54 protein-coding genes and 1 riboswitch (1 of these 55 cut by a window edge) are annotated in these 55,957 nt (G+C 62.3%); of the genes, 16 read left to right on the top strand and 38 right to left on the bottom strand.

The features are described 5' to 3' along the window. Positions 1-462 carry the 3' portion of a LysR family transcriptional regulator gene (locus ACVDHI_RS03655; protein WP_039038856.1) on the top strand. Its footprint begins 441 nt before the window's first position, so only the last 462 of its 903 coding nucleotides appear in the window; the start codon falls outside the window, past its left edge; the stop codon is at positions 460-462. A gap of 8 nt (positions 463-470) precedes the next feature. Here ACVDHI_RS03655 and ACVDHI_RS03650 read toward each other — a convergent pair whose 3' ends face one another. Further along, complete coding sequence (locus ACVDHI_RS03650) at positions 471-872, bottom strand: hypothetical protein (protein WP_010674174.1); 402 nt, start codon at positions 870-872, stop codon at positions 471-473. 66 nt (positions 873-938) lie between these two features. Here ACVDHI_RS03650 and ACVDHI_RS03645 point away from each other — a divergent pair, with 66 nt between their 5' ends. Further along, positions 939-2,672: a formate--tetrahydrofolate ligase gene (locus tag ACVDHI_RS03645; RefSeq protein WP_447211704.1), complete on the top strand. Its 1,734-nt coding sequence runs from the start codon at positions 939-941 to the stop codon at positions 2,670-2,672. 152 nt (positions 2,673-2,824) lie between these two features. Here the strand turns inward: ACVDHI_RS03645 and ACVDHI_RS03640 are convergent, their stop codons facing one another. From ACVDHI_RS03640 to folE, 3 genes are all read right to left on the bottom strand, one after another. Further along, on the bottom strand, positions 2,825-4,912 hold the full coding sequence (locus tag ACVDHI_RS03640) for a methyl-accepting chemotaxis protein (protein WP_447211703.1): 2,088 nt from the start codon (positions 4,910-4,912) through the stop codon (positions 2,825-2,827). Positions 4,913-5,161: 249 nt separating this feature from the next. After that, positions 5,162-6,811: a methyl-accepting chemotaxis protein gene (locus ACVDHI_RS03635; protein WP_042882553.1), complete on the bottom strand. Its 1,650-nt coding sequence runs from the start codon at positions 6,809-6,811 to the stop codon at positions 5,162-5,164. 249 nt (positions 6,812-7,060) lie between these two features. Continuing rightward, on the bottom strand, positions 7,061-7,717 hold the full coding sequence (folE, locus tag ACVDHI_RS03630; protein ID WP_010674171.1) for a GTP cyclohydrolase I FolE: 657 nt from the start codon (positions 7,715-7,717) through the stop codon (positions 7,061-7,063). Between the two features lie 370 nt (positions 7,718-8,087). Here folE and moeA point away from each other — a divergent pair, with 370 nt between their 5' ends. Together moeA and moeB are read left to right on the top strand one after the other, a co-directional pair. After that, entirely contained in the window at positions 8,088-9,314 is a 1,227-nt protein-coding gene (moeA, locus tag ACVDHI_RS03625; RefSeq protein ID WP_447211868.1) for a molybdopterin molybdotransferase MoeA, read from the top strand. Further along, complete coding sequence (gene moeB, locus ACVDHI_RS03620; protein ID WP_109112507.1) at positions 9,311-10,066, top strand: molybdopterin-synthase adenylyltransferase MoeB; 756 nt, start codon at positions 9,311-9,313, stop codon at positions 10,064-10,066. The genes moeA and moeB overlap by 4 nt, the downstream gene beginning before the upstream one ends. A gap of 71 nt (positions 10,067-10,137) precedes the next feature. On the opposite strand, the gene ACVDHI_RS03615 is transcribed toward moeB, so the two are convergent. The 18 genes from ACVDHI_RS03615 to moaA form a co-directional block, all read right to left on the bottom strand. Then, positions 10,138-10,950, bottom strand: coding sequence for a hypothetical protein (locus tag ACVDHI_RS03615; protein ID WP_232090071.1), 813 nt, complete (start codon positions 10,948-10,950; stop codon positions 10,138-10,140). Beyond that, positions 10,943-11,986: a plasmid segregation protein ParM domain-containing protein gene (gene parM, locus ACVDHI_RS03610; protein WP_447211702.1), complete on the bottom strand. Its 1,044-nt coding sequence runs from the start codon at positions 11,984-11,986 to the stop codon at positions 10,943-10,945. The genes ACVDHI_RS03615 and parM overlap by 8 nt, the downstream gene beginning before the upstream one ends. 113 nt (positions 11,987-12,099) lie before the next feature. Then, on the bottom strand, positions 12,100-12,876 hold the full coding sequence (locus ACVDHI_RS03605) for an alpha/beta fold hydrolase (protein WP_324058621.1): 777 nt from the start codon (positions 12,874-12,876) through the stop codon (positions 12,100-12,102). 67 nt (positions 12,877-12,943) lie between these two features. Further along, the gene (gene modC / locus ACVDHI_RS03600) at positions 12,944-13,999 is read right to left on the bottom strand and encodes a molybdenum ABC transporter ATP-binding protein (protein WP_447211701.1); all 1,056 of its coding nucleotides are present in this window, start codon (positions 13,997-13,999) and stop codon (positions 12,944-12,946) included. Further along, positions 13,996-14,676, bottom strand: a complete 681-nt coding sequence (modB, locus tag ACVDHI_RS03595; protein ID WP_183148714.1) for a molybdate ABC transporter permease subunit — start codon at positions 14,674-14,676, stop codon at positions 13,996-13,998. The genes modC and modB overlap by 4 nt, the downstream gene beginning before the upstream one ends. A 123-nt stretch (positions 14,677-14,799) precedes the next feature. Beyond that, positions 14,800-15,528: a molybdate ABC transporter substrate-binding protein gene (modA, locus tag ACVDHI_RS03590; RefSeq protein ID WP_447211700.1), complete on the bottom strand. Its 729-nt coding sequence runs from the start codon at positions 15,526-15,528 to the stop codon at positions 14,800-14,802. Between the two features lie 54 nt (positions 15,529-15,582). After that, complete coding sequence (gene moaE, locus ACVDHI_RS03585; protein ID WP_102948214.1) at positions 15,583-16,062, bottom strand: molybdopterin synthase catalytic subunit MoaE; 480 nt, start codon at positions 16,060-16,062, stop codon at positions 15,583-15,585. A gap of 3 nt (positions 16,063-16,065) precedes the next feature. Beyond that, positions 16,066-16,311 (bottom strand): molybdopterin synthase sulfur carrier subunit, encoded by a 246-nt coding sequence (moaD, locus tag ACVDHI_RS03580; RefSeq protein ID WP_048207331.1) that lies wholly within the window; start codon positions 16,309-16,311, stop codon positions 16,066-16,068. Then, a complete protein-coding gene (gene moaC, locus ACVDHI_RS03575) occupies positions 16,308-16,802 on the bottom strand; it encodes a cyclic pyranopterin monophosphate synthase MoaC (protein ID WP_210600193.1) in 495 nt (164 codons plus the stop codon). The genes moaD and moaC overlap by 4 nt, the downstream gene beginning before the upstream one ends. A 50-nt stretch (positions 16,803-16,852) precedes the next feature. Next, positions 16,853-17,359 carry a molybdenum cofactor biosynthesis protein B gene (gene moaB, locus ACVDHI_RS03570; protein WP_039038846.1) on the bottom strand — a complete coding sequence of 169 codons (507 nt, stop codon included), beginning with the start codon at positions 17,357-17,359 and terminating at the stop codon, positions 16,853-16,855. Positions 17,360-17,553: 194 nt separating this feature from the next. Continuing rightward, complete coding sequence (locus tag ACVDHI_RS03565; RefSeq protein WP_010674159.1) at positions 17,554-18,144, bottom strand: cytochrome c3 family protein; 591 nt, start codon at positions 18,142-18,144, stop codon at positions 17,554-17,556. Positions 18,145-18,155: 11 nt separating this feature from the next. Continuing rightward, positions 18,156-18,611, bottom strand: coding sequence for a nitrate reductase cytochrome c-type subunit (locus tag ACVDHI_RS03560; RefSeq protein WP_029314277.1), 456 nt, complete (start codon positions 18,609-18,611; stop codon positions 18,156-18,158). Further along, positions 18,611-19,486, bottom strand: a complete 876-nt coding sequence (gene napH, locus ACVDHI_RS03555) for a quinol dehydrogenase ferredoxin subunit NapH (RefSeq protein WP_201889805.1) — start codon at positions 19,484-19,486, stop codon at positions 18,611-18,613. The genes ACVDHI_RS03560 and napH overlap by 1 nt, the downstream gene beginning before the upstream one ends. After that, entirely contained in the window at positions 19,483-20,217 is a 735-nt protein-coding gene (napG, locus tag ACVDHI_RS03550; protein WP_183148718.1) for a ferredoxin-type protein NapG, read from the bottom strand. The genes napH and napG overlap by 4 nt, the downstream gene beginning before the upstream one ends. A 16-nt stretch (positions 20,218-20,233) precedes the next feature. Next, entirely contained in the window at positions 20,234-22,723 is a 2,490-nt protein-coding gene (gene napA / locus ACVDHI_RS03545) for a nitrate reductase catalytic subunit NapA (protein ID WP_010674155.1), read from the bottom strand. Positions 22,724-22,912: 189 nt separating this feature from the next. Then, entirely contained in the window at positions 22,913-23,215 is a 303-nt protein-coding gene (locus ACVDHI_RS03540; RefSeq protein ID WP_048207324.1) for a chaperone NapD, read from the bottom strand. Beyond that, complete coding sequence (gene napF, locus ACVDHI_RS03535) at positions 23,212-23,721, bottom strand: ferredoxin-type protein NapF (RefSeq protein ID WP_447211699.1); 510 nt, start codon at positions 23,719-23,721, stop codon at positions 23,212-23,214. Before napF ends, ACVDHI_RS03540 begins: the two co-directional genes overlap by 4 nt. Positions 23,722-23,972: 251 nt before the next feature. Continuing rightward, the gene (moaA, locus tag ACVDHI_RS03530) at positions 23,973-24,968 is read right to left on the bottom strand and encodes a GTP 3',8-cyclase MoaA (RefSeq protein ID WP_447211698.1); all 996 of its coding nucleotides are present in this window, start codon (positions 24,966-24,968) and stop codon (positions 23,973-23,975) included. Next, positions 24,956-25,095: riboswitch (molybdenum cofactor riboswitch) on the bottom strand. Its footprint overlaps the gene before it by 13 nt. 78 nt (positions 25,096-25,173) lie before the next feature. Here moaA and narQ point away from each other — a divergent pair. The 4 genes from narQ to ACVDHI_RS03510 all read left to right on the top strand — a co-directional run bounded on the left by narQ (position 25,174) and on the right by ACVDHI_RS03510 (position 28,974). After that, a complete protein-coding gene (narQ, locus tag ACVDHI_RS03525; protein WP_041215515.1) occupies positions 25,174-26,886 on the top strand; it encodes a nitrate/nitrite two-component system sensor histidine kinase NarQ in 1,713 nt (570 codons plus the stop codon). Then, positions 26,886-27,524, top strand: coding sequence for a two-component system response regulator NarL (narL, locus tag ACVDHI_RS03520; protein WP_039038841.1), 639 nt, complete (start codon positions 26,886-26,888; stop codon positions 27,522-27,524). The genes narQ and narL overlap by 1 nt, the downstream gene beginning before the upstream one ends. Positions 27,525-27,670: 146 nt before the next feature. Continuing rightward, positions 27,671-28,096: a globin domain-containing protein gene (locus ACVDHI_RS03515; protein WP_324062399.1), complete on the top strand. Its 426-nt coding sequence runs from the start codon at positions 27,671-27,673 to the stop codon at positions 28,094-28,096. Between the two features lie 302 nt (positions 28,097-28,398). After that, a complete protein-coding gene (locus ACVDHI_RS03510; RefSeq protein WP_010674148.1) occupies positions 28,399-28,974 on the top strand; it encodes an LON peptidase substrate-binding domain-containing protein in 576 nt (191 codons plus the stop codon). A gap of 272 nt (positions 28,975-29,246) precedes the next feature. On the opposite strand, the gene ACVDHI_RS03505 is transcribed toward ACVDHI_RS03510, so the two are convergent. Both ACVDHI_RS03505 and ACVDHI_RS03500 read right to left on the bottom strand, forming a co-directional pair. Next, entirely contained in the window at positions 29,247-31,322 is a 2,076-nt protein-coding gene (locus ACVDHI_RS03505) for an ATP-binding protein (protein ID WP_324062397.1), read from the bottom strand. Positions 31,323-31,340: 18 nt separating this feature from the next. Continuing rightward, positions 31,341-32,522: an FIST signal transduction protein gene (locus ACVDHI_RS03500; protein WP_053288598.1), complete on the bottom strand. Its 1,182-nt coding sequence runs from the start codon at positions 32,520-32,522 to the stop codon at positions 31,341-31,343. A gap of 113 nt (positions 32,523-32,635) precedes the next feature. Between ACVDHI_RS03500 and ACVDHI_RS03495 the strand changes: the two genes are divergently transcribed. Further along, a complete protein-coding gene (locus tag ACVDHI_RS03495) occupies positions 32,636-33,559 on the top strand; it encodes a gluconeogenesis factor YvcK family protein (protein ID WP_029314269.1) in 924 nt (307 codons plus the stop codon). A 12-nt stretch (positions 33,560-33,571) separates the two neighbouring features. Here ACVDHI_RS03495 and ACVDHI_RS03490 read toward each other — a convergent pair whose 3' ends face one another. The 3 genes from ACVDHI_RS03490 to lpcA form a co-directional block, all read right to left on the bottom strand. Further along, positions 33,572-33,907 (bottom strand): Hpt domain-containing protein, encoded by a 336-nt coding sequence (locus tag ACVDHI_RS03490; RefSeq protein WP_039038838.1) that lies wholly within the window; start codon positions 33,905-33,907, stop codon positions 33,572-33,574. A 300-nt stretch (positions 33,908-34,207) separates the two neighbouring features. Continuing rightward, positions 34,208-35,005: a class II glutamine amidotransferase gene (locus ACVDHI_RS03485; protein ID WP_010674143.1), complete on the bottom strand. Its 798-nt coding sequence runs from the start codon at positions 35,003-35,005 to the stop codon at positions 34,208-34,210. Positions 35,006-35,116: 111 nt separating this feature from the next. Further along, on the bottom strand, positions 35,117-35,695 hold the full coding sequence (gene lpcA, locus ACVDHI_RS03480; protein WP_010674142.1) for a D-sedoheptulose 7-phosphate isomerase: 579 nt from the start codon (positions 35,693-35,695) through the stop codon (positions 35,117-35,119). Between the two features lie 252 nt (positions 35,696-35,947). Between lpcA and fadE the strand changes: the two genes are divergently transcribed. Beyond that, on the top strand, positions 35,948-38,404 hold the full coding sequence (gene fadE, locus ACVDHI_RS03475) for an acyl-CoA dehydrogenase FadE (RefSeq protein WP_324062392.1): 2,457 nt from the start codon (positions 35,948-35,950) through the stop codon (positions 38,402-38,404). 174 nt (positions 38,405-38,578) lie between these two features. Further along, on the top strand, positions 38,579-40,096 hold the full coding sequence (locus ACVDHI_RS03470) for an HD domain-containing phosphohydrolase (RefSeq protein WP_039038835.1): 1,518 nt from the start codon (positions 38,579-38,581) through the stop codon (positions 40,094-40,096). A gap of 75 nt (positions 40,097-40,171) precedes the next feature. On the opposite strand, the gene ACVDHI_RS03465 is transcribed toward ACVDHI_RS03470, so the two are convergent. After that, a complete protein-coding gene (locus ACVDHI_RS03465) occupies positions 40,172-41,422 on the bottom strand; it encodes a TIGR03503 family protein (RefSeq protein ID WP_042865207.1) in 1,251 nt (416 codons plus the stop codon). Further along, a complete protein-coding gene (dnaQ, locus tag ACVDHI_RS03460; RefSeq protein WP_041212726.1) occupies positions 41,419-42,153 on the bottom strand; it encodes a DNA polymerase III subunit epsilon in 735 nt (244 codons plus the stop codon). Before dnaQ ends, ACVDHI_RS03465 begins: the two co-directional genes overlap by 4 nt. 75 nt (positions 42,154-42,228) lie before the next feature. Between dnaQ and rnhA the strand changes: the two genes are divergently transcribed. Beyond that, a complete protein-coding gene (gene rnhA, locus ACVDHI_RS03455) occupies positions 42,229-42,693 on the top strand; it encodes a ribonuclease HI (RefSeq protein WP_010674138.1) in 465 nt (154 codons plus the stop codon). 6 nt (positions 42,694-42,699) lie between these two features. Here the strand turns inward: rnhA and ACVDHI_RS03450 are convergent, their stop codons facing one another. Continuing rightward, positions 42,700-43,422, bottom strand: coding sequence for a class I SAM-dependent methyltransferase (locus ACVDHI_RS03450; protein WP_324062390.1), 723 nt, complete (start codon positions 43,420-43,422; stop codon positions 42,700-42,702). Positions 43,423-43,501: 79 nt separating this feature from the next. On the opposite strand from ACVDHI_RS03450, the gene gloB reads away from it, so the two are divergent. Next, positions 43,502-44,266 carry a hydroxyacylglutathione hydrolase gene (gene gloB, locus ACVDHI_RS03445; protein WP_324062388.1) on the top strand — a complete coding sequence of 255 codons (765 nt, stop codon included), beginning with the start codon at positions 43,502-43,504 and terminating at the stop codon, positions 44,264-44,266. A gap of 87 nt (positions 44,267-44,353) precedes the next feature. Here the strand turns inward: gloB and ACVDHI_RS03440 are convergent, their stop codons facing one another. Next, positions 44,354-44,626 (bottom strand): hypothetical protein, encoded by a 273-nt coding sequence (locus ACVDHI_RS03440; protein WP_010674135.1) that lies wholly within the window; start codon positions 44,624-44,626, stop codon positions 44,354-44,356. Here ACVDHI_RS03440 and ACVDHI_RS03435 point away from each other — a divergent pair, their 5' ends adjacent. Beyond that, positions 44,627-45,877: a LysM peptidoglycan-binding domain-containing protein gene (locus ACVDHI_RS03435; RefSeq protein ID WP_010674134.1), complete on the top strand. Its 1,251-nt coding sequence runs from the start codon at positions 44,627-44,629 to the stop codon at positions 45,875-45,877. A 95-nt stretch (positions 45,878-45,972) separates the two neighbouring features. On the opposite strand, the gene ACVDHI_RS03430 is transcribed toward ACVDHI_RS03435, so the two are convergent. Then, on the bottom strand, positions 45,973-46,818 hold the full coding sequence (locus ACVDHI_RS03430) for an endonuclease/exonuclease/phosphatase family protein (RefSeq protein WP_029314263.1): 846 nt from the start codon (positions 46,816-46,818) through the stop codon (positions 45,973-45,975). A 111-nt stretch (positions 46,819-46,929) separates the two neighbouring features. Between ACVDHI_RS03430 and ACVDHI_RS03425 the strand changes: the two genes are divergently transcribed. Further along, the gene (locus ACVDHI_RS03425) at positions 46,930-47,154 is read left to right on the top strand and encodes a hypothetical protein (RefSeq protein ID WP_010674132.1); all 225 of its coding nucleotides are present in this window, start codon (positions 46,930-46,932) and stop codon (positions 47,152-47,154) included. A 6-nt stretch (positions 47,155-47,160) separates the two neighbouring features. Here the strand turns inward: ACVDHI_RS03425 and yciA are convergent, their stop codons facing one another. The 5 genes from yciA to ACVDHI_RS03400 all read right to left on the bottom strand — a co-directional run bounded on the left by yciA (position 47,161) and on the right by ACVDHI_RS03400 (position 54,453). After that, positions 47,161-47,559 (bottom strand): acyl-CoA thioester hydrolase YciA, encoded by a 399-nt coding sequence (gene yciA / locus ACVDHI_RS03420; RefSeq protein WP_029314261.1) that lies wholly within the window; start codon positions 47,557-47,559, stop codon positions 47,161-47,163. A gap of 139 nt (positions 47,560-47,698) precedes the next feature. After that, positions 47,699-48,511, bottom strand: a complete 813-nt coding sequence (locus ACVDHI_RS03415) for an NAD-dependent epimerase/dehydratase family protein (protein WP_447211697.1) — start codon at positions 48,509-48,511, stop codon at positions 47,699-47,701. Between the two features lie 246 nt (positions 48,512-48,757). After that, positions 48,758-49,756, bottom strand: a complete 999-nt coding sequence (locus ACVDHI_RS03410; RefSeq protein WP_039038828.1) for a LacI family DNA-binding transcriptional regulator — start codon at positions 49,754-49,756, stop codon at positions 48,758-48,760. Between the two features lie 177 nt (positions 49,757-49,933). Continuing rightward, the gene (locus ACVDHI_RS03405; protein ID WP_324062384.1) at positions 49,934-51,850 is read right to left on the bottom strand and encodes a transglycosylase SLT domain-containing protein; all 1,917 of its coding nucleotides are present in this window, start codon (positions 51,848-51,850) and stop codon (positions 49,934-49,936) included. A gap of 83 nt (positions 51,851-51,933) precedes the next feature. Beyond that, the gene (locus ACVDHI_RS03400; RefSeq protein ID WP_103255252.1) at positions 51,934-54,453 is read right to left on the bottom strand and encodes a bifunctional diguanylate cyclase/phosphodiesterase; all 2,520 of its coding nucleotides are present in this window, start codon (positions 54,451-54,453) and stop codon (positions 51,934-51,936) included. Positions 54,454-54,845: 392 nt separating this feature from the next. On the opposite strand from ACVDHI_RS03400, the gene hpf reads away from it, so the two are divergent. After that, positions 54,846-55,178, top strand: coding sequence for a ribosome hibernation-promoting factor, HPF/YfiA family (gene hpf, locus ACVDHI_RS03395; protein ID WP_010674126.1), 333 nt, complete (start codon positions 54,846-54,848; stop codon positions 55,176-55,178). 63 nt (positions 55,179-55,241) lie between these two features. Here the strand turns inward: hpf and ACVDHI_RS03390 are convergent, their stop codons facing one another. Beyond that, complete coding sequence (locus tag ACVDHI_RS03390; protein ID WP_447211696.1) at positions 55,242-55,754, bottom strand: VC2046/SO_2500 family protein; 513 nt, start codon at positions 55,752-55,754, stop codon at positions 55,242-55,244. Between the last annotated feature and the right edge of the window lie 203 nt (positions 55,755-55,957).

Raw genomic sequence — 55,957 nt, 5'->3', positions numbered from 1 at the left:
CTGCCGGACTCCTCCCTGGTGGCCAAGCCGCTCGCCATGATGAAGATGGTGGTGTGCGCCAGCCCCGACTACCTGGCCCGCCGGGGCAGGCCGAAGACCCCGGAGGATCTCAAGCAGCACGACTGCCTCATCTACACCCTGACCCAGCCGGACTGGGTCTTCAAACGGGATGGGGAGGAGCACAGCATCCGCCCCCAGGGGCCCCTTCGCGCCAACAACGGGGTGGCCCTGACCCGGGCCGCCTGCGACCACCAGGGCATCATCTTGCAGCCCACCTTCATCGTGGGGGATGCGCTGCGCTCGGGGGCGCTGGTCCCCTTGTTGCTGGAGTGGGAGAAGGGGCAGGTGGGGCTCTATGCCCTCTATCCGCACCGCCGTTTCGTGTCGGCCAAGGTGCGCTGCTTCATCGAATTCGTGCAGGAGCGCTACCTGGCGCCCCACTACTGGGACAGGGAGACCTGAGCCCGGGCTCAGGGGGTGGGCATCAGCTCGGCCACCAGCAGGTGATCCTGCTGGCTCATCTGCCAGCGTGGCAGGCGCTGGCGCAAGGCGGCGAGCTCGGCCTCCCCCAGCGCATAGGGCAGGGTGACGTGCAGGCAGTGGCAATCCAGCATGGCCGCCAACTGCATCATCAGGGCGAGGTTCGCCTCGTCGCTCTTGTGCTTGTTGATGCGCTTGCCGAGCTCGTGGCGAAAGTGGGTCTCGGGATCCTGGGTCATCGCCTGCCAGCCGTAACCAAAGAGCGGGATGAAGGCGCTGACGATGCCAAGGGCGGTGAGGGGCCGTTTGGGCGGGTGATAGAGGGCATTGAGATCCAGCAGGATGGGGCTTTGATGGGGCTCACGACTGCCGGATAAAATAGTATTGCTCATTGGATTACCCTGTTGATTCCTCTAGACTTCGCCGCATATTTGACCTGACATGCCAACGAGGTGCTGATGCTAAGCGATATCGAGATCTCCCGCCAGTCCCCCCGCCTGCCCATCGCCGAGGTGGCAGCACAGCTCGGCATAGCGGCCGCCCATCTCCACCCCCACGGCCATTACAAGGGCAAACTCGACCTCGCGCTGCTCCATCACGCCACCACCCGCGAGCCCGGCAAGCTGGTGCTGGTGAGCGCTATCACGCCCACCCCCCTTGGGGAGGGCAAGACGGTCACCACGATCGGCCTCTCCATGGGGCTCAACCACATCGGCCAGCCCAGCATAGCCACCATTCGCCAGCCGAGCCTCGGCCCCGTCTTCGGGGTCAAGGGGGGCGCCGCCGGGGGCGGCATGGCCCAGGTGGTGCCGATGGAGGAGATGAACCTGCACCTCACTGGGGATTTTCACGCCCTCACCGCCGCCCACAACCTGGCCTCTGCCGCCCTGGATGCCCGCCTGTTCCATGAACGCAAACTCGGTGACCAGTTCAGCGCCAGAACCGGTCTGGCGCGGCTCGATATCGACCCGGCCAACATCCTCTGGCCCCGCACCCTGGACATGAACGACCGGGCGCTTCGCCACCTCACCCTCGGCCAGGGCGGCGCTGCCGATGGTGTCGAGCGCCCCGATCGCTTCGTCATCACCGCCGCCTCCGAGCTGATGGCCATTCTGGCCCTGGCCAGGGATCTCAAGGACTTGCGCGCGCGTATCGGCCGCATCCAGCTCGCCCTCGACCAGCGCGGCCAACCCGTGACCGCCGAGCAGCTGGAAGTGGCGGGGGCCATGACGGTGCTGCTCAAAGAGGCCCTCAAGCCCACCCTGATGCAGACCACGGAGCAGACCCCTGTGCTGGTCCACGCCGGCCCCTTTGCCAACATCGCCCACGGCAACTCCTCCGTCATCGCCGATCGCATGGCGCTGGGTCTTGCCGACTATGTGGTGACCGAGGCGGGTTTTGGCTCCGACATGGGGCTGGAGAAGTTCTTCAACATCAAGTATCGCCAATCCGGCCTTCCCCCTGCCTGCGTGGTGCTGGTGGCCACGGTGCGCGGCCTCAAGGCCAACAGCGGCCTGCTCGACATCCGGCCGGGCCAGCCGCTGCCGGCCAGCCTGCAAGGGGAAGATCTGCCCACCCTGACAGCGGGGTGCGCCAACCTCGCCTGGCATATTCACAACGCCCGCCGTTACGGGGTGCCCGTGGTGGTCGCCATCAACCGCTTCCCCACCGACAGCGACGCCGAGCTGGCCCTGCTGGAGGAGGCGGCGCGCCAGGCCGGTGCCTGTGGGGTCGCCCTCTCCCGGGCCTTCACTGACGGTGGCGCGGGCGCGGCGGATCTGGCTCACGCCGTGGTGGCGGCCTGCAAGCAGCCCAGTGAGGTCAGGCTGCTCTACCCCGATGAGATGAGCCTTGCCGCCAAGCTCGCCACCCTGGTGGAGTGCGGCTATGGCGGCCGGGGCGTCACCCTCTCGGACAAGGCGCGCCAGCAACTGGCCAGACTCTCGGCAGAGGGCCAGGATCACCTGCCCGTCTGCATGGCCAAGACGCCGCTCTCCATCAGCCATGACCCCGCCAGGAAGGGCGTGCCGACGGGCTTCGAGGTGCCCATCGAGGAGGTGAAACTCTGCGCGGGGGCAGGCTTCGTCTATGCCCTGGCGGGCCCCATCATGACCATGCCGGGCTTGGGCAGTCTGCCGGCCTATCGCCATATCGACATCAACGATGACGGCGACATTGTCGGCCTGAGCTGACGTACAGGCTGGCAGCCTGCCGTCCCTGAACACCATATCGACATCGACGATGACGGGGAGATTGTCGGCCTGAGCTGACGGCGCCCAGGTCCAGCCAGAAACAACAAGGCCCCGCCGATTGGCGGGGCCTTGTTGTGCGTATCAGAACGCCATCAGTAGTGGAAGCGCCCCAGCTTGCTCATGACCGTCTCGGTCAACCCGTGCATCTGCTTGCTCTGGGCATCCTGCTCCCGGGCCACCCGGGTGGAGGCGCTCACCAGCTCGTGGATGTTGCTGACGTTCTGGTTAATCTCCTCGCTCACCTTGGATTGCTGCTCGGCGGCGCTCGCAATCTGCGTCGCCATGTCCTGGATACGGTCGGCGGCCTGCACTATGGTCGCCAGCTCGCTTACCGCCTGCTCGGCATCACGCAGCGCCAGGCTGCTCAACTGGCGCCCCTCTGTCATGGTGTCGACTGCGGCACGCGTGGTATCCCGCAGCCTGTCTATCATCTGCTGGATCTCCTGGGTCGAGGCCCGGGTCTTGGAGGCCAGGGTACGCACCTCGTCGGCCACCACGGCGAAACCGCGACCATGTTCACCGGCCCGTGCCGCCTCGATGGCTGCATTCAGCGCCAGCAGGTTGGTCTGCTCAGAGATGGTCCGGATCACATCCAGGATGCTGCCAATCTGCACCCCCTGCTGCTGCAAGGCGGTGATCCTGTCCGACACCTCGCTGACCTGGGCACTCAACTGGCGGATGCCGTTGGCAGAGGCGCTCACCACCTGCTGACCCTTGTGCACCGCATGACGGGTCTCATCCACCGCCTGGGCCGTGATCTGGGCGCTGCTGGAGACGGAGTCTGCGGTCGATGACATTTCATGGATGGCCGTGGCCACCAGCTCGACCTGCTCCAGCTGGTGATGGCTGTTCGCCAGCCCCTGCTGGGCCTGCCTGGCCGAGTTCACCGCCGCCTGCTGCAACTCGTGCACGCTGGTGGCGGTGTCGCTCACTATGCCCTGCACGGTCGCGACGAACTGGTTGATCCCCTCCGCCAGCACCCCGGTCTCATCGCGCCGGTGCTGGGTCAGCCGCTGGGTCAGATCCCCTCCGGCGCTGGAGAGACGCGCCACCATGCGAGCCGTCTCCTGCACCGGCCGGGAGATGGACCCTGCCGCGAAAGCGAGCCCGACCAGACCGATACCCGCCACCAGGATGCCCACCATCAGCTGGGTCCAGACCCCCTTGCCAAAGGCCTCGGCACGGGCCTGCGCCATCCGCTCGTACTCGGCATAGAGGGCGCTGCCCGGCACCTCGATGGCGATCCCCCAGGCCTGTGTGACCTTGTTGAGGCTGATGGGTGCGAAGACCCTCAAGCCATCGGCGTGCTCGTCGCTGCCCCTCTCGCCACGTTGCAACTGGGCCAGCAAGGATGGATCCTGCAAGCGCTGCCCTACCCCGTCGCCATCGCGGGAGTCGGCGGCGATGATGCCCATGGGGCTGATGATGCGCACCCTGCCCTGCCCGTCGAATACCCGTCGGCTGATGTCAGCGGCCAGCCGTTGCAGGTAGTTGAGGGAGTAGTCGATGCCCACCATGCCGAGGTATTGATCCCCGTTCAGCACTGGCACCACGAAGGAGGTGAGCAGGGTGGGCTGGCCGTTGACCTGGTAGACGGAGGGGTCGACGGCGCAGCTTGCCTTGCTCTCCTGCGGGCAAAGATACCACTCGGAGGCCCGGATCCCGGTCGCGCTCGGCGTCTTGCTGTAGAAATCCCCCAGGGGTTTGAGGTCAAAACCGGCCGGGCCGCGGCTCCAGTAGGGGGCGAAGTTGCCCGATGCCTGGCTATGCCGCCCATCACCGGTATGGAGCGCATCCTGACCGTCGAAACGATCCGCCTCCCAGCCACTGTAGATGCTGAGGAAATCCGGGTTGCGATCCCCTATATCCTTGAGCAGGGCCGTGACCTCGTCCCGATCGAGAGGCTCGGACTGATGGACATTGCCCGCCAGCAGTGCCGCCAGGGTTTCGGCCGCATCCAGCGCCAGTTCGAAGGAGCGTGCCACCTCGCTCGCCTGACCATCCGCCAGGGTCAGCAGCCACTGCCTGGCCTGCTGGCGGGCCGCGTCGTGGCTCTCCTGCTGGATCTTCTCCTGCATGCTGGCCAGGGAAACATAGCTGTAACCCACCACGCTGAGGACGGTGGTCAGCAGGATGCAACCCGCAAAGAACATGACTTGATACTTGATGGAACGGAACATGACGGATGGTGGGTCTCTTGAGCCAAAAAAGGGGGGCATCATACGGGCTCGCAAACAGGTCGCAAACGGCCCTGCATGAAATTAATCGCCGATTTGTGAGCGAATTCGAACATCCGGCCTGTCATCCCCCCATCCGGTAGGTGACGGGGCAGGCGGGCCGGTTGAAACGGGCACAGGGAGGGCGATGACAAACAACAAGGCCCCGCCGATTGGCGGGGCCTTCTGCGCTGTGCCGGGTGGCAGCAAGACTCAGAGGGTGAAACGCTGGGTCATATGGTGCAGGGTATTGGCCAGCTTGCTCAGCTCGACACAGGCCTGGGCGGTCTGCTGCGCCCCCTGGGCATTCTCGTCGGCGGCGGTGTGGATCTTGACGATGCTGCGATTGAGCTCCTCGGTGACCGCGTTCTGCTGCTCGGTGGCGGTGGCTATCAGGGTGTTCATGTCGGTGATCTGGGTGACGGCACCGTTGATGCTGTCGATGCTGCTCCCCGCCTCCCGCGCCAGCTCCACGCTCTCCTGCATCTGCTGACGGCTCAGCTGCATGGCGCTGCCCGCCTCGGCGGTGCGCTCCTGAAGCACCTCGATCATCTTGCTGATCTCGGCGGTGGATGCCTGGGTACGCTGGGCCAGACTGCGCACCTCGTCCGCCACCACCGCAAAGCCACGACCCTGCTCGCCGGCACGGGCCGCTTCGATGGCCGCGTTGAGGGCCAGCAGGTTGGTCTGCTCGGCGATGCCGCGAATCACGTCCAGCACCATGCTGATGCTGGCGCTGTCGGTCTCCAGTTGCTGCACCACGCTCCCGGCCTGCTCTATCTGACGGGAGACCTGCTCTATGCTGCCGATGGCGCTGCGCACCACCTGGTTGCCCTGGGTGGAGGTGCGGGAAGCCTGCTTGGCCGCCCCCATGGCGTCCGTGGTGTTGCGAGCCACCTCATTGACGGTGGACTGCATCTCGTTCATGGCGGTGGCGACCTGAGAGACCTCTCCCTGCTGGCTTGCCATGCCTTTGGCGGACTGCTCGGAGATGGCGCTCACCTCCTCTACCGCGCTGCTGAGCTGGCTCACCGAGCCGGAGATTTCGCTCACCAGCTCTGCCAGTGCCCCCTGCATCCGGTCGATGGCCGACCCCAGCTGACCCAGCTCGTCGCGGTTGAAGCGGTTGCCGCGGACCCACTCCTGCAGCTCGCCCCGGCCGAGATCGCCGCTCGCGATGCGCTGGGCCTGACGGGCCAGCATGATGAGCGGGTCGCGGATCTGGCGGGTCAGCACCACCGAGAGGGCGACAACCAGGGCCAGGCCTATCACCAGGGCCAGGGTCACGCTCAGTTTGGCGCTGTCAAAGGCGTCCACCACCTCGGCACGGGAGCCCACGGAGTAGCCGTGGTTGATGCGGATAAGCTCACCCACCGACTTGGTCAGATTGGTATAGAGGGTGACCCCCTCCCCCATGAAGAGGTGCTGGGCTTCGGCCATCTGTCCCGAGTCCTGCATCTGCCGGATGCGCTGGTGCAGGGCGACATATCGCTCCCAGTCCGCCTTGACGATGTCAAAGGCTCGGCGCTCCTCCCGATCCTCCGCCCAGATGGTGCCATCGTGGGCCACTATCTGGCGCGCAGCCTCTTGCAGGCTCTTCTCGCTCTCGTTGCGATAGCGGGCCTTCTGTTGGGCATCGTCCGCCACCAGGAAGACATCCAGTTCGTAGCGGCGCAGGGCATTGATGGTCTCGCCGAGGGTGCTGGTGCGCACGACGGCGGGCAGGATACTGTCGGTAAAGCCGATGGCGGCGCGGTTCATCTTGCTGAATTCAAACAGCGAGAAGCCGCCGATAAAGGCCATCATCAGGCCGAGTACGGCAAAGCCGGCGGTAAGTTTTTTGCCTATCGTCATGGTGTTCATGGCATGTCCTGCATGGGGAAAACAAGTGGCATTGCTGGGCGCAGGCCTGGCCTGCGCCTTCACTACCCTCCTTGGCAGCACATCTCGTCCCTGTCGGCGCGCACAAGGGCGGGCCCGGGGTGTCGGCGTCAACCAGACCGTCCGACAACACGGAGAGCCATAGCGACCGGCACGGTCACAACTTTAGGTATTTTTCAAAAAAAGTGAGGAAAAGGAGACGGGGCCTGTCGGCGACAGCCCCCGGGAGCACTACCCTTTCAGACCACCGAGGAACTCGGCGCGGGTGTCGGGCTGGGTCTTGAAGACGCCGCCCAGGGAGGTGGTGGTGGTGTAGGAGGTGGAGTCCATCACGCCACGGGCCTTCACGCAGAAGTGGGTCGCCTTGATGCTGATGGCCACGTCCCTGGTGCCAAGCAGGGTCTGCAACGCCAGCAGGATCTGCTGGGTCAGCCGCTCCTGTACCTGGGGGCGGCGGGCGAAGAACTGCACGATGCGGTTGATCTTCGACAGGCCAATCACCTTGCCGCGGGGAATGTAGGCCACGTGGGCAAAGCCGTCTATGGTGACGAAGTGGTGCTCGCAGGTGCTGGTGAGGCTGATGTCCCGCACCATGATCATCTCGTCCACCTTCATCTTGTTCTCGATCACCGTCACCTTGGGGAAGGTGGCATAGTCGAGGCCGGAGAAGATCTCGTTCACGTACATCTTGGCAATGCGGTGCGGGGTCTCGGCCAGACTGTCGTCGGCCAGATCCAGTCCCAGCGTCTCCATGATGGCGCGCATATGACCTTCGATTTTTTCCTTTTTCTGCTGGCCGCTCAATTCATTGGCCACCAGAGGTGTCTCAAGGCCCTCGGCCTCGAGCGCCGCCCTGACCAACAGGGCTTCCTGGCTTAAGCTCGTCATCGTGTTTCTCTCCCACGCTCAGGGACTGTGCTGGCCTGCGGCATGGTGCCGCGGCGCAATCTTACAGGGCGATTATTGTCATAATTCTGTCTAACTCAAGCCCGGTGCCCGACTTTATGCCAAACCACCCCGTTTTGTCCGCACCGGCCTGCCCATTCGGGGGCAAGGCGCACGGCCGTGCCGCCTCTTCCCCAGCCACCATCTCGCACAAGCCTCGCTCTGGTTACCCATCAGGAGGTAATTCAACGGGATAGCGCCCCATAATCCGATCACTCCGGGGCATCTGCCCCCCATTACCGCACCTTCGGCCTGCCCATCGGAGCGGATTTTTGGGATAATCCGCCCCCTACACACCAGAGAGGTCATGATGATGGGATTCGATACCGGTGCACTCCTCCCCTTGGACAAGGCCCTGCAAGGGATGCTGGAACAACTCACCTGCTGCTGCGAGACGGAGCAGTTGCCCCTGCCCCAGGCGCTGGATCGGATCCTGGCCGAGGAGATAAGCTCCCCCCTCTTCGTCCCCCCCTTCGACAACGCCGCCATGGACGGCTATGCCGTGCGCCTGGCGGATCTCGCCGCCGGGGTGCCGCTCCCCGTGGCGGGCAAGGCCTTTGCGGGCCAGCCCTATGAGGGGGAGTGGCCCGCCGGCCACTGCATCCGCATCATGACCGGGGCCCCTGTGCCCCCGGGTGCTGACGCAGTGGTGATGCAGGAAGAAACGCAAGCCGGCGACAACGGGATCACTTTCCTGACCCGCCCCGTTGCTGGCCAGAACATCCGTCGCCGCGGCGAGGACCTGGCGCAGGGTGACAGGGTGCTCGAAAGCGGCCTGCGCCTGAGCCCCAGAGAGCTGCCGCTGCTCGCCTCCCTTGGCATCGCGAGCGTCACGGTGCGCCGTCCCCTCAGGGTCGCCATCTTCAGCACAGGGGACGAGCTCAAGCCTCTGGGCACCCCGCTCCAGCACGGGGACATCTACGACTCCAACCGCTACGGGGTCAAGGCGATGCTGAACCGCATGGGCTGTGAGTGCCTGGACCTTGGCATCATCCCCGACGATCCGGCGGCCCTGCGCGCCGCCTTCTTGCAGGCCGACCGCGAGGCCGATGCCCTGATCACCACCGGGGGAGTCTCGGTGGGGGAAGCGGACTTCACCAAGCAACTGCTCGAAGAGCTCGGGGAAATTGGCTTCTGGAAGCTCGCCATCAAGCCGGGCAAACCCTTCGCCTTTGGCCGGTTGCCAAACGCCTGGTTCTTCGGTCTGCCGGGCAACCCGGTCTCCGCCATGGTCACCTTCGATCAGCTGGTGCAACCGGCCCTGGCCAGACTGGCCGGTCAGCAGTTTGCACGCCCGCACCCCCTCCAGGCCCTGGCGACAGAGGCGCTCAAGAAGAGCCCGGGGCGCCTGGACTTCCAGCGCGGCATCCTGAGCGTGGGCCCGAATGGCCTCGAGGTACGCAGCACCGGCTCCCAGGACTCCGGGGTGTTCAGCTCCCTGTCCCGGGCCAACTGCTACATCGTGCTCGAGCAGGAGCGCGGCAAGGTGGCCGCCGGTGAGACGGTCACCGTCGAGCCCTTCTCGGGGCTGCTGCTGTGAGCGAGATCCTGAGCGACGCCGAGCTCCTTCGCTACAACCGCCAGATCGTGCTCAAATCCTTCGACTTCGAGGGGCAGGAGGCGCTCAAGCAATCACGCGTACTGGTCATCGGCGCCGGGGGCCTGGGCTGCGCCGCCAGCCAGTATCTGGCGGTGGCCGGGGTCGGCCACCTCACCCTGGTGGATTTCGATCGGGTGGAGCTCTCCAATTTGCAGCGCCAGGTGCTGCATAGCGATGAGCGCATCGGCCAGCTCAAGGTGGAGTCCGCGGCGACGTCCCTGCGCGCCCTCACCCCCTGGCTCGAGGTGGAGACCCACGCCGCCCTCGCCGATGAGGCGCTGCTCGATGCCCTGCTGCCAGGTCATCAGCTGGTGCTCGACTGCACCGACAACGTCGCCATCCGCAACCTCCTCAACCAGCGCGCCCGCCAGCACAAGGTGCCCCTGGTCAGCGGCGCCGCCATCCGGCTGGAAGGGCAGCTTTGCAGCTTCACCTGGCAGGAGGATGAACCCTGCTACGCCTGTCTCAGCACCCTCTTTGGCGATCAGGCCCTCACCTGTGTCGAGGCGGGGGTGCTGGCCCCCGTGGTGGGGCTGGTGGGCAGCCTGCAGGCGCTCGAAGCCATCAAGCTGCTGGCGGGCATGGGCAAAAGCTACAGCGGCCGCCTGCTGATGATCGACGGTCTGGGTGGCAGCTTTCGCGAGCTGAAGCTTCCCAAGCGCCCCGACTGCCCGGTCTGCTCAAGGCCCTGAGCTGCGCCCACAAAAAAGCCGAACCCCGGGGTTCGGCTTTTTTCATTGGGCTGCGGGTGGTCACAAAGGGCCTAGAAGATCCCCTTCGCCTTGACCTTCTTCATGCTCGCCACCTGGTTCGAGAGATCTTCGATGAGGGGCTCGGCCAGCTCGGACGAGCCGGACGCCCGGGCGGGCTGGCTGGCCAGGCGCTGGATCAGACGGTGCTGCTCGCGAATGAGCCGGGACTGCTCCTCCAGTTGGCGGGAGAGCAGCTGGATGCTGCCCGCAAGGGGGGCCAGATCCGCCTCTCCCCCCGCCGTCGGCAGCTTGCCCGCGATGGCCTCTGCCAGCAGATCGTGATCGAGCGGGGCCGGCAACCCCTGCTTCAACTCGTCCCAGAGCCCGGTGGGCTGCTGCTCGCCGATGCGGCTTACAATCTCGTCCACCAGGCTGTCCGGAAGTGGCGCCGCCGCCTGCTGACCCAGACGCTGAACGATTTCATCCGCCAGCCCCCGGTTGTCTCCCTGCCCCAGCTGGGGAGCCAGCCTGGCCACGATTTCATCGATCAGGGTATCGGTCGCCACGGGCGCACTCCCTTCCCCCAGATCGAAGCCGCAACTGGCGAAGACATGGCGCAGGGTCGAGAGGTTCACCTGCTCTGGGCCGAAGGCATTGGCCATCCCCTTGCACAGGCTCGGTGCCAGCACGTACAGGAACATGCCGCTCAGGTAGATGTCCTTGTGAAAACGGCTCTTGGAGAAGTCGAACTCCTCCACATCGTCCTGGATCTTGCGCGCCCGCTGATACCAGCTTTGCAAGATCCCGGCCGCATAGCGATCAGACTCCAGCGCACCCGGATCCATGAAGATGGAGAAGGTCATGCGCTTGAGTTGACTACTCATCGCCGACCTCGGCCATCACGGACGCCTCACGGTACACCTCTTCCTCTTCCGTGGTGTAGAGGCAGATCTCCCGCGCCAGGGCGGACTGGGCATCGTCCAGCAGCTCCACCCGCTCCCCCAGGGTCGGATAGGCAGCCTTGATGGCATCGACAATCAGGGACGCGCCGCCACCGACCAGATAGATCCGGTTCGGGTTCTTGGCGAACTTCTTCGCCTCGTGGGCCACCTGGGATCCCAGCTCGTCGATCTTGTTCTGCATCTTTTCGAGGATCTTCGGGATCTGGCTCTCGTCGTTGACCACGTCACGCACGAAGCTCATGTCGTGGCGGCGCTTGATGAATTCGTTGGCCACCAGATAGCTCGAATCGCTGTCTGCCGCCGCCAGCGCCTTGCGGGTCGCGTCGGTTACCATGGAGACGCCGATCTCGTTGTTGCCATACACATCGGAAACGTCGTCAAACTCGCCGACGATGATCCCCATATCGAGGGTGGTGCCACCGCAGTCGATCACCAGCGTCTTGGTGAACTCGTTGCAGCCCGAGCCAATCAGGCGGGAGAGCGCCGCCGGCAGGCTTTCCGGCATCACCTCCACGCTGACGATGTTGAACAGCTCACCCTTGTTGAGGCTGATGGCCCGCATCAGGTTGCGGCGCTTCTTCTCGATCTTCTCCTCGTTGCGCTGACAGTCATCCGGGTTGTAGAACTCGGTGATGGGCAGGGTCACGGTGATGGCCACATCGCAGGGGGTCACGCCGGTCTGCAACAGGGCATGGTGCACGGAGAGCAGGTTGAGATCGTCGTACTGGTACTCCACGTGGGTGGTGGCCAGGGACTTGTCGGAGGTGGCGTCGTAGGTGTACTTGGTGTTGCCTATCTCGTAGTTGTAGATCTTCTTGTCCTTGCGCAAGGCGGCACTCTTCCAATCCTTGCGAAAGGAGTTGGGGGAGATGATGGTCTTGAGCACCTTGTTCTCAATCCAGCTCACCTTGACGTTGGTTGAACCATCGTCGATGGCCATTTTCATTACTTCAGACATGAGGAAATACCTGTTCAATAGGGCAAGATGGGTCCGATTGCCTTGCCATCTGCCACTGGCAAGGCGATCGGACCAATACATACACGGGGGATCAAGGTCAAAAGGCGACAAGTCTAATGGGTTTCTAAAATCCGGTGAAGCAAATGATTGAACCCGGCGGGATCTTCCGCCGGCCAGGCGTGGTGACCATCCGGGGTGTGGATGGTGGCATTGGGCAGGGAGGCGAACTGCTCCACCCGCCGCGCCAGGGGCAGATAGTCGTGACTGGTGGAGATGATGGCCACCGGCTGCCAGAGGGTGCCGAGACGAGCCCGCACCGACCAGCCGGGCAGCGCCTCCAGCAGCGCCTTGTAGGTCTTCTTTTTGTTGCGCACGAAGCGCCCCCGGAAGGTGTGGCGCACCTGGGCGAGATCGGGGCCGGGAAAGAGCTCGCGACCGAGCCACCACGCCAGCGGCCGCATGCCGAACCAGCGCAGCCACTTGAGGCGCATGGCATAGCGCTCCTGCTCCTTTGGCGTCTCCAGCAGAAATTCGCTGAAGCCGTTGATCAGCACCAGCCCCTGCACCTTGTGGGGCAGTTGCAGCGCCAGCTCCAGCGCCACCATGGCACCGAGCGACAACCCCACTACCCAGGCAGGCTCGGGCTGCTCGTCGAGCCAGCGGGCCACGTCCGCCGCCAGGGTGGGCACGTCAAAGGGCCCCTCCTGCATGCTCTGGCCGTGGCCGCGCAAGTCCATGGCCACCACCCGGTAGCGCTCGGAAAAACGCTCGATCTGCGCCTGCCAGTCGAGGCTGGAAGAGCCCAGCCCGTGCAGCAAGAGCAGCAAGGGCCCCTCCCCTGCACTGCGCAGGGCCAAGCCATGGGATTTCATTACCTGATTGCGACGCACCCGTCCCCCCTTTCTCGACGCCATGCCAGCCACTCATGGCCAGCCAATCCGAACTCCGATCCCCTGCCTACCCCTCTCCTACCAGGCTCACCGCCTTGATGTAGGCGTAGAGGCGCATGGCCGGCGTCAGGGCGAGCCGCTGCGCGGAGCGGCTGGTGATCCGGGCCAGCAGTATCTGCTGCCCGAGAGCCAACTGCAACAGGGTCTGCCCGGGTCGCACCTCCCGCACCTCCAGCAGCCGGGTCTCGAGGCAGTTGGAGAGGCTGGAGTGCACGATGGGCTCGGTGGCGATCACCAGATCCCGCGCCGCCACCTTGATCTGCAAGGGGCCTGCTTCATCGGGGGCATGCTCCATGGTCACCATCAGGGCCTGCTCCCCGAGTCGCAGGGTCGCCATCTGCTCGTGCTCGTCGTAGTGGGCCAGGGTCGCCGAGAGCATGACCCCGACGTCGTCGCGACTGGCCAGCGACAGGTCGGTGCGGGCGAAGATCTCTTCGGGGGTGCCCTGGGCCTCCACCCGTCCCTCTGCCAGCAGCACCAGTCCATCGCAGAGCAGGCTCACCTCCTCCATGGCGTGGCTGACGAAGATCATGGGGATGCCGCTCTCCTGCTGCAAGCCCTTGAGCACGTGGACCTGATGGATGCGGCTGCGCCTGTCCAGCGCCGAGAAGGGTTCATCCAGCAGCAGCAAGTCGGGCTCAGCCAGCAAGGCCCTGGCCAGTGCCACCCGCTGACGCTGACCGCCGGAGAGGCCGTGGGCCGGTTGCCCCAGCAGCTCGGCAAAGCCGAGGCGCGCAGCCAGATCCTCTGGCTGCCAGCGCCCCCTCCCCTTGCGAGCCGCCAGTTGCAGGTTGCCGAGCACGCTCAGGTGGGGGAAGAGACGAGCATCCTGAAACACCAGCCCGATGCGCCGCGCCTCGGGGGGCAGGGTTGCAAGCTCGCGCCCCTGCCAGCGCAGGGCATCGCCCGGGGCCTTGTCGAGCCCGGCGATGATGCGCAGCAGGGTGCTCTTGCCACAGCCCGAAGGACCGAACAGGCCGAGGATGCGGCTGGGGGGCAACGCCAGATCGCACGCCAGGGTGAAGGGGCCGAAATCACGTCTGGCCTTGAGGTAGAGGCTCATCCGAACAGCCTCCGTTGCCGACGTTGCAGCACGCCGTAGACCAGCACCAGCATCACCAGGGAGAAGCCCATCAGGCCGCCTGCCAGAATATGGGCATTCTGGTAATCCATCGCCTCCACGTGATCAAACAGGGCGATGGAGAGCACCTGGGTCTCCCCGGGAATGTTGCCGCCGATCATCAGCACCACCCCGAACTCCCCCAGGGTGTGGGCAAAGCCCAGCGCCGCCGCCATCACGAAGCTGGGCAGCGTCATCGGCAGGATGATGCGAAAGAAGCGCTCAAACGGGCCCATCCCCAGGGTGGCAGCAGCCTCCAGCTCCTTGTTGCCCATGTTGACGAAGGCGGAGGTGAGGGGCTGTACCACGAAGGGGAGCGAATAGATGACGGAGGCGATGAGCAGGCCGAGGAAACTGAAGGCGAGCGGGGTCCCGAAGGTCTCCCGCCACCAGTCACCGAGGCCGTACTCCGGGGAGAAGGCCAGCAGCAGATAGAAACCGAGCACGGTGGGCGGCAGCACCAGCGGCAGGGCCACCATGGCCTCCACCAGGGGGCGCAGCCGGTGCTGGCTGCGAGACAGCCACCAGGCGAGCGGCGGCGACAGCAGCAGCAGGATGGCAGTGGTGCTGGCCGCCAGTTTCAGGGTCAGCCAGACCGCCAGCAGATCCCCTTCACTCATAGGGTCCCCTCTCGGGTGTCGATAAAAAACAGGGCGCCGTCATGACGGGCACCGCCTTGGGACACGTCAGGCACCGGATCTGGCCAGCACGGGGCTGGCCGGCCCCCGGCAGACGCCGGGCGCTTACTGCGGCAGGGCGTAACCCGCCGCCTTGATCTGCGCCTGTCCCGGCCCCTTGAGCCAGGCCACCAGGGCATCCACCGCCGCCCCTTTCTTCAGCACCAGGGCCTGCTGCTCGATGGGGGGATAGAAGCTGGCCGGCACCGCCCAGGCTTCGCCGGTCTTGCCCGCCTCCACCAGGTTGGCCCAGGCGACGAAGCCCAGCTTCGCATTGCCGGTGTCGACGAACTGCCAGGTCTGGCTGATGTTGGTGCCGGTCAGCACCCGATACTGCTTGGGATCGATCTTGAGGTGAGCCAGGGTCGCCATGGCGGCAGCGCCATAGGGCGCTGTCTTGGGGTTGGCGATGGCCAGCTCCCCCTGCCAGTAGCGCAAGGTGGCCTCATCGGGAGCAGGCCCCCCCTTCTGCCAGAGGCCGAGCTGACCGATGGCATAGGTGAAGCGTTCGCTCCCCTTGCCTTCCGACTCCAGCTTTTGAGGGGTCGCCACGTCGGCCGAGAGGAAGAGATCGAAGGGCGCACCGTGGGTGATCTGGGTATAGAGCACACCGGTGGCCGCCGAACTGATGACGACGCTGTGGCCGGTCTTGGCGGTGAACTCCTTGCCGATGCGCTCTATGGTGCCCTTGAAGTTGGCCGCCACCGCCACCTTGACCTCGTCAGCCAGCACAGTCCCGCTGTAAATGCCGCTTGCACCGACACCCAGCAACAACAGGGATACCCATCTCTTCATTCCGTTGCTCCTTATGTTCCGGCACGGCCGGATCGATTGACGCGAGCCCGAGGCTCACTCCCCTTGTTGCCAGCGGGCCAGGGCGGCGTCATCGCTCGCCCTGGCCTCGACCCAGCGTTGCACCCCGTCGGCGGTCAGCTCTTTTTTCCAGAACGGCGCCCGGGTCTTCAAGAAATCCATGATGAAGTGGCAGGCCTCGAAAGCCGCCTCGCGGTGGGCGCTGCTCACCACCACCAGCACGATCTGATCCCCGAGCAGCAGCTCGCCGATGCGGTGAATGAGGGTACACTCCTGCAGCGGCCAGCGGCTGCGGGCCTCGGCCACTATGTTCGTCAGCGCCTTCTCGGTCATGCCGGGGTAGTGCTCGAGGGCCAGCCCCTTCACATGCTCTCCCTGATTGAAGTCGCGCACCTTGCCGACAAAGCTGACAATCGCGCCTGTGTCCTGCCGGGCAGCGAGGCGGGCATATTCGTCGGCCAGCGAGAAGTCAGCCCGCTGCACCAGAATGCGATCTGTGATGGCTACGTCGCTCATGGTTCAACCTCCGGTCACCGGCGGGAAGAAGGCGACCTCATCCCCGTCATGGAGGGGGGTATCCAGCGGCACCAGGGTCTGGTTGACCGCCACCAGGAGCTTGCCGGATTCGAGCGCCAGCGCCCACTTGTCACCCCGCTCGCTCAAGGCGGCGCGAAGGACATCGGCACTGGCGTAGTCGCAAGGCAGGCTGAGCTCGTCGCAGCCGACCAGCTCACGCACCTGCGCAAAAAACAGAACCTTGATCATGCCTGCTCTCCTTGGGTCGCACCCAGCTGGAAATGACCGGACTTGCCGCCCTTTTTCTCCACCAGACGCACCTGCTCGATCACCATGTCCTTTTGCACCGCCTTGCACATGTCGTAGATGGTCAGGGCCGCTACCGAGGCGGCGGTGAGCGCCTCCATCTCCACCCCGGTCTTGCCCGAGAGCTTGCACAGGGTACGGATATGGACCCGATTGTGCGCCGCCTGAGGGGCTATCTCGACCTCCACCCGGGTCAGGGCCAGGGGATGGCACAGGGGAATAAGGTCGGCGGTCTTCTTGGCCGCCATGATGCCGGCGATGCGGGCGGTGGCGAACACGTCCCCCTTGTGGTGCTGACCACTCAGGATCAACGCCAGGGTCTCGGGGGCCATGGTCACGAAAGCCTCGGCGCGGGCCTCGCGTTCGGTCACCTGCTTGTCGGTGACATCCACCATGTGGGCCTCGCCACTCTGGTTGAGATGGGTCAGGTTCATCTATGCCCCTATCGAAAAATAAGATGGATGATCCGGGTTTACTCCCGGGATCACAGATGGGTCACGAAGTTGCACGGCCGGGTACGGGCGTCGAGCTGATCCCGGATAAGCTGTTCCCAGCCCAGGCGGCAGGCGCCGGTGGAGCCGGGCAGGCAACAGATCAGGGTGCGATTGGCGAGCCCGGCCAGGGCACGGCTCTGCATGGCGGAGCCTTTTATCTCGGCAAACGAGAGCTGGCGGAACATCTCGCCAAAACCCTGCACCGTGCGCTCGAACAGCACGCCGACCGCCTCGGGCACCCGGTTCTGCTCGTTGAAGCCGGTGCCGCCGTTGATGAGCACCACCTGGACTCCCTCGTCGGCAATCCAGTCGCTCACCTGGGCGCGGATGCGAAACAGGTTGTCGGGGCAGAGCGCCCGGTCGGCCAGCACGTGGCCGGTCTGGGTCAGGGCCTCGACCAGATAGTCCCCCGAGCTGTCATCGGCAGCGGTGCGACTGTCGGAAACCGTCAGGACGGCGATCTTGAGAGGGATGAATTCGCTGTGTTTGGGTGCCATTGGGGCCATTCCTGTCAATCATTGACCACGAGAGGATGAGGTGAACGCGCCGCACCGTGGTGCCAGCCATGAAAGGAGCCGGTGGGCGCCGCGTTGCCGGGAAGGGATTCTATCAAAAGATGTCTGGCTGGGGGGGCGTCATTGCCCATTAATCTCGAAGGCCGCCGGATCCAGGGGATCCGGCGGCCTTCCCATCAGAAGCCTGGCACCCCTTTCATGTCAGGCAGTTGGTGCGCAATCCCCTTGTGGCAGTCGATGCAGGTGTTGGCCCCGCTTGCCAGGTTGGTGGAGTGCATCTGGGCGGCCCGACGCCCTTGCAGGGAGAAGTCCATGTACTCGAAGTTGTGGCAGTTGCGGCACTCGCGCGAATCCGTCTCCTTCATCCGCTGCCACTCCCGCTCGGCCATCTCCCGCCGGTGAGATTCAAACTTCTCGCGGGTATCCACCTTGCCGGTGATCATGCCCCACAGCTCCTTGGAGGCCTGCACCTTGCGGATGATCTTGTAGGTCCATTCGTGGGGTACGTGGCAATCCGGGCAGCTGGCCCGCACGCCGGAGCGGTTGGCGTAGTGGATGGTGTCGCGGTACTCCACGAACACGTTGTCCTTCATCTCGTGGCAACCGGTGCAGAAGGCCTCGGTGTTGGACGCTTCCATGGCGGTGTTGAACCCGCCCCAGAAGATGACGCCACCGAAGAAGCCCATCAGCAGGATGACCCAGAGGGCCGCCTTCGACGGTGACTTGAAGGTGGTCCACAGACGCTTCACAAAGCCGGGTAATTTCATCTATGGGTTCCTCAGTTCAGCGCTTCAACCGGTTTGAAGGTATTGTTCACCAGCGGCTTGGCATCCGCTTGCGGCACGTGGCACTGCAGACAGAAGTAGCGACGCGGAGAGACTTCGCCCAGGGTCATGCCGTCGCGGGTCTCGAAGTGGGTGGGGCTTATCTTGGGGGCCTTCATGGCACTGGCGTTCTTGAAGCTGTGACAGGCCAGGCACTTGTTGACCTTGTTGTCCACTTCATAGTTGCGGGTGTCGTGGGGGATCAGCGGGGGCTGGTGCATGTACTGGCGATCGTAGAGGTCGCCATCCTTGCGAAAGTTCTTCATGGGGGCCGCGTCGGCATCCGTCACCAGATCCGTGCTTCCCCGCTCCGACTTGATGCCCCCCGTGCTGTTGGTGATCTCGGGGACGGCCGCCATCAAGGAACCCGCCATCAGGCAGGCCAGCATTGCTCCAATCAGCTTCTTCATTATGTGTTCTCCGACGTTTTCTCTGCCTTGACGGCAAAACCTACAGTGATTTCAAAAACTTGCTCCGCGCAGACATCGATGCAACGGCCGCAGTTGGTACACTCCTGAGCCGCAATCAAGGGCCCGTGACCACGCCTGGCACCGTGAACGGGGCCGCGCAGGATGGGACGCTCCGGGCAGACCGCATAACAATCCATGCAGTTGCTGCACCGCTCGCGCCCCGAGGCTGCAATCTTGATGAACCCGACCCGGTTGACCAGGGCATAGAAGGCCCCCACCGGACAGAGGTGGCCGCACCAGCCCCGCTCCACCACAAAAAGGTCGAACAGGAACAGCACCGCCAGCAGGCCCCAGCCCGCCCCCATGCCGAACAACAGGCCGCGCAGGGTGAGCGACACCGGATTGACCAGCTCCCACACCAGCACGCCTGTGATGGCCGGTGCCACCAGCACCATGGCCAGCAGCCAGTAGCGGGTAGCGCGGTTGAACTGACCATTGCCCTTGAGCCCGAGCCGCCCCCTGAGCCAGGCGGCGGCATCGGTAACCAGGTTGACCGGACAGACCCAGGAGCAGAACACCCGCCCCCCGGCCAGCCAGTAACCCGCGAGTACCAGCCCGGCCCCGAGCCACAGGGTGGGGATGGGCCACTGGCCCGCCGCCACCGACTGCAACAGGGTCAGGGGATCCGTGAGGGGCACCGTCTCCAGCAGCAGGGAGCTCGAGAGGTTGCCCTTGAGGATCCAGATGCCCGCGAGCGGCCCCAGCAGGAACAGCCCCAGCACCCCGAACTGGCAAAGCCGGCGCAGCAGCAGGAAGCGATGGGCACGCCACCACCCCAGCCTGGCCGTGGCCTCGGCCCCTGGATACCGACTCATAGACCCTCCGGTTTGCGGGTCGGCAGGGTCAGTCGCTCACCGATGAGGGACTTGCCCGCCTTCTCCTTCTCTTCCCAGCCGAGCCGGTAGTGGTGACCCAGCTCCCCCTTGGCAAGCCCGCGAGGTACCACCTTGATGGCCGCCTCCTCCAGCACGCAGGCGTGCTCGCACTTGCCGCAGCCGGTGCAGACATCGCTGTGCACCGTGGGCAGGAACATGGCGTGCTTGCCGGTGCGCGGGTTGTGCTGCAGCTCAAGGGTAATGGCCTTGTCGATGAGGGGGCAGACCCGGTAGCAGACGTCGCAGCGCAGCCCCAGGTAGTTGAGGCAGGTCTCGTGATCGATGAGCACCGCCACCCCCATCCGTGCCTGATCGATGTCGGTCATGGCCCGATCCAGCGCCCCGCTCGGGCAGGCCGCCACGCAGGGGATGTCGTCACACATCTCGCACGGGACGGCGCGCGCCTTGAAATAGGGGGTGCCGGTGGTCACGGGTTCAAACAGCCGGGCGAGCTTGAGGGTGTCGTAGGGGCAGGCCAGGGCGCAGAGCCCGCAGCGCACGCAGGCGCCGAGAAACTCGGCCTCGTCGAGGGCCGCCGGCGGGCGCAGCGCCTGGGCAGGCAAAGCCTGCACCTGCTGGCGCGCCATGCCGCCGAGCCCCACGCCAAGCAGGCCCACACCGCAGGCCCCCTTGGCCATGTCGGCCAGAAACTGGCGCCGACTACGACTCATCTCGCGCTCCCCCGCCTTATGCCTTCATGACCTTGACGGCGCACTTCTTGTAATCCGTCTCTTTGGAGAGCGGATCGGTGGCGTCCAGGGTCAGCTTGTTGACCAGCTGGCTCGCGTCGAAGAAGGGCATGAACACCAGTCCCTTGGGCGGACGGTTGCGGCCGCGGGTCTCGACCCGGGTCTTCACCTCGCCCCGGCGGGAGGAGACGATCACCTCTTCACCACGGCGCACGCCACGGGCCTTGGCATCTTCCGGGTGCATGAAGAGCACCGCATCCGGGAAGGCGCGATAGAGCTCGGGGACCCGGCGGGTCATGGTGCCGGTGTGCCAGTGCTCCAGCACGCGACCGGTAGAGAGCCACATGTCGTACTCTTTGTCCGGAGCTTCGGCAGCCGGCTCATAGGGCAGCGCGAAGATGACCGCCTTGCCGTCGGGCTTGCCGTAGAAGCGCACCCCTTCGCCCGCTTTCACGTAAGGGTCGAACCCTTCGCGATAGCGCCACAGGGTCTCCTTGCCGTCCACCACAGGCCAGCGCAGGCCACGGGCCTCGTGATACTGATCGAACGGCGCCAGATCGTGGCCATGCCCTCGACCGAAGGAGGCGTACTCCTCGAACAGCCCCTTCTGGACGTAGAAACCAAAGTGCTCGGCCTCGTCGTTCAGGGCCCCCTTGCTCTGCTCTTTCGGGAACTGGTTCACCTGGCCGTTGGCATAGAGCACGTCGAACAGGGTCTTGCCCTTCACTTCCGGCATCTTGGCGATGAGTTCGGCCGGCCACACCTCTTCCACGGTGAAGCGCTTGGAGAACTCCATCAGCTGCCACAGGTCGGACTTGGCCCCTTCCGGTGCCTTCACCTGCTGGTGCCAGAACTGGGTGCGACGTTCGGCGTTGCCGTAGGCCCCCTCTTTCTCCACCCACATGGCGGTGGGCAGGATGAGGTCGGCCGCCTGGGCGGTCACGGTCGGATAAGGGTCGGAGACCACGATGAAGTTGGCCGGGTTGCGATAACCGGGCAGCGCCTCTTCATTCATGTTCGGGCCGGCCTGCATGTTGTTGTTGCACATCACCCAATAGGCGTTGAGCTTGCCGTCTTTCAGCATGCGGTTTTGCAGCACGGCGTGGTAGCCCACCTGCTCCGGGATGGTGCCTTCCGGCAGCTTCCAGATCTTCTCGGCGATGGCGCGGTGTTTGGGATCCGTGACCACCATGTCCGCCGGCAGACGGTGGGCGAAGGTACCCACTTCACGGGCGGTGCCACAGGCGGAGGGCTGGCCGGTCAGGGAGAAGGGGCCGGAGCCCGGCTGGGAGATCTTGCCGGTCAGCAGGTGGATGTTGTAGCAGAGGTTGTTGGCCCAGACGCCGCGGGTGTGCTGGTTGAACCCCATGGTCCAGTAGGAGACCACCTTCTTGTCCGGATCCGCATAGATCTGAGCCAGCTTCTCGAGCTTGTCCTTGGGCACGCCGGAGAGCTTGGAGACGGACTCCAGATCGTAATCCGCCACGAACTTGGCGAAGTCCTCGAAGCTCATGGGGGTGGAGTCGCCGCTGTCCGGGTTCTTGGCCTTCTGTTGCAGCGGGTTGGTGGGACGCAGGCCGTAGCCGATGTCGGTCACCCCTTTGCGGAACTGGGTGTGCTTGTTGACGAACTCCCAGTTCACCTTGTCGTTCTGGATGATGTAGTTGGCGATGTAGTTGAGGATCGCCAGATCGGTCTGGGGGGTGAACACCAGTCCGTTGTCCGCCAGCTCGAAGCTGCGGTGCTCGAAGGTGGAGAGCACGTGCACCTGCACATCCTGGTGGGACAGACGGCGATCGGAGATGCGCGACCAGAGGATGGGGTGCATCTCGGCCATGTTGGAGCCCCACAGCACGAAGGCGTCGGCCTGCTCGATGTCGTCGTAGCAGCCCATGGGTTCATCCATGCCGAAGGTACGCATGAAGCCCACTACCGCGGAGGCCATGCAGTGACGGGCATTGGGATCCAGGTTGTTGGAGCGCAGGCCTGCCTTCATCAGCTTGGCGGCGGCATAGCCTTCCCACACTGTCCACTGGCCGGAGCCGAACATGCCGACGGCGGTCGGGCCCTTCTCTTTCAGGGTCGCCTTGAACTTCTCGGCCATGATATCGAAGGCCTGATCCCAACTGATGGGGGCGAAGTTGCCGTTCTTGTCGAACTTGCCGTTCGTCATGCGCAGCATGGGCTGGGTCAGGCGATCCTCCCCGTACATGATCTTGGAGAGGAAGTAGCCCTTGATGCAGTTCAGGCCGCGGTTGACCGGTGCATCGGGATCCCCCTGGGTCGCCACGACGCGGCCAGCCTGGGAGCCCACCAGCACGGAGCAGCCGGTCCCGCAGAAGCGGCACGGCGCCTTGTCCCAGGTGATGGCGGTCTTGTCGGTACTGGTGATCAGGTTCGCCGCCAGAGTGGGGGCACTGACACCGGCCACGGCAGCGGCTGCCGCCACCGCATTGGCCTTCATAAAGTCGCGTCGACTCAGCTTCATGACATATCCTCGCATTGCTTAATCACATCAATGACAGCCATTGTGACGAGCCGCGCTGGCTCAGCTCCATGGCGCTTTATTCCTTTGCTCTGGGCTTTTCGTTCATCGAACGCAGACAACAGACCCGGCATCCCGTGTATTACCCGTGGTGGTCAGCGAACGACTCTTGCGCTTCTGCCACATGACGCCTTATTCCCCATCTTCGGCGTCCACTTCATCGAATTGGTGGTAGATCAGGGCCGCAGAGAGCACCCCGGGCAACCCCTGAATGGTGTCGATGGCCGCCATGATGGGGCGCTGGCTCGGCCCCTCCAGGGTCACCACCAGCTTGCCCTCCTCGCTGACGGCGTGGATCTCGGCCCCGTCCAGGGTCGCAATCCGCTCTGCCAGGGCGTGGCGCAGATCGGGCTGGGTCAGCACCACCAGGCTGGATACATGGAACTCTTCTCGCGTCATATCACCGTTTTCCAACTTGTTCGTTTCTTGGGTCATCGCGAAGCTTCGCCACGAGACAGACCGATGCTGATGCTGCCCACCGGGCAATCCGCCACGCAGGCCCCGCAACCGTTGCACGACTCGGCATGGATGCTGGGGGTGGGTACGCGCCCCAGCCGGGGGGAAAAGCGGATGGCATGCTGCTCGCAGCTGTCCTGACAGCGCTGGCAGAACACCTGGGCAGTGGCCAGACAGCCCGCCTCGATATGGGCCACATACTCCCAGGGTGTCTGGGTTGTCGGCCTGAACACAGGCGCCTGGCAGGCGCTGACGCACTCGGTGCAGAAGGTGCACTCGCCGCGGTGAAAATCCACCGTGGGGAAGCCCCCGTCTCCCTTGATCAGGATCTGCTCCGGACAGGCCGCCAAACAGTCGCCGCAGCGGGTACAGCCGGCCACGAACTCGTCCCAGGAGACGGACCAGGGCAACTGGATCCCGGCCTTGGGGGCGCTCAGGCGTCCCCGAAACAGGCCTCTGCGTGACAAGTTGACCCCATCGGTCATATCGACTCCTCTTTTCGGGGACGGATGCCCCCGCGCGGATCCCGTGACTGGCATTTTCAATACCAATTATAAGCGTGGGTGTATATTGCGGCCCTGACAAGTCAGGGGATATACCACCAGGGAGATAAACAGGGGGGATTCTTGCGCTGGATCAAACCCTTGGCGCAATTAGACACAGCAGGGGCAAGGTAAATTACCCCTATGTGAGGATTGATAATTAATCGAAGGTTATTTGAGGTGCACGGCGGCTGTCAGCCGCCGATGGAGGCCAGGTGGGGGGTCATGCCTGCATTGCCTTCATGGAGGCGATGGGTGGCGGCCTTACCGGTCAGCGCCTGGCGAATACGCCATTGCAGCGCCTCCTGCTGGCTGTCATCGGTGAGCAGATCCCGCAGTTCCACCCCGTTGTCGCCAAAGAGACACAGGTGCAGCTTGCCCTTGGAGGAGACCCGCAGCCGGTTGCAACCGGCGCAAAAATCCTTGCTGTAGGGCATGATGAGCCCCACCCCGCCCCTCGAGTCCGAGTGCGTGAACACCTGGGCAGGGCCATCATCCACGCCGCGCAGCTGCTGCACCCAGCCGCTCTCTTGCAGACGCTGCTTGATGAGTTCACCGCTGGTATGGTGATCGCGAAACAGGACGTCCATCTCGCCGGTCTGCATCAGTTCGATGAAACGAAGCTCGATGGGTTTGTCCCGGATCCAGGCGAGGAATGTCTCGAGCTGATGATCATTGAGCCCCTTGAGCAGCACGGCGTTGATCTTGACCGACCGAAAACCTGCACTCAGGGCGGCGTCTATCCCCGCCATCACCTCCGCCAGCTTGTTCTCGCCGGTGATCTGGTGGAACTGGCGGGGATCCAGGCTGTCGACGCTGACGTTCAGGGCCGTCAGCCCCGCATCGAACCACTCGCGGGCACGCTCCTTGAGGCGATACCCGTTGGTGGTCATGGCCACCTTCTCGATGCCGGGAGTATTGGCCACCGTCTCGATGATGGCCGTGAAGTCGCGACGCAGGGAGGGCTCGCCTCCCGTCAGACGCACCTTGCGAGTCCCCATGGCCGCAAACCCGGAGACGACGCGACGGATCTCCTCCAGGGAGAGGAAGGACTGGCGCCCCTCACCATCTCCTTTCGGCGGGTGATAGCCGTCCGGCAGACAGTAGGTACAGCGGAAATTGCAGACGTCGGTGACCGACAGACGCAAATAGTAAAAGCGACGGGAAAAACCATCTTCAAGTGGCAACATAAACACCTTTCCAAATACGGGAGGCCAGGGCATTTCTTTCCTGACCCTTTCAGCTCGAACATCGGCTGACGGCGATCTCCCCCTATCTCAATGACTTAGGCAAAATCGCTCGGAGTTCATCTAGTTTTTCGATGCTAGCACAACTTGGAGTACACTCCCATGCTACTTTGTGGGGTCTTTGTGGGTGAAAAGGGAGCCGGTCGGCATGGGAAAATGGTTCAGAGTGCAGTCGGTCAGCAGCGCCATCGGTCGCTCCATGGTGCTGATCCTGTTCATGGCCAGCCTGATCGCCGTGGTGGCCATGGTCACCCTCTTCTATTCGGTTCCCGATGCCAAGGCCATCAATCTGTCGGGATCCCTGCGCATGCAGGCCTACCGCATGGCCTATGAAATCGAGAAGGATCAGGTCGTCCTCGGTCGGCTCGCCCAGTTTGAACAGACCCTTCATGCCCCCGAGCTGCAGGAGACCCAGCGCTGGATCACGCCTGCCTCCCTGCGCCGCACCTACGGTGAAGTCCTCTTGCAATGGCAAGTGATGCGCGAACACATCGAGAATGCCACTCCCAGCCGTTATACCGACAATACGGAACAGTTCGTCGCCGCCATCGATGACTTCGTCAACCAGATGCAGTACCACGTGGAGTTCAAGGTGCGCATGCTGGCCCTGGCAGAGGGATTGGGTCTGCTCGCCATCATCACCATCGCCTGGTGCACGGTGCGCTTCACCCGCCAGCAGGTGGTGGCGCCCCTCAATCAGCTGGTCTATTGCGCACGCCAGATCCAGCGTCAGGAATTCGATCTCACCCTGCCCCCCCACTGTGAGAACGAGCTGGGAGAGCTGTCGGGAGCGTTCGCGACCATGGCCGACGAGCTTGGCAAACTCTACCGGGAGCTGGAGAGCAAGGTGGAGGAGAAAACGGCCAAGCTGCAACAGGCCAACGACACCCTCTCCTTCCTCTATTCCACCGCCCAGAAACTGCACGCGGCGCCCCTCAGCCGCCGCACCCTGCAAAAGCTGCTGGAGCGGGCCGCCGCCCACCAGCACATCGAGTACATCCGCCTCACCCGCTTCGAGCACAATGCGATGCCGGTCTACATCACAGGTCGCAAGGGGTGGCCGGGGGATCTGGACGCCGTGGTGAGCTTCTACCTGCAGATGGATGACGAGGAGTACGGCCGGCTCGACATGATAAGCGACCACCCCATCGACGAGCGGCTGATGAAGAACTTCTCCATGTTGCTGGCCCAGGTGCTGCACAAGGATCAGACCCTGCTGCAGCACCAGCGCCTGCTGCTGATGGAAGAGCGCGCCGTCATCGCCCGTGAACTGCACGACTCCCTCGCCCAGGCCCTCTCTTACCTGAAGATCCAGGCCACGCTGCTCAAGCGCTCCTTCGCCAAGGGGGACAGGGCCAAGACCGAGGCAGCCATGGAGCAGATCGACGAGGGACTCAGCAATGCTTATACCCAGTTGCGCGAACTGCTCGGCACCTTCCGCCTCAGCATCGGCGATGCCAACCTGGGTGAAGCCATCGCGGTCATGCTCGAGCAGCTCAAACCCCAGACGCACGCCGACATCAGGCTCCAGTACGGACTGACGGACACCGACCTTGAAGCGGGGCAGCACATCCACATCCTGCAGCTGATCCGTGAGGCAGTGCTCAATGCCATCAAGCATGCCAGCGCGCGGCACATTGACGTTAGCTGTGAGACCCTGGCTGATGGTAACATCCAGGTTCAGATTGCAGACGATGGTGTTGGAATAAGGGGCGCAAGCTCGGCGGTGAATCACTACGGTCTCAGCATCATGAATGAACGCGCCAGCAAATTGCGCGGCCAGTTGACCATCAGTGAACCGCCCTCCGGGGGCACCCGCATACACCTGACCTTTCCCACCAGCCTAACAAGAGACGCCTGATGGACGAGATGAAATACAGTGTTCTGGTCGTGGATGACCACCCCCTGATGCGCAAGGGAATTGTGCAACTGCTGGAGTTGGAAGATAACATCGACGTGGTTGGCGAGGCCTCCAACGGCACCGACGCCGTGGCCATGGCCAAGGAGTCCGAACCGGACCTTATCCTGCTCGACCTCAACATGAAGGGGTTGTCAGGTCTCGATACCCTCAAGGCGCTGCGGGCCGAAGAGGTGACTTCCCGCGTGGTGATCCTGACCGTCTCTGACGCCCGCCAGGATGTGGTTGCCCTGCTCAAGGCCGGCGCGGACGGCTATCTGCTCAAGGACACCGAGCCTGACATGCTGCTGGCCCAGCTGGCTGACGTGATGACCGGCAAGCAGATCCTGAGCGAGCCGCTACGTCCCTATCTCGAGAACATCTACGAGCTGGACCACCTGCAGCAGAAGCTGGAGAGCCTGACCCGACGCGAGATGCAGATCATGCGTGAAATCGCCAAGGGGTTGTCCAACAAGCAGGTCGCCTCCGTGCTCCATATCTCCGAGGGAACCGTCAAGGTCCACGTCAAGAGCCTGCTGAAAAAGCTCGAGGCCCAAAGCCGCGTCGAAGCAGCCGTCATGTACCTGGAACAGCGCAACTGAGGTCCCGTTCTCCTACCAGCAAGGGGTCACCATCCGTGCCTCCTTGCTGGCCCCCTCTCCTTTTCCCCAAATGGCGCGGAACCCGGTGCTCTATTGAGTAGATGGATTATTATTTTCATGACATCGCACGGGAAGGAAACATCGACATGACCTTTGAGCAGATAGAGCTGGTCCAGAAAGCCTGGGGCAGGGTGAGCGCCCTGAACAACAGCTATGTCCAGGAGGTGTATGAAGAGCTGTTCAGATTGTCCCCCGAACTCAGGGCCCTCTTTCCCCCACATCAGGAGCTGCCCGTTGCCAAGGTGTCGGACACCCTGAACACCGTCATCACCAGCCTCCCCCAGCTGGATGCACTGGGTTTCATCATTCGCGATCTCGGCAGGCGTCACCAGCGATTCAACGTTCAACCCCACCAGTTTGCGCTGCTCAAACAGGCCCTGACCCAGGTACTGGCACGGCGTCTCGGCAGTGGTTTTACCCCGGCACTGGCACAGGCCTGGTCGCAGATGTACGACGAAATAGCCGCCCTGATGCTGGACGGCATGACACAGCACACCGAATTCACCACCTGATCCCCTGGCCTTTGTCTCCAGTCGCTCAATGGGTCTGTAACAGGCATTTTGCATGAATCAAATTTGCAATATGCGAAAATAGACTCATTCTGCACACGGGGTATGTTCGGCGCCCTAACACCTCACCTGAATCCCTTTCGCACTACCTTGCTTGCATTCGCGACATCAAATCACAATAGATTGATTTTAAATGGATATTAAAAATAACCACGGGAAATGACTCACCCCTTCGCCACGCCACCTCTCTCTGGCACGGTCACTGCATTGTCACATTCAGCAATGACTGATTAGGAGGATGGAACATGAAACTTCAACAACTGGCACTGTTCCCCTTGCCGTCCCACATTCTGCCCGGCGGCAAGCTCCCCCTTCGCCTGTTCGAGCCGCGCCACCTGCAGATGCTCAAGGAGTCCTTCCTCGAGGACCGGGGTTTTGGCATCGTGATGGAAGAGACCACCAGCACGGGTACCTGCGGACGGATTCTCCCGGTCGGAACCCGCGTCAAGGTGACTGATTTTTATACCCTCAACGACGGTTTGCTCGGGGTCACCGTGCTCGGCCTTGAACGCTTCTGCATCCACGAGATGGAAACGGATAGCGCAGGCCTCAGGCACGCCCAGGTCGAGCCGTTGCCCAACTGGCCGAGTGCGGATTCTGATGTCAGCGACAACCAGCTGGTCAGCCGATTGAGAGAGGTCTTTGCACAATACCCGGAACTGGATGAGCTCTACCCGGACAAGCAGTTCGACGATGCAGCCTGGCTCTGCCAACGCTGGCTCGAGATCCTGCCCATGCCGATCTATGAAAAACAGATGTTGATTGCCAAACAAAACAGTGAAGCGGCGCGCCAGTTCTTGCGCCGACTGATCGCACAGTGAGTCAAAGAGTGAGTCAACGGTTGGTTTGCAAAACGCGAATTCTCGGCACTGCATTCTTATAATGAAAAAATGAGAATTGCATTTTGCAATCACGGTAGCGATAAATAACACACAACTCAGCTACAGGCCGCAAATAACAGGTTTTGAAAAGTTGGCACGACTTTTTCATATAAAACCGTACAACCCGATTTATCCCGTGCTCTCTTCAGTATTTGCTGAAGAATTGGTCAACCACCAGGTTGACCATTTTTTTTACCCAAAATCGGCCGGCATCACCTGCAATGGCGGAGCAGGCAGCTTCGCAGCCTGGCAAGACTGATGGGTTTGGCCAGAAAATCGTTCATGCCCTGGGCAAGGCAGCGGGCCCTGTCCTCCATCATGGCATTGGCCGTCAACGCGACGATGGGCACCTCGCACCCCATGTCCCGCAGGCGCCGGGTCGCCTCCAGCCCATCCATCTGCGGCATCCGCATATCCATCAGGACAAGGTCCGGCTGCTGCTTCGCCACCTGTGCCAGGGCCTCCAGACCATTGCCTGCCAGCCTCACCCTGCACACCAGCTTCTGCAGCATCAGGGATACCACCAGCTGATTGACCGGACTGTCTTCCACCACCAGCACATCCAGCTCCAGTCTGGCGCACTCTTCACTGCCGGGGGCGGTGGCCGGAGCACAGGGAGAGGCCATCCCGGGCAGCTCGAACCAGAAGCAGCTTCCCAGCCCAGGCGTGCTCTGCACGCAAATATCTCCCCCCATCAGCTGCACCAGCCGCCTGCAGATGGCCAGTCCGAGCCCCGAGCCGGAGAAGCGGCGGGTTGCCGAACTGTCGACCTGATAGAAGGGTTCGAACAGCAACGCCTGATCCTCGGTGGAGATGCCGATCCCCGTGTCGCTGACCATGACCCCCAGCTTTTCCTCCTCCCAGGTCAACGCCAGACGCACGCTGCCGACGGAGGTGAACTTCACGGCATTGCCAAGCAGGTTGCCTATCACCTGGGAGAGGCGGACGGCATCCCCTTGAAGGCGTTCAGGGAGCGTCTCATCCAGATGCCAGTGCAGTGTGATGCCCTTGGCACTGGCCTGTGCCTGCAAGGGCTCCACCAGGGCACGGCACAGCTCGGCTGGCTGAAAGGGTTCACAGTGCAGCGTCAGGGTATGTGACTCTATTTTCGAGAAATCGAGCACGTCGTCGATGATGGTCTGCAACAGATGCGCAGAGTGGGTGGCATGGCCGATGAGGGTCTGTTGCGGAGTGTCGAGTCGGCCGTGCTGCAGTAGATCCAGCATCCCCAGCACGGCGTTCATGGGAGAGCGGATCTCGTGGGTCATCATAGCGAGGAACTGGGATTTGGCACGGTTGGCCGTCTCGGCATCGTCCCGCGCCCGCGCCAGCTCCTGCTCGCGGCGGATCTGGCTACCTATCTCCCGCGCCGTGCCCCGATAGCCGAGGAAGCGGCCACCGGCATCATGGCAAGGCTCCGCATTGATCTCCATCCAGCAAGGCCCGCCCGCCAGCATCACCTGGGCCCGCATTCCCCGCACCGGCAGATGGTGGGCGATCAGGTGCCGGTAGTGGCTCCAGGCCGGGTCCTGCTTGTCGTGGGCAAAATCATAGAGGCTTCTCCCCGTCTGGCGGGCCAACACCTCCCCCTGATAGCCAGGGGCAGAGACATAGCTGAGCCTGTGCTGGGGATCGGTCTCCCAGAACCAGTCGGAGGCCATGGCGGCAAAACTGCGAAAACGCTGTTCGCTGGCCTGCAGGGCCAGGGTCTTGAGGTCAACCTGTTCTTGCAGGCGAGCCCGATAGGCGATATTGACCAGGGCCTGGGAGATGAGCGGGCGACAACGCTGCATCGCCGCCTTGCTCTTGAGATCGAAGGTGCCCGCCACGCTGTGCCGGCAGATGAGCACACCGGAAAACCCCGGTCCCTGCAAGCCTGTCATCATGACGCTGGCCCAGCCCGGCGCCCCCGCCAGCGGCGCCAGCTCAGGCAGTTGGGCGGGATCATAGATGACCAGGGTCTCTCCCTCGATGGCCCTGGAGAAGAGCGGTGTCAGCGACCAGGTCCGGCCCACCTCGTCCGGCTGGGTGCTCAGATGGGTGCTGCCCCCTACGGCCTCCCAGGCGACCACGTCCGCCTGTTCGAATCCGATAAAGGGCTTGAGAGCAAGAATGAGACTCTCCAGTACCTGCTCCAGACTCTGGGCCTGTGCCAGGGTCGCCACCCCGCACAGCAGGGCTTGGGACTCCTCCCGATATCTGGCCTCCCGCTCCCGGCAACGCATCAGCTCCACCAGCGTGGTTTGCAGTTTGTCGCCCAAGGTTTCGAGTTCGCTATTGCCTATCATCTTGAATCCAGCACAGTGTCAGCTCTCGAGGAAGATTACGCTCGACACCATGAGGTTGCCGTGTGCCAGCTCACCATGGGGTAATCGTCCCTGTTCACCGAAGGTAAAGGGCGTGATGAAGGGGATCTCACCCAGCCTCTGACTGAATTGACTGACGATGTCCCCCAGCCTGTCCCCCAGTGCCAGCCGACAACCGGCACAAAACACCACCAGGGCGCCAAAGGGGCGCATATTGCTCGCCATGCCATATTCAGGCTCGATATTCACCGCATTCAGGCTACGCTGCAACAACCCTTCCTGGCTGCTGTACATGAGCAGCAGCCGCTCTCCCAGTCGGGTTTCGGTAAAGAGGCGCAGCCCCTCCCGCGCCGTCACCGCCTCGGGATGGGAGAGCTTGTAGTAGGGCAGGTCATCGAGCATGCCGACCTGACGGGCCAGTGGCGAGAGCGTCGTCTCCCTGAGGATGGGGCCCACCGGCCAGGGCGTCGCACGCTCGGTCCAGCGACCATAGACCCGGGCCGCCGGCTCGTGATCGATGGTCAGCACCTCCCGCCCGTCTATCCCGGTAATGATGCCGCGACACTCGGTGGGTACATAGCCTGAGTGAAACTGGAACGCCAGTTGGCAGTCCGGGTAAAGCACCGCCAACACGCACCCTTGTGATCCCTCCCCTTCGTCCCAGCACAGCTGCCACTGCCCGGCCACGCCATCGTCTGCCGCCGACCCGCCGACGACGGGAACGGTCGCGCCAAACTCGGCGTCGATCCCAGCGAGCACAGCCTCCTCCAGCCCCGGGCTGGTGTGCAGCAACACGAGCTGCGGCAGCTCTCCCGGTCGGCCACCATCGGCGATGGCGCGGCGCAGCAATGCCCGCACATCCGGTTGATCCCCCATCTGGCCAGCCACGCCATAGGCCCCCTTGCCATCATAAAGGGCGGCGACCGACAGGCTCCAGCCATGCCGACCATGATGGCCATCCTGGGTCAGGATACCGCCGCAGGAGCTGCAACCGATCAGCCGGGTATCGGGAAAACGTGCCTTGAGCGCACGGCGCAGTTCCGCCGCCTCGTGTGCTTGGGTAAAATAGACCAGCAACAGCGATGGAACATGGGATGACTGGGCATGCAACCGCTCTGTAACTTGTTGGGCGGCCAGTGGGGTCGTCTCGGCAAGCGAGTGAGCCGTCAGGAAGTTCAACATCGTCTCCTAGGGGTACGGAATGCTGGCATCAAGCAAAAATCATACCCTTATCAAACAATTACCTGGCCATGGAGACTAGAATGGTGCTCACTGGCCTCCCACGGGATCACTGCATGTGGCAGAAAAATATCAATGACTTCGACCGGGTTGTCGCCATCGGCGGCGGGCACGGTATGGGCCGGGTGCTCTCTTCCCTGTCGTTCTTGGGATCCCGGCTGACGGGCATCGTCACCACCACGGATGATGGCGGCTCCACCGGACGCCTGCGAAAAAGCCAGGAGTGCATCGCCTGGGGGGATCTGCGCAACTGCCTCAACCAGTTGGTGACCACCCCCAGCATCGGTAGCCAGCTGTTCGAGCACCGCTTTACCGGCCGCGGCGAGCTGGCGGGCCACAACCTCGGCAACCTGATGCTGCTGGCCCTCGACAACCTCTGCGTGCGCCCCCTGGATGCCATCCGGCTCATCAGCGACATGCTGGAAATTGAACCCAATCTGCTGCCCATGTCCGAGCATCCCACCGATCTGTGCGCCCACACCGTCTGTGGCGATCAGATCCTGGGAGAGGTCTCCATCGATCAGCTCACCACACCGCCACGGGCCCTGAGCCTGAAACCGGTCGTGCCCGCCACGCGCGAAGCGGTCGAGGCGCTGAGCCAGGCCGACATGATCATCCTGGGGCCGGGCAGCTTCCTCACCTCCATCATGCCTCCTCTGCTGCTGCGCGAGATTGCGGAGGCGATCCGCAGCAGCCGCGCCATCGTCGTGTTCATCAGCAATCTGGTGGACGAAGAGGGTCCGGCAGGCCAGTTGTCACTGTCCAGTCAACATCGTTGGCTGGAAGAGCGGATAGGCAGCGGCCGGATCGATGCCATTCTGGCTCCCGAGGGCCCCCAGGTACCCGAGCTGCAGCACTGCCTCGTTCGGGCCGAGCTGGGTGAAGCGGCCCTCCCCCACCGCCACGACCGCCTCAAGCTGCGGCTGGCACTCGACACCGTGATCCTGAGCAGGCTTGGCGAGCGCGACATGGCGGGCTGATGCCCTTCTGGATCAGTGAAACTGGGCCAGATGGGTGAAGACCTGGGGCAGGGAGTGCTCCAGCTCAGCCAGCAGTCTGCCGGCCTCTTGCTCATCTTCCCGGCGACAGGCGGACTCCAGATCCATCACCTGCTGATAGCTGGGTTTGGCGCCATAGCTGCCACAGGACGATTTCATGCTGTGGGCAACACGCGCCAGGGCTGACCAGTCCCGCTGCTCAAAAAGCGGTCTTAATTGGGCCAACTGCTCGCCTACCTCTTCGACAAACACCGAGATGACGACCGGCATCATCTCGTGACCGATGTCATCTGCCAGTTGTCGCAGCACTTTCTGATCCAGCCACTCCATCTTCTCTTCCCTATGATGGTATTCAAACAGACCACAATATAGCGGACCCACAGCCCCGCTGTCACCCGCCCTTCGGGCATGCCCGTATCGCTCCGGATGCTCTTGGGACACCAGAATGTGAGCAGCTTCAAGTTATCGGTATGTCAGCCAGAATGGAGAGAGATAAAGGTTGTCACAAAATTAACATTAAAGTAACAATGCAACCCATGAGAATGATGCGGCTCAGCAACACCTCTCTCATCCCTTTTTGCCTGTATGGCTGCTGCGAAGAACCAGGGTAGACATCTACCCTGGTATTTTTTATTTCTGGTTCAACAAGTTGGCTGCATTGCCATATTCCAGCTCGCCCAGCCTGAACAGGCAGAACTCCCCGGGCACCATCTTCACCCAATTCTCGTTGCCGGTGAGCGGCCGGGTGGCGATCAGGGTCACCACATCGTTCGGCGTGGTTTCACTCTGAAAGTCGATGGCCACATCCTCATCCAGCAGACGGGCTTCGCCAAAGGGAGCCCTGCGCGTCAACCAGTAAAGATTGTTGCTGCAATAGGTCATCACGAACTCTCCGTCCGACAGCAGCATGTTGAACACCCCGAGCCCGCGCAGCTCGTCGCACAGGGTCGCGAGGTAGCGGAACATGGCGGGGAAATTTGCCGGCCGTTTGGGGTACTTGTGCTCCAGCCTGTCGAGCAGCCAGCAGAAGGCGTGCTCGCTGTCGGTGTCGCCTACCGGGCGATGCCGCCCCGTGGGCAGCCTCTTGTAACCGGTCAACTGGCCATTGTGGGCAAAGGTCCAGTAACGGCCCCACAGTTCGCGGGTAAAGGGGTGGGTGTTTTCCAGGGAGACACACCCCCGGTTCGCCTGCCGGATATGGCTGACCACGGCACGGCTCTTGATGGGCAGTGCCTGGACCAGCTTGGCGATGGGAGACTGGGCGCTGGGTTCGGGATCCTTGAAGGTGCGAAAACCCCGCCCCTCATAGAAGGTGATCCCCCAGCCATCCTTGTGGGGACCGGTCTTGCCGCCCCGCAGCATCAGCCCGGTAAAGCTGAAGCAGATGTCGGTCGGCACATTGGCACTCATGCCGAGCAGTTCGCACATATACCATCCACTCCCTGAATGTCTTGACTCTGGTTTCGTCAATCAACCGTCACGGCTGGACGAGAGGGCCGGTATGGTCACCCATCCCCCCTCTCAATCCCGGATCGTTGATTACTTGGCCATCTCTTTTTCAACCAGCTGGATCAGGATGTGGATCACCTTGATGTGCACTTCCTGGATGCGGTCGGCATAACCGAAGTGCGGCACACGGATCTCCACATCGGCCAGGCCAGCCATCTTGCCGCCGTCCTTGCCGGTCAGGGCAATCACCTTCATCCCTTTGGCACGGGCCGCCTCGATGGCTTTGAGGATGTTGCCGGAGTTGCCGCTGGTGGAGATGCCGAGCAGCACGTCACCACGGCGGCCGACGGCCTCCACATAGCGGGAGAAGACATAGTCATAGCCAAAGTCGTTGGAGACGCAGGAGAGGTGGCTGGGATCGGAGATGGCGATGCCGGCATAGCCTGGGCGGTTCTCGCGATAACGACCGGTCAGCTCCTCGGCAAAGTGCATGGCATCGCAGTGGGAGCCGCCGTTGCCGCAGGAGAGTACCTTCCCTTCCTGCTTGAAGGAGTCGGCGAGCAGCCTAGCCGCCGCCTCGATGTTTTTCAGATTTTGCTCATCTGCCAGGAACGCCTGAAGCACGCTGGCAGCCTCGGTCAACTCGTTGCGGATCAGTTCTTGGTACATGGTTCTTGAAATCTCGTCGTCCAACATAGGGTGGCGGCATTGTCGCACAAGCCAGTCCAATCGTCGCCCCCCGCCCGCCAAGATGGGGCGGGCAGCGCGTTATGGCGATCACAGAGCCAAGGTAACAGGCTTGTAAACAGCTTGATAAGTTTGTGCGTATGAATTACAACAGGGGCCATATCCAACAGGTCAGACCTCTGGATCAGTTAACGCCAATTTCCCAACCTCGGCAATTCATGCAAGGAGCAAACAATGACGACGACCCTCACTCTGCTCGGGGTGATCCTGGTGATCGGCGCCATGGCCTATCGCCGTGCGTCCCTGTTCACCGCCACGCTTGCCACGGCCGCCGCCCTGGTCGCCGGCACCTTCTATGGCCATGTTCCCCTGCTGGTGTGGGCGCTGTTCGCGGTGATAGCCCTGCCCCTCAATCTGGTGAAGTTTCGCCGCAACCAGCTGACCAAGCCGCTGTTCAAGATCTACAAGTCCATCATGCCGGAGATGTCCCGAACCGAGAAGGAAGCCATCGAAGCGGGGACGACCTGGTGGGAAGCGGATCTGTTTGCCGGCAACCCGGACTGGAAGAAGCTGCACGCCATTCCGGTGAGCACCCTCAGCGCCGAGGAGCAGGCCTTCATGGACGGCCCGGTTGAAGAAGTGTGCCGCATGGTCAACGACTGGGAAGTGACCCACGAACGTGCCGATCTCTCCCCCGAGGTGTGGCAATACCTGAAGGACAACAAGTTCTTCGCCATGATCATCAAGAAGAAATATGGCGGGCTGGAGTTCTCCGCCTACGCCCAGTCCTGCGTGCTGCAAAAGCTGTGCGGCGCCAGCGCCGTGCTCGCCTCTACCGTCGGCGTGCCCAACTCCTTAGGGCCGGGTGAGTTGCTGCAACACTACGGTACTGACGAGCAGAAGGATTACTACCTGCCACGTCTGGCCGTCGGCAAAGAGATCCCCTGTTTCGCCCTGACCAGCCCGGAAGCGGGTTCTGATGCGGGCTCGATTCCCGACTTCGGCATCGTCTGCAAAGGCGAGTGGGAAGGGGAAGAGGTGCTCGGCATGCGCCTGACCTGGAACAAGCGCTACATTACCCTGGCTCCCATCGCCACCGTACTCGGCCTCGCCTTCAAGCTGCGTGACCCTGACCACCTGCTGGGTGAGGAAGAAGAGCTCGGCATCACCTGCGCCCTCATTCCGACCCACATCAAGGGAGTCGACATCGGTCGCCGCCACTTCCCGCTCAACGTGCCGTTCCAGAACGGCCCGACCCGCGGCCAGGACGTGTTTGTACCGCTCGACTTCATCATCGGCGGTCCGGCCATGGCCGGTCAGGGCTGGCGCATGCTGGTGGAGTGTCTCTCCGTCGGTCGCGGCATCACCCTGCCCTCCAACAGCACGGGCGGCGTCAAGATGCTGGCCTTGGCGACCGGCGCCTACAGCCGTATCCGTCGCCAGTTCAAGCTGCCTATCGGCAAGATGGAAGGGATTGAAGAGCCGCTGGCCCGTCTCGGTGGCAACGCCTACATCATGGGCGCCGCCGCCAAACTGACGGTCACCGGCATCGATCTCGGTGAAAAACCCTCGGTCATCTCCGCCATCGTCAAGTACCACCTCACCGACCGCGCCCAGAAGTGCATCATTGATGCCATGGACATCCATGGCGGCAAGGCCATCTGCATGGGGCCGAACAACTATCTGGCCCGTGGCTATCAGGGGGCGCCCATCGCCGTGACCGTCGAAGGAGCCAATATCCTGACCCGCAGCATGATCATTTACGGTCAGGGAGCCATCCGTTGCCACCCCTACGTGTTGCCGGAGATGCTGGCAGCCAGCCACCCCGACAAAGAGCAGGCGCTGAAAGATTTCGACAAGGCGATGTTCAGCCACGTGGGCTTTGCCATCAGCAACCTGGTGCGCAGCTTCTGGCTGGGGCTGACCGGTGCCCGCTTCGCCGCAGCGCCCTACAAGGATCAGACCAAGGGCTACTATCAGCAGCTCTCTCGCCTCTCCGCCAACCTGGCCTTCCTGTCAGACATGGCGATGGGCACCCTGGGTGGCGAGCTCAAGCGCAAAGAGCGGGTCTCTGCCCGCCTCGGCGACGTGCTGAGCCAGCTCTATCTGGCATCCAGCGCCCTCAAGCGCTATCAGGATGAAGGACGCCAGCAAGCCGACCTGCCGCTGCTGCACTGGGCACTGCAAGACGCCCTGTTCAAGGCTCAGGAAGCGATCGACGAGTTGCTGCGCAACTTCCCGAATCGCTGGATTGGTCTGGCCCTGCGCGCCATCGTGCTGCCCCTTGGTCGCGACCTGAAGCGTCCCTCCGACAAGCTCGACAGCCAGGTGGCCCGCCTGCTCCAGGTGCCAAGTGCCACGCGCAGCCGTCTGGCCGAGGGTCAATATCTGACGCGCGAGGAGGGCAACCCCTTCGGGCTGCTGGAACAGGCGCTGGACGATGTGCTGACCGCAGAGCCGCTGTTTGACAAGGTGTGCAAAGCCGAAGGGAGCAAACGCCCCTTCACCCAGCTCGACAAGGTGGCAGAGGCGGGCCTGAGTCTCGGTGTCATCAACCAGGCCGAAGCGGACCTGCTGCGGCGCGCCGAGGAGAGTCGCCTTCGCACCATCAACGTCGATGACTTCGATCCCGTCGACCTAGTGGCCAACAAGGCACTGTTTGAAGCCTCCGCCTATCACAGGGCAGCTTGATGCCTCTGATGCCAGAACGCCTCCCTTGTGGAGGCGTTTTTCATGAAAGGGCTGGTGGATGGCATTCGATACGAAGAAAGAGAAACCGACTGGATCATATTTTGGATATCAATCCGTTTCCTATATTGAATGAAGCGGTTAAGGTAAGCACAGGATCACACACAGGATTGCATAATGGATGATCAAATCCTGATTATTGATGATGAAGATCTTCCCCAATCAGCACCGCGTCCCGCCGGCTGGAAGGTGATGATAGTGGACGATGAACCCGAAGTGCATCGCATCACCAAAATCACCCTGAACAAGTTTGAATTCGACGGCAAGCCGATCGATTTTCTGCACGCCTACTCTGCGGCTGAAGCCAAAGCCTTGCTCGCCCTCACCCCGGATGTCGCCCTGCTGCTGCTCGACGTCGTCATGGAGGTCGACCATGCCGGTCTCGAGGTGGTCAAGTTCGTGCGCGACGAGCTGCAAAACAAGATGGTGCGCATAGTGCTGCGAACCGGTCAGCCCGGCCAGGCCCCGGAAGATGACGTGGTGACCAACTACGATATCAACGACTACAAGGACAAGACCGAGCTCACCTCCCAGAAACTGCGCACCCTGCTGCGCGCCAGCCTGCGCTCTTACCGGGACATCCGAACCCTTGAGAGCAATCGACAGGGGCTGGAGAAGGTCATCGAGGCGTCCAAGGGGATCTTCGAGCAGCGCGCCCTGCGCCAGTTCGTCGAAGGAGCCCAGACCCAGCTCAGCGCCCTGCTCAATCTGGAAGAGTCCCAGATTTACGATGTGAAGCACCTGGCGTATGAGGTGCGGGATCAGGTGCTCGAGCCTCTGCTCAGCGATGGTCCCATGCTGCGCCTCGTCGATGCGCCGGAAATCCTGCGCTGTGCCATGGCCAAGGGAGCCAATGTCTACGATGGCAACCAGATGGTGCTCTATTGCCAGAATGCCCGTCATCACCTGCTGTTCCACATCGAGACCACTCGCCCGCTCAGCCAGATGGATACCGGGCTGCTCAGCCTGTTCACCGAAAACATCATAGTGGCGCTGGAGAATATCCGGCTCAACGAGGTGATCGGTGACAACCAGCGAGAGATCATCTATCGCATCGGCGAACTGGTGGAGAGCCGCTCGAAGGAGTCCGGCTTGCACGTCAAGCGGGTGGCCCTCTACACCGAACTGTTCTGCAAGCTGCTCGGCATGAATGAGGACAGGTGCGAGCTCATCAAGCGGGCCTCTCCCCTGCACGACATCGGCAAAGTGGGGATCCCGGACGCCATCTTGCACAAACCGGGCAAACTCACTCCCGAGGAGTGGGAGATCATGAAAACCCACGCCCAGCTTGGGCAGGACATGCTCTCCGGCAGTGATCTGGCACTGTTCCAGATAGGCGCCACCATCGCGGGCAACCATCACGAGAAGTGGAATGGCAGCGGCTATCCCCGCGGATTGAAGGGAGAGGACATTCCGCTGGAAGGACGCATCGTCGCCCTGGCGGATGTGTTCGATGCCCTGGGCTCGGATCGTTGCTACAAGCAGGCCTGGCCGCTGGATCAGGTGCTGGCGCTGATCAAGGAGGAGAAAGGAGAGCACTTCGACCCCCTCCTGGTGGACCTGATGCTGGCCAATCTGGAAAAGTTCCTCGATATTCGCGAGCAGTACAAAGACATCTATATCGGCGCTCACTGATATCGGATTCACCCCATCCACTTGCCACCATGAAGAAGCCGCCCATTGGGCGGCTTCTTTGCAATGTGCGCGGAATTATTGCTCCGGCAGATTGAGATCCAGTTTGGGGGTTGCTGGCGTCTCTTCAAGTTGCGCCTTCTGCGCCGCCATCGCCTTGTGCAGGGTGCGGCGCTTTTGCAGCAGAATGAAACCACCGGCCCCCAGCAAGAGCAGCAACACGCCACCTCCCCCCAGCGCCCAGGGCAGCCAGACCGGACTCTCCCGCTCCTCGAACCGGTCGGGGGTGGCGGCGGATGCGGGCATGGCCGCAGAGGGTGCGGGAGGGGGGGGAGGCGGTGCTATGGTGAACGACTTGGCCGGCAATTGCAGTTGCACCTCGCGACCGAGCCGGGTTGTTCCAAAGAGGGTGGCCTCCACCTTGTACTGCCCTGCCGCCTTGAGGGCGGAGAGATCCACGCCAAAACGCGGCGCTGTCGCCACCTCGTTGAACGTCATGCTACTGCCCCCGCCGTCAATGGCCTTGCCCTGGATGACCACGGAGGCGGGATCCAGTTCATCCACATCGATGACCAGGGAGAGCTTGGCTCCCCCCTCCCCGGAGGGGGGATTCAGGGAATAGCTGACCGGCCAGGGGTAGAGCAGCACCTGCTGTGACTGGGCTCGTGAGAAGACCTCATTGCCGGTGCTGAAGAGGGCTCGGTATTTTCCCGCAGGGACGTCCAGTACCGCCTCGGCGGTCAAGATACCGTCCCCCGGCACTTCGTCCACCCCCTTGCCATCATCCATGTAGCGTCCCAGGGTCTCCTCGAACACGGGATCGCCGCTCTGGCTGGCATCGTTGAACTGCTGCAGCTTGACGGTCATGCCCAGATCGGTGAGGTAGTAACCCGCCCCAGGCGCCGCGCCATCGATCAGCAGACGGGATTGCAGTTTGACCCGCTCACCCTGATAGAGGCGGGCCGGCAGCGGCTCGCTCTCGACCTGGATGTCGGTGAGCAGGCGCACCCGATTGTCGGGGTCCACCTCCCCGATCGCCTGCCAGGGGCCGGGCATGGGGTCGCGGATGGTGATGAGATCCTGATCCTTGAGGGGCAACCAGCCCACGTCGGGCGGCTTGACCTTGCCCACATAGAGCTTGCTGCCATCGGGTCGCACCAGGATCACCGAGGGCGTCCCCGGCTTGCGCTTGATGATGAAGGTGATCTCCTTCACGCCGTAATCGATGCGAAAGCGGTTGTCGAGCAGAGGAATGTCGGAAGGCGCAAACACCTCGTTGGCCGCGGCCGGGAGGGAGGCCAGCAGCAGCAGCCCCCAAAGCGATCTCATTGCCGCCACAGGCAGGCACCTCCTTTTTTCTGTACCAGATCCAGCCTCGCTTCATGGACAGCCGCCACCTCGTCGCTCGCGCGCACCACCCTGAGCGGCGGGCGATTGCTCTCCAGACGACGAATGCCGGTATCCTGGCTGGTCTCGCTCTCGCTGGTTTCACTCGCCAGATTGAGTTTGGTCTGGCCACCCGTCATCAGGAGGTAGACGTCCGCCAGGATCTCCGCATCGAGCAAGGCGCCGTGCAGGGTACGGTGAGAGTTGTCGATGCCGTAGCGATCGCACAACACGTCCAGGTTGTTGCGCTTGCCCGGGAAGAGATCCCGCGCCATTGCCAGGGTATCCGTGATGCCGCAGATATCCGCCGTTTTGAAGTTCAGACCGAGCTTGCTGAACTCATAGTCCATGAAGCTCACGTCAAAGGGGGCGTTGTGGGCGATGAGCTCGGCGCCGCGAATGAACTCGATGAAATCGTCCGCTATCTGGCTAAAAGAGGGCTTGTCCGCCAGGAAGGCATCCGTGATGCCGTGCACGGCAATAGCCTCGGGATCCACCAGCCGATCCGGCTTGATGTAGACGTGGAAATGGTTGCCGGTGAGTTTGCGGTTGATCACCTCCACACAGCCGATCTCGATGATGCGGTGCCCAAGATAAACGGGGCCGCCCGCGGTGTTCATGCCGGTGGTTTCGGTATCCAGAATGATCTGGCGATTCAGTTGGGGTGTGCTCATGATCAAATCCATGTCAAACTTCGGTTTTACTCGCTAGTTTACCCCAAGCCTCTCGCTAAAACAGATTGATTGCTCATGTTGAAACAGATTGATTTATTCACGGATGGCTCCTGCTTAGGCAACCCGGGCCCCGGCGGCTATGGTGCCGTCATGGTCTATGGCAAGCATCGCAAGGAGATCTCCGCAGGTTTTCGATTGACCACCAATAACCGGATGGAGCTGATGGCTGCCATCATGGGGCTGCGGACCCTGAACGAACCCTGCCAGGTGCGGCTCACCACCGACAGCCAGTATGTGCGCCAGGGGATCACCCAATGGATCATCGGCTGGAAAAAGAAGGGCTGGATGACCGCCAACCGTCAGCCGGTCAAGAACGTCGATCTCTGGCAGGCCCTGGATGCGGAAGTGGCCCGTCACCAGATCGAATGGCTCTGGGTGAAAGGACACTCGGGCCACCCGGAAAACGAACGCTGTGACGAGCTGGCCCGTGAGGCCGCCAGCGGCAAGCAGCTTGCCGAAGACAGCGGCTACCAGCCCTGATGCCCGCTAGCCGCCCTGGCGCGCCATGCCTGGCGCGGCCATCGACTCCGGCAGCCGCCAGCGGCGACGTACCGGTGTCACGGGGAAACGCCGCTTGCGGGCGGCAATCACGTAAACAGACGCCAGGGAGCGGCAATAGTCCCGCCCCAGACTCTCCCGCCACCAGCCGATCTTGCTCTGCCTACCCATGAAGGAGAAACCGAACCGCTCGTCGAACATCACCTCGCAGCCGAGCAGTTGCAGCCAGTCGGTCACCCGTGCGGGCGTGAACATGCGGGCAGACCAGGGCAGATGCCGCCGCATGAAGGGCAGATAGTGACCCAGCCCCACCAGGCTGAGCGGGTTGTAACCGCTGACAATGAGCCAGCCATCGTCGGTCAGCACCCGTTCTGCCTCCCGCAGCACCTGATGAGGATCCGGCGAGAAATCGAGGCAGTGAGCCAGCAGGCAGGCATCCACGCTCCCCGATCGCACCGGCAAGGAGAGCGGATCCCCCTGGATGTCCAGCAGCCGTCCGCCGGGGGCGACACCGATTTGATGACGAATGGTGGAACAGCCGCAGGAGAGTTCGGCGCTCAGGGCTCCTATCTTGAGCAAGTGATAGCCAAAGAGGTGAGGGCACCAGTTGTCGAGGCGCTCCTGAAGCTCGGCGGCCACCCAGTCCCCCATGGGCAGTGCGGACCAACTGGTCGGAAGCGCGATCTGTTGTTCGGTACGTGCCAGTTGCATAATGGGACCAACTCGGGGGCGAATGCCATCCAGTTATATAAGATCCCTTCCTTAAAGAGAACACAAGAGACCTCGCCCCATGTATACCGTCATCACAGTTCCCGCCTTCAGCGACAACTACATCTGGTTGATCCGTCATGAAAATCACTGCCTGGTCGTCGATCCGGGAGAGGCCGCTCCCGTGCTGGAACGGCTGGCTGCGCTGGATCTGGTGCTGGATGCCATCCTCCTGACCCATCACCACCGCGATCACGTCGGGGGCGTATCCGAGTTGCTGCAACACTTCCCCCACGCTCGTCTCTATGGCCCCAAGCATGACCCCATGCCGGACCATCACGGCCAATGGCTCGACGACGGGGATCAGATCAACTGGCATGGCCTGAGTCTGGATGTCCTCCATGTACCCGGTCATACCTTGGGGCACATCGCCTATTACGGCCAGGGCATGCTGTTTTGTGGCGATACCCTCTTCAGCGCCGGTTGCGGCCGTCTGTTCGAAGGTACCCCGGCACAGATGCACACTTCCCTGCAACGGCTCGCGGCATTGCCCGATGAGACCCTCCTTTATTGTGCCCATGAATACACGCTCTCCAACCTGCGTTTCGCCCATGCGGTCGAGCCCGACAACCTGGCGATCCAGCGGCAGATCGGCGTGATCAGCAAACTGCGTCAGCAGGGCCTCCCGAGTCTCCCCTCCCGGCTGGGAGATGAGCAGAATTTCAATGTTTTTCTGCGCTGCGAGCAGGACTCGGTAAAATTTTCTGCTGAGAAATACGCCCTTAAATGCTTGGAAAATCCAGAGGATACCTTCGCTGTTCTGCGGGCCTGGAAGGACGTTTTTTGAACAAACCTTGATCAGGGGGGCATTGCCCCTTATGATGCGAGCTGTTTTTCCACAGATGACCTGAGCGAGATGAAGCTACGAACGGCCTTATTGGCAGCGCTGTTTCTCAGCGGCTGTCAAAACCTGAGCCATCAGGATGACCGGGCGGTAACGGCAATCGAGCCGATCAAATCCCCCCAAGTCAGCAAGAAAACGTACAAAAAACACTCTTCGCGGATGCTGTTCGGCGACGAACAGATAGAAGAGCTGGATGACACTGATAACCTGTGGGTGCGTATCAGCGATGATATGCAGCTGGACTCGCACGATAATGCCCGGGTTCGCCAACAGCGTGATTGGTTGTTGCGCAATGATAAGCATATGGCGACCATTGCCAGCCGGGCTGAGCCCTACCTGTATCTGATGGTAGAGGAAATCGAACGGCGTGAGCTGCCAATGGAGCTTATTACCATCCCCATGATCGAGAGCATGTTCGATCCCAATGCCCGCTCCCGCAGCAATGCGGTCGGTCTTTGGCAGTTCGTTCCTGCAACCGGCAAGAATTTCGGCCTGCGCCACGACAACTGGTACGACGGTCGACGCGATGTCCTTGCATCCACCAATGCCGCACTGGATTACCTGGAGTACCTGAACCGGTTCTTCGACGGTGACTGGCTGCAGACCCTGGCCGCTTACAATGCCGGTGAAGGTCGGGTGCGCAACGCCATCACCCGCAACGAACGGGCTGGTCGTCCGACCGACTACTGGTCGCTGGACCTGCCCCGCGAAACCCGGATGTATGTGCCCAAGATCCTGGCCATGGCCGACATGATCCGCAATGCGGACAAATACAATGTCACCCTACCGGTGCTGGCCAACAAGCCGCAATTGCGAACCATCAATACCGGTGGTCAGATTGATTTGAACGTGGCCGCCCAGCTGGCTGGCGTTTCCGCCTCCCAGCTCAAGGCGCTCAATCCTGCGCTCAAGCGTGGCATGACCTCGCCGCAGGGCCCTTACAACCTGCTGGTCCCCGTCGAGTACGCCGACACCCTGGAGCTGGCCCTGGCCGATCTGCCCCAGCGTGAACGTACCCGTGGTGTGCGCTCCTATCAGGTCACCAGTGGTGATACGCTGTCACGGATCGCCCAGAATCACGGGGTGACCGTGCAACAGCTCAAGCTGGCCAACAACATGCGCGGCAACAACCTGCGCCGTGGCCAGAGCCTGATCATCCCCAATGGTGGGCGCGCAACCCAGGTTGCCCAGAGCAAGCCGCAGCAGCTCGCCAGCCGCAGTGGTGGCAAGGTGAACTATCAGGTGCGCTCCGGTGACAACCTGTGGAGCATCAGCCAGGCACACGGGGTCACCCACGCCGACCTGGCCAAGTGGAACGGCCTGAACGCCAAGTCGGCCCTCAAGCCTGGCATGAAGCTGGTGGTCTGGCCCAAGCAGGGCAAGAGCAGCAACAAGTCCATGGTCTATCAGGTGCGCCGCGGTGATTCCCTCTCCTCCATCGCAGCCCGCTTCCAGGTCGCCGTCAACGATGTGATGCGCTGGAACCAGCTCGGCAAGAGTGACTATCTCAAGCCGGGTCAGGAGTTGACTCTGTTCGTGAAGAACAACAGCTGATCGCTCGTCGCAATCCAAAAAATACCCCGCTTGATGCGGGGTATTTTTTTGTCTGCATGAACCAGCGGCTACGCCGCTCTCCCCTGAGGGATGACTCAGGGAGTGATGGCCTGGGCCGCAAAGCGCGCCAGAATGGGGTTGTGGTCAGAGGCATCGGTAGCCGGTGAACTCACCTCCACCAGATCCAGATTGCGATAGTAGAGGTGATCCAGCGGGCGGCCAAAAGCGGTGCGACGCAGATCAGGCACAGGTATGGCCTCCTGCAGGCCAAGCTCGCCCACCAGCTTGTTCAACCAGAACGCGCGCTTGTCGCTCCAGGTGTTGAAATCGCCGCCCAGGATGACCGGCCCCTGGTGGCGATGGATCAATGCAGTCAGATCGTTGAGCTGCTCGCGGAAGGTCGCCATGCCCAGTTCGAAATTGACCGCGTGGAGATTCACCACCAGCACGCCGTCAGGATCCCCTTGCAAGGGATAGAGACTGACCAGACCTGACTTGGGGATACGCAGCAGGGGTTCGGGGGAACGGACGCCACAAACAAACGCCTGCGGCGTTTTCGCCACCGTCATCACGCCAAAGGAGACACCTCCCTGGGTGAAGGCCTGCAACTGCTGCCACTGGAAATCGCCTCTCTTCAGCCAGTCCAGCATCTCGGGCCGGGTCGCCGACTCTTGCAGCAGCACCAGATCCTGGGACTTGGCATACTCATCCAGCCCTTCCCGCCAGTTCTTGCGTTGTCCCTTGTAGAGGTTCCAGACGGTGATGCCAAACTCCCTCGGCAAGGCCGTGGAGGCGAGCGCCACCAGAGGTGGTCTGTCACAGCTTGCGCCAGGTATGATACCTGCCGCAGTCACCAGATGATCTTGATCCGGCACCTCGAAGCAACCGACCAGCCCCAATGTCAGCAGGGACGTTCCCAGAATCCGATAACTATTTTTCATTGGCTAACAATCACCTGCCTCTGCAAGACGACATGGCCCTCACACAGGCCACGGTCGCCGACTAGTCTCATTATTCGTGTCCGGCCCGACTCATCCAGAAGGAGTTCAACGATGGCGAGACAGCACCAGTACCGCGTGACATTTTACGATCAACAGGGAACCTGTCATCAAGTGGAGCTTTCCACCGTCTATCAAATCAGGCGGGATCCCCAATGTGATCTCTGTCTGTTCGACACCCGGCAGTGCGTGGGGTCGGAAGAGATGCTGGAGCGCATGATACGGCAAAAAACCGGGCTTGAGCAGGAAATATCCATCATCAATGCCCGGCTCATCTGAGCAGACTCAGACCGGGACGGGGCGGGATTTGCCCTGATCGTCGATGGCCACATAGGTGAAGACGCCCTCGGTCACGCAGTACCGCTGGGCTTCGTTCTCCCGCAATACCGGCTTGACCCAGACCTCCAGTTTGAGTCGCATGGAGCTGCGACCAATCTTGAGGCAGCGACCGTAACAGCACACCACGTCACCCACCTTGACCGGGCTGTGGAAGGTCATCCCCTCCACCGAGACGGTACAGATGCGCCCTTTTGCCAGCTCCTTGGCCATGATGCCCCCACCTATATCCATCTGGGACATGATCCACCCGCCGAAGATATCGCCATTGGGGTTGGTATCGGCTGGCATTGCCAGGGTTCTCAGCAACAGCTCCCCATCGGGGTGGCGCTTGGTCTCTTCCATCATTACCGCTCTCTTTATCATGGATGGCGGCATGATAGGGGGCGATCCCCCCCTTGGCAAACCTCAATTGTCCCGGAGCGCGCGCCGTATCTGGTTTGCACGCCAGATGACCGACTCCGGGGCCCGGATGGCGACGACCCGTTCAGCCCTTCAAGGCCGCCCCGTCCGCAAACCAGTGGGCCGGATCCGGCCAGCGATAGACGAAACCAAGCTGCTGGCAGATGCGCTGACCTTCGATGGGAGCAAACTCCCCCGCCGGCTCGACAAACTGAGGCGGCACCAGCCCGAGCAAGCGGCTCGCGAAGGGGTAGAGCTGCTCCCGGCGCGGGTGGACGGGGGCGCTCAGATTGTAGGCATCCCCATCCTGCCCCCGGGCCAGCATCAGCTCACAGGCGGCCACCACGTCGTCCAGATGCACCAGGTTCACAGCCTGGCCTCCCCCGGCCAGCGTCTTGCTCGCCAGAAAACGGCCAGGGTGACGGTCAGGACCATAGAGTCCGGCCGGGCGCAAGATCATGGCGCAGTCAACATGCCCTTCCAGTACGGCCAGCTCGGCCGCCCGCATCCGCGAGCCTCTGTCATGAGCTGGAGCGGGCGTATCATCCTCCCCCTGTCCGGCCCCCCAGACCGAAGTCGCGCTGATAAACAGAACCCTCTGAACACCCGCCGCCCTCGCCTGTCGGCACAGGCTGGCCACGGACGCCGGGTAATCCCCGGTCTTGCTGGGGGGCACGCAGATCACCAGGTCATGACAGCGAAAAGGCAGTGATCCCATGTCAGGGGTAAGCAACAGCGGCCAGGCGGCAATACCCTCCCCCCGCAGCCGTTCAGCCTTTTCGGCCGTACTGACCGTCACCGCGACAGATTGCCCCTGCTCTTGCAATGCCCTGGCCAGGGGCAACCCCAGCCAGCCGGCGCCCACGATACCCGTCTGATACTCAAATTCGTTCGTCATACCCGGATCCTGACAAAAAAAAACGGCCATCCAATGATGACCGTCGAAAGTAACGAAGGAAATAGCCGGATTAACCGGTTACCTCCCACAGCGGGAAAATCGGGAGCGCACGCTCCTAATTCGTGGGCCTATCCTAGTGGCAGCGCAGGTAAAAAGCTTTGAAGCGGATCACAGTTGAAAAGGATTTCTGAAAGCGCTTTCACTGTTTTGCAAAAAAGTCGACCCGCACGGGGCCAACTTCATGACTCAGGCCACAGATTCCCGCCGTACCAGTTCGGCTTCGAATTTGAGCGCCAATCCCTCTACCGGCTTGTGATCCAGCAGCCTCAGGGCCAGCTCAGCGGCCCGCTCTCCCATCTCCTCGATGGGGTAACGTACCGTGGTGAGCTTGGGATAGATGTATCGGGCATAGGGGATGTCATCAAAACCAACCACAGAGACCTGCTGGGGGATTTTGTAACCCCGCTCCAGCAGACAGGAGATGGCCCCCGCCACCATGGCATCGTTGAAACCCAGCACAGCGCTGAACTCGACGCCGCGCGCCAGCAGCTCGCTCATGGCCACATAGCCACCTTTTTCATCGGCATAGGCACGGCCGATGAGGGCAGGATCCAGCTCGATACCTGCCCGTTGCAGGGCGAAGCGATAGCCGGCCATCCGCTGCTGACCATCCACAAACTCCTCGTCATCGGAGGTGACGAAGGCAATCTTGCGATGTCCCGCGTCCAGCAGATGCTGGCAAGCCGTGGTGATGCCGGCCTGGTTGTCCAGCCAGACGCAGCGATCCTCGCAGCCTGGCACCTGACGGTTGATGAAGACGATGGGGGTCGTGCCCGACGCCAGCTCGCTGAGCTCTTCGTCAGGCAGCGCCTTGCTGTGCAGGATCAGGGCATCGCACTGGCGCTGCAGCAGCGCCTGGATGGCGTGCCGCTCACGGGTCGCGTCGTGGTTTCCGGACACCACGATGGTGAACTTGTTCGCCTTGTCGACCATGCTTTCGATGCCGCGCATCATCTGGGCGAAGAAGGGGCCGCCACACAGATCCCCCACCAGCACACCGATACAGTTGGAGCGTTTGCTCACCAGGGCCTGGGCGAAGCTGTTTGGACGAAAGCTGAGCTCCTTCATGGCCGCGAGGACAGCCTCGCGCTTCTCGGGCGCCACCTGCGCCGTGTTGTTGATCACTCGAGACACTGTCGAAATGGAGACATTCGCCAGCTGAGACACATCTTTGATCGTTGCCACTCTCGATTCCTTTGTTGGAAAAGCCTGTCAGTGATGATCGGGCATTGTATCGAACCTGACAGACCAAGACGCGGCGCCCGATCACCTGGCAGGTTTCCTTTTGTAACAAAGCTTAAGGGATGATAACCATTCTGGGGCAAGAATGGGAGGCAGCCGCGACAACGACTGCCCCCGAACTCAATAGGCGTGATTCAGCTCGCGTTCCGACATGAAACGCAAGGGCTGCTGCAGCTTGTGTTGATAGATGAGATCGAAAGAGAGCACGTTCTGGACATAGTTGCGCGTCTCCCGATAGGGGATGCTCTCCACCCAGACATCCATCGGCTTGTTGTCGCTCTGCTCGCGCCAGCGCTTGACCCGGCCAGGACCCGCATTGTAGGCCGCCGCCGCCAGGATCCGGTTGCCGTCATACACATCCAGCAGGCGCTTGAGGTAGGCGCTGCCAAGACGAATGTTCATGGCCGGGTCGAACAGTTGCTGCTCGTTGCGATAGGGCACCCCAAGCTTGCCGGCCGTCTCTTTCGCGGTGGCAGGCATCAGCTGCATCAACCCCCTCGCCCCGACTGGTGACTGGGCCAGGGGATAGAGTGCGCTCTCCTGACGGGAGATGGCGTAGAGCAGACTGGTGTTCATGGTGCGCTCTTGTGCCATCTGGGAGAAGGTGCGCTTGAGGGGCAGTGGGAAGCGCAGGTCCAGCGCATCCCAGGCCTCGGCACGGATGCTGGAGAGGATCGCCAGCTCGTGCCAGCCCTGGTTGAGGGCGATGTGGCCAAACTCCAGGCGCTGGGCCACGCTGTTGCGATCCATGTTGTGGATCCACTCAGAGCGGGCCGCCGTGATCTCGTTCATCGCCAGCAGCTCACGCACCCGCAGCAGGAAGGGCCAGCGGCGGCTGGCACTTTGCCAGTCCGGCACCTTGTGCGCCACGCTCTGGTTCTTCATGCGATAGGGCACACCGGTGCGCTGGGCCGCCATGAAGCCGTAGAAGCCGCGCAGGCTCGCAGTCTCGAGATAGAGGTCCCGCGCCGGTTTCTGCCGCCCCTGTTTCTCCAGCGAGCGCGCCATCCAGTATCGCCAGCGATCCTCTTTTTGCAGCCCCATGGGCATCCGCTTGACCCAGCCTTCGAGGCCGCGCCAATCCTGCTCCCAGATGGCAAGACGGGCCCGCAGCTCCACCAGCTCCGGCTCCTTGAGCCGCATCAGGGCTGTATCCAGCCAGGCGCGCTGGTCAGAAGAGCGGTCCAGCAACAGGCGGCGGGCGGCCGCCTTCTCCACCCGATTCACCTCGGCATGGTTCAGGCCGAAGCGACGGGCCATCTCCCCCAGTTGGCGCAGAACCGCGTCGGGCTCCTGGTTGGCGTAGCGGGCCAGCCCCAGGGAGAGCAGATGCCGCGACGGGGGCGCCGCCGTGAAGTTGGCCGGATTCATCGCCCGCACGGGTTGGTCATACAGGGCGATCATCTGATCGCCATACCCCTTCATGCCGCTGCCGAGCTGGGCACCGAGGTGGCGAATGAGGTTGGGGTTCTGGGCCTCGAAAGCCAGGTTCATGCGCTCCCAGATCTTCTCCTGAGTACGCAGACCCGCCTGCTGCCAGAGCTGGAACAGGGGATCGCAGGCATCGGGCCTGGATTGACCGCTCAACCAGAGCTTGCCTGCCTCCTGCAGGGCTTCACTTTTGTGCCCCGTGTAGTAGCGGGCCTGATAGTGCTGACAGAGCAGATCGGTGGAGCTTGGCTTGGCCGGATAGAAGCGCAGGAACTGGGACCACTGCTGGCTCTGGGCAAGATAGGTGAGATAGCTGCGCTCGAGCCGGTTGGACTGGGGGGTGTCCCCGTGCTGGCGGATGAAGCGGGTCACATCGTTGTAGTCTGCCGCCCCGGGACGGAACGCAAGCTGGTAGTAATCCAGATAGGGCAACAGAGGATAGTGGATCAGGCGTGCCCGAAGCTGGCTGAATTTGACCTGATCATTGGCACGCACGGCCTCATGGGCCTGGCGATAGAGAGACTGCTCCATGGTTTGCGCAAAGGCGGGTGCCACTAGCCCTGGCACGCACAGCGCCGAAAAGATGATTCCCTGCACGGCTTTCACGAAAGGTATTCTCCCTTGAGAGGCATAACCACCGCCCGCTGGCGGTGGTGAGATACCTTCATTCTACCCGTTAAATATGGGCGCTACGCCACACTATTTTTATCGGTGCAGACGGGGCGATCACCGCGTACCTGGCGGCTGACATAGCGTTCAAGGTAGGGAACAGGGAGCGGCTTGGAGGCGAGGTATCCCTGGAAGAAATGGCAGCCCTGCGCCTGCAGAAACTCCAGTTGCTGGCGGGACTCCACTCCCTCCGCCGTCACGTTGAACCCCATGTGGCGGGCCATGGCGATCACGGCCTCGACGATGGCCATGTTGTCACCATCCTTCGGAATGTCCTGGATGAAAGAGCGGTCGATCTTGAGCTCGTCAGCCGGCAGCCGCTTGAGGTAGCTCAGGGAAGAGTACCCCGCCCCGAAGTCGTCGATGGCAAAGCTGATGCCCAGGGTCTTGAGTTCCGCCATCTTGCTGATGGTGTCTTCCGCATGACCCAGCACCACCGACTCGGTGATCTCCAGGTTGAGGCAGGCGGGATCCATGCCGGTGGCAGCCAGCACGTCGTGAATGCGATCGACGAAGTCGGGAGCATGGAACTGTTTGGCGCTCACGTTGACCGACAGCTGGGGGACGTGGATCCCGTTCTCCTCCCAGGAGACGTACTGGGTACAGGCTTCGTGCAATACCCAGTTGCCGATGTCGACAATGAGATCCGTCTCCTCGGCAATGGGGATGAACTCGGCAGGCGACACCAGGGCACGCCCGGGGGGTTGCCAGCGGATCAGTGCCTCGACACCGATGATCTCCCCCCCCGCCACCATGTGCTGGGGCTGGTAGTGGAGAGTCAGCTCCCCATTGTCGAGGGCACTGCGCAGCTCGTTGTGAATGTGCAGACGCCGGTCGGCCTGCAACTGCATGGAGGCATCGAAGAAGCGCCGGGTCTTGCGGCCCGCCGATTTCGCCTGATACATGGCGGTGTCAGCCTGCTTGAGCAGATCCCCCGCCTCCTGCTCCCGACCGGGGAAGAGGGTGATGCCGACACTGGCGCCGATGTGCAGCACCTGGCCTCTGAAATCATAGGGGGCGGCGATCTCCCCGATGAGCCGCTCCGCGATGAGGTCGGCCTGCATCTCCGCCTGGGGCGGGCTGATGGAGAGCGCTGGCAGCAACAACACGAACTCGTCGCCGCCGAGACGGGCCAGACAATCCCCCTGGCGCACCAGCCGCTTGAGACGGCTGGCCACCTCCTTGAGCAGCCAGTCGCCGGTGGCGTGACCCAGGGAATCATTGATGGTCTTGAAGTGGTCGAGATCGATGAACAGCAGGGCCCCGATGAGGTGACTGCGATTTGCATCGGTGAACGCCTGGGTCAGGGTTTCGTGCAGCTGACGGCGATTGGGCAGACCGGTCAGCTCGTCATAGAAGGCGAGATCCTGGATGCGGCGCTCCGCCGCCTTGCGCTCTGAAATATCCTCGAAGAAGATGACATAGTGGCTGATCCCCCCCTTTTCATCCTGCACCGGCGTGACGATCTCCCACTGGGGATAGGCGTGACCGTCGGCGTGCAGGCGCAGGGTTTCCCCCTGCCAGCGATCCAGGGCGTTGAGCTCGTAACCCAACCCTCCCAGCCCCGACCAGAGATCGTTGCCAAGGTGCAGACCAATCACCCCCTGGTTGTCAAAGCCGGTGATCTGGCTGAAGGCGTAATTGACCCGCAGGATCTTGAACTCGGGATCCGTGATGATGATCCCTTCGTGAGTTTCAAAGGCCACCGCAGACAGCCGCATCAGGGCATCGCTCTGCAGGCGCTCCAGCTCGGCCACCATGCGCACCGAGAAGATGGTCAGGACGGAGTCCAGATCCGTGGTCCGGGTCTGGCTCGGGAACAGCAGGGCGAGATGGCCCAGGATCTGACCGTTGCGATCGAGCAGCGGCTGGGCGTAATAGTGCTGGCCCGGGGGCAGGTCGGGATACCCGGTCAGGGGTTCACTCACGGGGACCGCGCAGGAGGCCCCCTGGCGATAGAGCTGCTGGCAGGGCATGTCACAGAGGGCATACTCCTTGACGTCGATGCCGTGGCTCGCCAGCACCCTGAGCCTGTCGAGACCGACCCGCTCCGTCAGCCAGACGGCAGTGGCTCCCAGGATATGGGCCAGCTCGTTGACCAGGGTCTGGCAAAAATCGAGCCCCGTCTTAGCGGAGAGCGCCTGCGCCAGCTTGGCCAGCAAGGGGGCTTGTAACATGGGAAGCGGCGGTGTCACGCCTGCGGGGGAGTCGGCGCGATCCATCTCGCGATGCATCATTTCGAGGGGGGCAAGCCAGCCACAACAGAGCCCCTGTGCAGGCACATACTGACCGTACCAGAGCGCGTGGTGTACCTTGCCGTCCTCATCGCGTAGGTGACCGATGAACTGGCCAGGCTGGCCGGAATCGTGGAGTCTTGCAAGAAAATCGGCGAAACCCGCTTCATCTTCCCGCTCAAGTTGGGTGGCCCAGGGGTGGGCTCCCTCCCCTGCCCAGGGTTCACAAGAGACATGATCAGACAGGCTCCATTGCCCATGCTGCCGATCATAAAACCACATCATCTGGGTGGCTTGCTGCTTCATCTACGACTCCAACCACTACAACCACGTTATCCACCCCGACTCCTGCAGAAAAGCATATCCGTTTGCGCGCATATCTCCACCGGCGCATGGCAATGATTTTGCGATGCGATGAGGCGATGTGGGTGGAGAAAATTCGAGACTATGCGGCAAAAACCAAACATCGGGTCGACACAAGGCGCTGCCGAGGGGGGACAGAAACGATCCTATTTGCTGATACTGCCTGCCTGTTTCACTGAGCTCAAGCGGTTTTTGGCATGAAACGGGAAAAGCTCACAATTTATGGACAGCGGGATTCCCAAGGGGATTTTTCGTGACGCAGATCACATTTTGATTTGGCGACATGGGTAATCTGGAGGTGAAGACACAAGCAAGACGACCCGAAGGGGGCCATTATGAAAATCGAAATGACCAGTAAAATCATCGACATCACCCCAGCCATCCGCGAGCGCATTGAATCCCGTTTTGAAAAGCTCGAGCGTCTTCAGGTGCCTCTTATCACACCCCATGTGATCATCTCCAAAGAGCGTTTGATGTATATCGTCGAAGCCACTATCGGCATTCCCAACGGCAAACTGTTTGCGCAGGCAGAGCACGAGGATCTCTATGCCGCCATCACGGACCTGGGCCAGAAGCTGGAACGCCAGCTCAACCGTCACACGGAAAAACCCATCGCCCGTCGTGCCGCCGGCAAGGAAGTGCCCCAACCGGACGAAGCAGACGCCTGACAAGGTTCACCACTCATAAAGCAAAAGGCGGGTTATCCCGCCTTTTTGCATTCTACCGTGCCGTCACCCCAGCCAGCACAGCCTGGCATCCACCCCTTGCGCAAGCTCATCGAGCAGCGGCAGCATCATCAGCGGAGCCTCCTCCCTGGGGTCAGCGCCCATAGGTCGGGCCTGCCATCGCTCACGACCCAGTGCCGAGAGGTTGTCGTACACCGCGGGATCCAGCGCGGGCGTTCGGCTCACCAGTGGCGGGGAGCGCAGCGCCAGCCAGAGTCTCACATCCGTCATGCACCCGCCCTGTTGCAGACGCTCGTTGAGGCTGGTGGCATCGCTCTCTTCCACCCCGCCTTGCAGGGACGCCCGGGGCATCAGACCGAAACGGGAGCGCCAATCCAGCTCACCCGACGCAGGCTTGGGCGGGGCATCAAACCAGGGCTGCTCTTCCACTGCATCAGTCAGCAGCGCCAGATGCAGCCTGAAGTCGGCACGGTCCCCCGCACGGAGATCCTGGTTGAGCCGTTGGCCCAACTGGGCCTCATCCACGAGCAAGCGGTCACGAATCGCACTGGGCAGCATGAGATAAATCTTGGAAATGAAGGTTTCATTGCTTATCGGCCATCAACCCGATCCTTTAAGCATTAAAAATCCCGGCAGAGGGGTTCACAAGCGCGACAGATCTGTTAGTATGCGCCTCGCACTTGGGGAGGGGTTCCCGAGCGGCCAAAGGGATCAGACTGTAAATCTGACGGCTCTGCCTTCGAAGGTTCGAATCCTTCTCC

The organism is Aeromonas sp. 25-248 (assembly GCF_053005425.1).
Note: the sequence above shows the minus strand (reverse complement) of the source record. Positions and strands in the feature narration are given on the sequence as shown.

What these genes read in the sequence shown, in the direction of transcription:
- dnaQ (WP_041212726.1), bottom strand. Translation starts at nt 42,153, where the DNA reads ATGAGCACACCCCAACTGAATCGCCAGATCATTCTGGATACCGAAACC.
- ACVDHI_RS03615 (WP_232090071.1), bottom strand. Translation starts at nt 10,950, where the DNA reads ATGAGTAGTCAACTCAAGCGCATGACCTTCTCCATCTTCATGGATCCG.
- ACVDHI_RS03415 (WP_447211697.1), bottom strand. Translation starts at nt 48,511, where the DNA reads ATGACGAACGAATTTGAGTATCAGACGGGTATCGTGGGCGCCGGCTGG.
- ACVDHI_RS03435 (WP_010674134.1), top strand. Translation starts at nt 44,627, where the DNA reads ATGGCGACCATTGCCAGCCGGGCTGAGCCCTACCTGTATCTGATGGTA.
- fadE (WP_324062392.1), top strand. Translation starts at nt 35,948, where the DNA reads ATGACGACGACCCTCACTCTGCTCGGGGTGATCCTGGTGATCGGCGCC.
- ACVDHI_RS03485 (WP_010674143.1), bottom strand. Translation starts at nt 35,005, where the DNA reads ATGTGCGAACTGCTCGGCATGAGTGCCAATGTGCCGACCGACATCTGC.
- modB (WP_183148714.1), bottom strand. Translation starts at nt 14,676, where the DNA reads ATGAGTGAAGGGGATCTGCTGGCGGTCTGGCTGACCCTGAAACTGGCG.
- moaE (WP_102948214.1), bottom strand. Translation starts at nt 16,062, where the DNA reads ATGAGCGACGTAGCCATCACAGATCGCATTCTGGTGCAGCGGGCTGAC.
- ACVDHI_RS03650 (WP_010674174.1), bottom strand. Translation starts at nt 872, where the DNA reads ATGAGCAATACTATTTTATCCGGCAGTCGTGAGCCCCATCAAAGCCCC.
- moaA (WP_447211698.1), bottom strand. Translation starts at nt 24,968, where the DNA reads ATGTTGCCACTTGAAGATGGTTTTTCCCGTCGCTTTTACTATTTGCGT.
- ACVDHI_RS03505 (WP_324062397.1), bottom strand. Translation starts at nt 31,322, where the DNA reads ATGATAGGCAATAGCGAACTCGAAACCTTGGGCGACAAACTGCAAACC.
- ACVDHI_RS03470 (WP_039038835.1), top strand. Translation starts at nt 38,579, where the DNA reads ATGGATGATCAAATCCTGATTATTGATGATGAAGATCTTCCCCAATCA.
- ACVDHI_RS03635 (WP_042882553.1), bottom strand. Translation starts at nt 6,811, where the DNA reads ATGAACACCATGACGATAGGCAAAAAACTTACCGCCGGCTTTGCCGTA.
- parM (WP_447211702.1), bottom strand. Translation starts at nt 11,986, where the DNA reads ATGTCTGAAGTAATGAAAATGGCCATCGACGATGGTTCAACCAACGTC.
- ACVDHI_RS03440 (WP_010674135.1), bottom strand. Translation starts at nt 44,626, where the DNA reads ATGCTTATCATTGCGCAACAACCAATCACGCTGTTGGCGAACCCGGGC.
- napH (WP_201889805.1), bottom strand. Translation starts at nt 19,486, where the DNA reads ATGAGTCGGTATCCAGGGGCCGAGGCCACGGCCAGGCTGGGGTGGTGG.
- narQ (WP_041215515.1), top strand. Translation starts at nt 25,174, where the DNA reads ATGGGAAAATGGTTCAGAGTGCAGTCGGTCAGCAGCGCCATCGGTCGC.
- ACVDHI_RS03495 (WP_029314269.1), top strand. Translation starts at nt 32,636, where the DNA reads ATGTGGCAGAAAAATATCAATGACTTCGACCGGGTTGTCGCCATCGGC.
- ACVDHI_RS03465 (WP_042865207.1), bottom strand. Translation starts at nt 41,422, where the DNA reads ATGAGATCGCTTTGGGGGCTGCTGCTGCTGGCCTCCCTCCCGGCCGCG.
- ACVDHI_RS03430 (WP_029314263.1), bottom strand. Translation starts at nt 46,818, where the DNA reads ATGAAAAATAGTTATCGGATTCTGGGAACGTCCCTGCTGACATTGGGG.
- napF (WP_447211699.1), bottom strand. Translation starts at nt 23,721, where the DNA reads ATGACCGATGGGGTCAACTTGTCACGCAGAGGCCTGTTTCGGGGACGC.
- ACVDHI_RS03390 (WP_447211696.1), bottom strand. Translation starts at nt 55,754, where the DNA reads ATGCTGCCCAGTGCGATTCGTGACCGCTTGCTCGTGGATGAGGCCCAG.
- ACVDHI_RS03515 (WP_324062399.1), top strand. Translation starts at nt 27,671, where the DNA reads ATGACCTTTGAGCAGATAGAGCTGGTCCAGAAAGCCTGGGGCAGGGTG.
- yciA (WP_029314261.1), bottom strand. Translation starts at nt 47,559, where the DNA reads ATGATGGAAGAGACCAAGCGCCACCCCGATGGGGAGCTGTTGCTGAGA.
- ACVDHI_RS03560 (WP_029314277.1), bottom strand. Translation starts at nt 18,611, where the DNA reads ATGAAGAAGCTGATTGGAGCAATGCTGGCCTGCCTGATGGCGGGTTCC.
- moeA (WP_447211868.1), top strand. Translation starts at nt 8,088, where the DNA reads ATGGGATTCGATACCGGTGCACTCCTCCCCTTGGACAAGGCCCTGCAA.
- ACVDHI_RS03450 (WP_324062390.1), bottom strand. Translation starts at nt 43,422, where the DNA reads ATGCAACTGGCACGTACCGAACAACAGATCGCGCTTCCGACCAGTTGG.
- ACVDHI_RS03500 (WP_053288598.1), bottom strand. Translation starts at nt 32,522, where the DNA reads ATGTTGAACTTCCTGACGGCTCACTCGCTTGCCGAGACGACCCCACTG.
- narL (WP_039038841.1), top strand. Translation starts at nt 26,886, where the DNA reads ATGGACGAGATGAAATACAGTGTTCTGGTCGTGGATGACCACCCCCTG.
- ACVDHI_RS03400 (WP_103255252.1), bottom strand. Translation starts at nt 54,453, where the DNA reads ATGAAGCAGCAAGCCACCCAGATGATGTGGTTTTATGATCGGCAGCAT.
- ACVDHI_RS03645 (WP_447211704.1), top strand. Translation starts at nt 939, where the DNA reads ATGCTAAGCGATATCGAGATCTCCCGCCAGTCCCCCCGCCTGCCCATC.
- ACVDHI_RS03540 (WP_048207324.1), bottom strand. Translation starts at nt 23,215, where the DNA reads ATGACCCAAGAAACGAACAAGTTGGAAAACGGTGATATGACGCGAGAA.
- moaC (WP_210600193.1), bottom strand. Translation starts at nt 16,802, where the DNA reads ATGAACCTGACCCATCTCAACCAGAGTGGCGAGGCCCACATGGTGGAT.
- ACVDHI_RS03490 (WP_039038838.1), bottom strand. Translation starts at nt 33,907, where the DNA reads ATGGAGTGGCTGGATCAGAAAGTGCTGCGACAACTGGCAGATGACATC.
- hpf (WP_010674126.1), top strand. Translation starts at nt 54,846, where the DNA reads ATGAAAATCGAAATGACCAGTAAAATCATCGACATCACCCCAGCCATC.
- moaD (WP_048207331.1), bottom strand. Translation starts at nt 16,311, where the DNA reads ATGATCAAGGTTCTGTTTTTTGCGCAGGTGCGTGAGCTGGTCGGCTGC.
- ACVDHI_RS03510 (WP_010674148.1), top strand. Translation starts at nt 28,399, where the DNA reads ATGAAACTTCAACAACTGGCACTGTTCCCCTTGCCGTCCCACATTCTG.
- modA (WP_447211700.1), bottom strand. Translation starts at nt 15,528, where the DNA reads ATGAAGAGATGGGTATCCCTGTTGTTGCTGGGTGTCGGTGCAAGCGGC.
- ACVDHI_RS03425 (WP_010674132.1), top strand. Translation starts at nt 46,930, where the DNA reads ATGGCGAGACAGCACCAGTACCGCGTGACATTTTACGATCAACAGGGA.
- lpcA (WP_010674142.1), bottom strand. Translation starts at nt 35,695, where the DNA reads ATGTACCAAGAACTGATCCGCAACGAGTTGACCGAGGCTGCCAGCGTG.
- gloB (WP_324062388.1), top strand. Translation starts at nt 43,502, where the DNA reads ATGTATACCGTCATCACAGTTCCCGCCTTCAGCGACAACTACATCTGG.
- moaB (WP_039038846.1), bottom strand. Translation starts at nt 17,359, where the DNA reads ATGGCACCCAAACACAGCGAATTCATCCCTCTCAAGATCGCCGTCCTG.
- rnhA (WP_010674138.1), top strand. Translation starts at nt 42,229, where the DNA reads ATGTTGAAACAGATTGATTTATTCACGGATGGCTCCTGCTTAGGCAAC.
- napA (WP_010674155.1), bottom strand. Translation starts at nt 22,723, where the DNA reads ATGAAGCTGAGTCGACGCGACTTTATGAAGGCCAATGCGGTGGCGGCA.
- modC (WP_447211701.1), bottom strand. Translation starts at nt 13,999, where the DNA reads ATGAGCCTCTACCTCAAGGCCAGACGTGATTTCGGCCCCTTCACCCTG.
- napG (WP_183148718.1), bottom strand. Translation starts at nt 20,217, where the DNA reads ATGAGTCGTAGTCGGCGCCAGTTTCTGGCCGACATGGCCAAGGGGGCC.
- folE (WP_010674171.1), bottom strand. Translation starts at nt 7,717, where the DNA reads ATGACGAGCTTAAGCCAGGAAGCCCTGTTGGTCAGGGCGGCGCTCGAG.
- ACVDHI_RS03640 (WP_447211703.1), bottom strand. Translation starts at nt 4,912, where the DNA reads ATGTTCCGTTCCATCAAGTATCAAGTCATGTTCTTTGCGGGTTGCATC.
- ACVDHI_RS03565 (WP_010674159.1), bottom strand. Translation starts at nt 18,144, where the DNA reads ATGAAATTACCCGGCTTTGTGAAGCGTCTGTGGACCACCTTCAAGTCA.